General features: G+C 68.9%; 55 protein-coding genes (1 of these 55 running past the window's edge). 27 read left to right on the top strand and 28 right to left on the bottom strand.

Annotation, left to right across the window (positions count from 1 at the left end; genetic code table 11):
- A partial coding sequence (locus ON34_RS02880; protein WP_040773828.1) for an AMP-binding protein occupies positions 1-938 on the bottom strand: 938 nt, incomplete at its 3' end.
- Positions 939-1072: 134 nt separating this feature from the next.
- Here ON34_RS02880 and ON34_RS02885 point away from each other — a divergent pair.
- The 4 genes from ON34_RS02885 (at position 1073) to ON34_RS02900 (ending at position 7718) form a co-directional block, all read left to right on the top strand.
- Positions 1073-4618, top strand: a complete 3546-nt coding sequence (locus ON34_RS02885) for a non-ribosomal peptide synthetase (RefSeq protein ID WP_083889104.1) — start codon at positions 1073-1075, stop codon at positions 4616-4618.
- Positions 4619-4676: 58 nt separating this feature from the next.
- A complete protein-coding gene (locus ON34_RS02890; protein WP_040773833.1) occupies positions 4677-5555 on the top strand; it encodes an oxidoreductase in 879 nt (292 codons plus the stop codon).
- A gap of 124 nt (positions 5556-5679) precedes the next feature.
- On the top strand, positions 5680-6150 hold the full coding sequence (locus ON34_RS02895; protein WP_040773836.1) for a carboxymuconolactone decarboxylase family protein: 471 nt from the start codon (positions 5680-5682) through the stop codon (positions 6148-6150).
- A gap of 476 nt (positions 6151-6626) precedes the next feature.
- Positions 6627-7718, top strand: coding sequence for a 3-deoxy-7-phosphoheptulonate synthase (locus tag ON34_RS02900; RefSeq protein ID WP_040773839.1), 1092 nt, complete (start codon positions 6627-6629; stop codon positions 7716-7718).
- A gap of 93 nt (positions 7719-7811) precedes the next feature.
- On the opposite strand, the gene ON34_RS02905 is transcribed toward ON34_RS02900, so the two are convergent.
- The gene (locus ON34_RS02905) at positions 7812-8354 is read right to left on the bottom strand and encodes an SAM-dependent methyltransferase (protein ID WP_040773843.1); all 543 of its coding nucleotides are present in this window, start codon (positions 8352-8354) and stop codon (positions 7812-7814) included.
- Positions 8355-8468: 114 nt separating this feature from the next.
- Complete coding sequence (locus ON34_RS02910; protein WP_040773846.1) at positions 8469-9044, bottom strand: GNAT family N-acetyltransferase; 576 nt, start codon at positions 9042-9044, stop codon at positions 8469-8471.
- Positions 9045-9151: 107 nt separating this feature from the next.
- Between ON34_RS02910 and ON34_RS02915 the strand changes: the two genes are divergently transcribed.
- Positions 9152-10063 (top strand): sigma-70 family RNA polymerase sigma factor, encoded by a 912-nt coding sequence (locus tag ON34_RS02915; protein WP_040773848.1) that lies wholly within the window; start codon positions 9152-9154, stop codon positions 10061-10063.
- Between the two features lie 339 nt (positions 10064-10402).
- Positions 10403-11569, top strand: a complete 1167-nt coding sequence (locus ON34_RS02920; protein ID WP_040773851.1) for a pyridoxal phosphate-dependent aminotransferase — start codon at positions 10403-10405, stop codon at positions 11567-11569.
- Between the two features lie 56 nt (positions 11570-11625).
- Here the strand turns inward: ON34_RS02920 and ON34_RS02925 are convergent, their stop codons facing one another.
- The 6 genes from ON34_RS02925 to ON34_RS02945 all read right to left on the bottom strand — a co-directional run bounded on the left by ON34_RS02925 (position 11626) and on the right by ON34_RS02945 (position 16901).
- Complete coding sequence (locus tag ON34_RS02925; protein WP_040773854.1) at positions 11626-12381, bottom strand: alpha/beta hydrolase family protein; 756 nt, start codon at positions 12379-12381, stop codon at positions 11626-11628.
- A 190-nt stretch (positions 12382-12571) separates the two neighbouring features.
- Positions 12572-13468 carry an RNA polymerase sigma-70 factor gene (locus ON34_RS02930; protein ID WP_040773857.1) on the bottom strand — a complete coding sequence of 299 codons (897 nt, stop codon included), beginning with the start codon at positions 13466-13468 and terminating at the stop codon, positions 12572-12574.
- 129 nt (positions 13469-13597) lie between these two features.
- On the bottom strand, positions 13598-14797 hold the full coding sequence (locus tag ON34_RS02935; RefSeq protein WP_040773861.1) for an NAD(P)/FAD-dependent oxidoreductase: 1200 nt from the start codon (positions 14795-14797) through the stop codon (positions 13598-13600).
- 240 nt (positions 14798-15037) lie between these two features.
- Positions 15038-15682: a LysE family translocator gene (locus tag ON34_RS02940; protein ID WP_040773863.1), complete on the bottom strand. Its 645-nt coding sequence runs from the start codon at positions 15680-15682 to the stop codon at positions 15038-15040.
- Positions 15683-15819: 137 nt separating this feature from the next.
- Complete coding sequence (locus ON34_RS34320; protein ID WP_083889105.1) at positions 15820-16026, bottom strand: DUF397 domain-containing protein; 207 nt, start codon at positions 16024-16026, stop codon at positions 15820-15822.
- Complete coding sequence (locus tag ON34_RS02945) at positions 16023-16901, bottom strand: helix-turn-helix domain-containing protein (protein ID WP_040773866.1); 879 nt, start codon at positions 16899-16901, stop codon at positions 16023-16025. The genes ON34_RS34320 and ON34_RS02945 overlap by 4 nt, the downstream gene beginning before the upstream one ends.
- 248 nt (positions 16902-17149) lie before the next feature.
- Here ON34_RS02945 and ON34_RS02950 point away from each other — a divergent pair, with 248 nt between their 5' ends.
- From ON34_RS02950 to ON34_RS02980, 6 genes are all read left to right on the top strand, one after another.
- Positions 17150-17629, top strand: coding sequence for a hypothetical protein (locus ON34_RS02950; RefSeq protein WP_040773870.1), 480 nt, complete (start codon positions 17150-17152; stop codon positions 17627-17629).
- On the top strand, positions 17622-17852 hold the full coding sequence (locus ON34_RS02955; protein WP_040773873.1) for a hypothetical protein: 231 nt from the start codon (positions 17622-17624) through the stop codon (positions 17850-17852). Before ON34_RS02950 ends, ON34_RS02955 begins: the two co-directional genes overlap by 8 nt.
- 413 nt (positions 17853-18265) lie before the next feature.
- Entirely contained in the window at positions 18266-19924 is a 1659-nt protein-coding gene (locus ON34_RS02965; RefSeq protein WP_040773879.1) for a DNA repair helicase XPB, read from the top strand.
- Between the two features lie 40 nt (positions 19925-19964).
- Positions 19965-20633 (top strand): DUF3239 domain-containing protein, encoded by a 669-nt coding sequence (locus ON34_RS02970; RefSeq protein WP_051022097.1) that lies wholly within the window; start codon positions 19965-19967, stop codon positions 20631-20633.
- Between the two features lie 53 nt (positions 20634-20686).
- Positions 20687-21325, top strand: a complete 639-nt coding sequence (locus ON34_RS02975) for a LysE family translocator (protein WP_040773881.1) — start codon at positions 20687-20689, stop codon at positions 21323-21325.
- Positions 21326-21398: 73 nt separating this feature from the next.
- The gene (locus ON34_RS02980; RefSeq protein ID WP_040773884.1) at positions 21399-22808 is read left to right on the top strand and encodes a M1 family metallopeptidase; all 1410 of its coding nucleotides are present in this window, start codon (positions 21399-21401) and stop codon (positions 22806-22808) included.
- Between the two features lie 10 nt (positions 22809-22818).
- Here ON34_RS02980 and ON34_RS02985 read toward each other — a convergent pair whose 3' ends face one another.
- Entirely contained in the window at positions 22819-23646 is an 828-nt protein-coding gene (locus tag ON34_RS02985; RefSeq protein WP_040773887.1) for a hypothetical protein, read from the bottom strand.
- 389 nt (positions 23647-24035) lie between these two features.
- On the opposite strand from ON34_RS02985, the gene ON34_RS02990 reads away from it, so the two are divergent.
- On the top strand, positions 24036-24566 hold the full coding sequence (locus ON34_RS02990) for an LppU/SCO3897 family protein (protein ID WP_040773890.1): 531 nt from the start codon (positions 24036-24038) through the stop codon (positions 24564-24566).
- On the opposite strand, the gene ON34_RS02995 is transcribed toward ON34_RS02990, so the two are convergent.
- Positions 24567-26873, bottom strand: a complete 2307-nt coding sequence (locus ON34_RS02995; protein WP_040773893.1) for a helicase-associated domain-containing protein — start codon at positions 26871-26873, stop codon at positions 24567-24569.
- Positions 26874-27073: 200 nt separating this feature from the next.
- On the opposite strand from ON34_RS02995, the gene ON34_RS03000 reads away from it, so the two are divergent.
- A complete protein-coding gene (locus tag ON34_RS03000; protein WP_040773955.1) occupies positions 27074-27262 on the top strand; it encodes a hypothetical protein in 189 nt (62 codons plus the stop codon).
- Positions 27263-27340: 78 nt separating this feature from the next.
- Here the strand turns inward: ON34_RS03000 and ON34_RS03005 are convergent, their stop codons facing one another.
- The gene (locus ON34_RS03005; protein ID WP_040773957.1) at positions 27341-27970 is read right to left on the bottom strand and encodes a resuscitation-promoting factor Rpf1 domain-containing protein; all 630 of its coding nucleotides are present in this window, start codon (positions 27968-27970) and stop codon (positions 27341-27343) included.
- A 405-nt stretch (positions 27971-28375) separates the two neighbouring features.
- The gene (locus tag ON34_RS03010; RefSeq protein ID WP_040773896.1) at positions 28376-28618 is read right to left on the bottom strand and encodes a membrane protein; all 243 of its coding nucleotides are present in this window, start codon (positions 28616-28618) and stop codon (positions 28376-28378) included.
- Between the two features lie 198 nt (positions 28619-28816).
- On the opposite strand from ON34_RS03010, the gene ON34_RS03015 reads away from it, so the two are divergent.
- Positions 28817-29236, top strand: coding sequence for a cold-shock protein (locus tag ON34_RS03015; RefSeq protein WP_174371996.1), 420 nt, complete (start codon positions 28817-28819; stop codon positions 29234-29236).
- Positions 29237-29402: 166 nt separating this feature from the next.
- On the opposite strand, the gene ON34_RS03020 is transcribed toward ON34_RS03015, so the two are convergent.
- Positions 29403-30950 carry a sulfatase family protein gene (locus ON34_RS03020; protein WP_040773902.1) on the bottom strand — a complete coding sequence of 516 codons (1548 nt, stop codon included), beginning with the start codon at positions 30948-30950 and terminating at the stop codon, positions 29403-29405.
- Between the two features lie 115 nt (positions 30951-31065).
- On the opposite strand from ON34_RS03020, the gene ON34_RS03025 reads away from it, so the two are divergent.
- Complete coding sequence (locus ON34_RS03025; RefSeq protein ID WP_157172151.1) at positions 31066-31671, top strand: TetR/AcrR family transcriptional regulator; 606 nt, start codon at positions 31066-31068, stop codon at positions 31669-31671.
- 30 nt (positions 31672-31701) lie between these two features.
- Here the strand turns inward: ON34_RS03025 and ON34_RS03030 are convergent, their stop codons facing one another.
- The 3 genes from ON34_RS03030 to ON34_RS03040 form a co-directional block, all read right to left on the bottom strand.
- Positions 31702-32283: a DUF2771 domain-containing protein gene (locus tag ON34_RS03030; protein ID WP_040773907.1), complete on the bottom strand. Its 582-nt coding sequence runs from the start codon at positions 32281-32283 to the stop codon at positions 31702-31704.
- A complete protein-coding gene (locus ON34_RS03035; RefSeq protein WP_040773910.1) occupies positions 32280-34214 on the bottom strand; it encodes an MFS transporter in 1935 nt (644 codons plus the stop codon). The genes ON34_RS03030 and ON34_RS03035 overlap by 4 nt, the downstream gene beginning before the upstream one ends.
- 73 nt (positions 34215-34287) lie before the next feature.
- On the bottom strand, positions 34288-35061 hold the full coding sequence (locus tag ON34_RS03040) for a glutaminyl-peptide cyclotransferase (RefSeq protein ID WP_040773913.1): 774 nt from the start codon (positions 35059-35061) through the stop codon (positions 34288-34290).
- A 17-nt stretch (positions 35062-35078) separates the two neighbouring features.
- Here ON34_RS03040 and ON34_RS38420 point away from each other — a divergent pair, with 17 nt between their 5' ends.
- Both ON34_RS38420 and ON34_RS03050 read left to right on the top strand, forming a co-directional pair.
- Positions 35079-36878 carry a DUF3027 domain-containing protein gene (locus ON34_RS38420; protein WP_373291848.1) on the top strand — a complete coding sequence of 600 codons (1800 nt, stop codon included), beginning with the start codon at positions 35079-35081 and terminating at the stop codon, positions 36876-36878.
- 44 nt (positions 36879-36922) lie between these two features.
- On the top strand, positions 36923-39829 hold the full coding sequence (locus tag ON34_RS03050; protein ID WP_063821628.1) for a sacsin N-terminal ATP-binding-like domain-containing protein: 2907 nt from the start codon (positions 36923-36925) through the stop codon (positions 39827-39829).
- A gap of 10 nt (positions 39830-39839) precedes the next feature.
- Here the strand turns inward: ON34_RS03050 and ON34_RS03055 are convergent, their stop codons facing one another.
- Positions 39840-40457, bottom strand: coding sequence for a TetR/AcrR family transcriptional regulator (locus ON34_RS03055; RefSeq protein ID WP_245547862.1), 618 nt, complete (start codon positions 40455-40457; stop codon positions 39840-39842).
- A gap of 125 nt (positions 40458-40582) precedes the next feature.
- On the opposite strand from ON34_RS03055, the gene ON34_RS03060 reads away from it, so the two are divergent.
- Entirely contained in the window at positions 40583-42631 is a 2049-nt protein-coding gene (locus ON34_RS03060; RefSeq protein ID WP_040773921.1) for a neutral/alkaline ceramidase, read from the top strand.
- Between the two features lie 9 nt (positions 42632-42640).
- Here the strand turns inward: ON34_RS03060 and ON34_RS03065 are convergent, their stop codons facing one another.
- Positions 42641-42880, bottom strand: coding sequence for a DUF2530 domain-containing protein (locus tag ON34_RS03065; protein WP_040773924.1), 240 nt, complete (start codon positions 42878-42880; stop codon positions 42641-42643).
- A 141-nt stretch (positions 42881-43021) separates the two neighbouring features.
- Here ON34_RS03065 and ON34_RS03070 point away from each other — a divergent pair, with 141 nt between their 5' ends.
- The gene (locus ON34_RS03070) at positions 43022-43459 is read left to right on the top strand and encodes a MarR family winged helix-turn-helix transcriptional regulator (protein ID WP_040773963.1); all 438 of its coding nucleotides are present in this window, start codon (positions 43022-43024) and stop codon (positions 43457-43459) included.
- Between the two features lie 48 nt (positions 43460-43507).
- Here ON34_RS03070 and ON34_RS03075 read toward each other — a convergent pair whose 3' ends face one another.
- From ON34_RS03075 to ON34_RS03085, 3 genes are all read right to left on the bottom strand, one after another.
- A complete protein-coding gene (locus ON34_RS03075) occupies positions 43508-43747 on the bottom strand; it encodes a hypothetical protein (RefSeq protein ID WP_051022098.1) in 240 nt (79 codons plus the stop codon).
- A 175-nt stretch (positions 43748-43922) separates the two neighbouring features.
- Entirely contained in the window at positions 43923-44324 is a 402-nt protein-coding gene (locus ON34_RS03080) for a YccF domain-containing protein (RefSeq protein WP_040773927.1), read from the bottom strand.
- A gap of 72 nt (positions 44325-44396) precedes the next feature.
- Complete coding sequence (locus ON34_RS03085; protein WP_040773930.1) at positions 44397-45599, bottom strand: GNAT family N-acetyltransferase; 1203 nt, start codon at positions 45597-45599, stop codon at positions 44397-44399.
- A gap of 113 nt (positions 45600-45712) precedes the next feature.
- On the opposite strand from ON34_RS03085, the gene ON34_RS03090 reads away from it, so the two are divergent.
- The gene (locus ON34_RS03090) at positions 45713-46516 is read left to right on the top strand and encodes a TrmH family RNA methyltransferase (protein ID WP_040773968.1); all 804 of its coding nucleotides are present in this window, start codon (positions 45713-45715) and stop codon (positions 46514-46516) included.
- Positions 46513-46812: a DUF2537 domain-containing protein gene (locus tag ON34_RS03095; protein WP_040773933.1), complete on the top strand. Its 300-nt coding sequence runs from the start codon at positions 46513-46515 to the stop codon at positions 46810-46812. Before ON34_RS03090 ends, ON34_RS03095 begins: the two co-directional genes overlap by 4 nt.
- A 27-nt stretch (positions 46813-46839) precedes the next feature.
- Here the strand turns inward: ON34_RS03095 and ON34_RS03100 are convergent, their stop codons facing one another.
- From ON34_RS03100 to serC, 3 genes are all read right to left on the bottom strand, one after another.
- Positions 46840-47583 carry a DUF6928 family protein gene (locus ON34_RS03100; RefSeq protein ID WP_040773970.1) on the bottom strand — a complete coding sequence of 248 codons (744 nt, stop codon included), beginning with the start codon at positions 47581-47583 and terminating at the stop codon, positions 46840-46842.
- A gap of 402 nt (positions 47584-47985) precedes the next feature.
- Positions 47986-49035: a septation protein SepH gene (gene sepH / locus ON34_RS03105; RefSeq protein ID WP_040773935.1), complete on the bottom strand. Its 1050-nt coding sequence runs from the start codon at positions 49033-49035 to the stop codon at positions 47986-47988.
- Positions 49036-49245: 210 nt separating this feature from the next.
- Complete coding sequence (gene serC, locus ON34_RS03110) at positions 49246-50370, bottom strand: phosphoserine transaminase (RefSeq protein ID WP_040773938.1); 1125 nt, start codon at positions 50368-50370, stop codon at positions 49246-49248.
- A 64-nt stretch (positions 50371-50434) separates the two neighbouring features.
- Here serC and ON34_RS03115 point away from each other — a divergent pair, with 64 nt between their 5' ends.
- Positions 50435-51073 carry a hypothetical protein gene (locus ON34_RS03115; protein ID WP_040773940.1) on the top strand — a complete coding sequence of 213 codons (639 nt, stop codon included), beginning with the start codon at positions 50435-50437 and terminating at the stop codon, positions 51071-51073.
- Between the two features lie 16 nt (positions 51074-51089).
- Here the strand turns inward: ON34_RS03115 and ON34_RS37345 are convergent, their stop codons facing one another.
- Positions 51090-51590 (bottom strand): polysaccharide deacetylase family protein, encoded by a 501-nt coding sequence (locus tag ON34_RS37345; RefSeq protein WP_306303633.1) that lies wholly within the window; start codon positions 51588-51590, stop codon positions 51090-51092.
- Between the two features lie 486 nt (positions 51591-52076).
- Positions 52077-53225, bottom strand: coding sequence for a citrate synthase 2 (locus tag ON34_RS03125; RefSeq protein ID WP_040773972.1), 1149 nt, complete (start codon positions 53223-53225; stop codon positions 52077-52079).
- 121 nt (positions 53226-53346) lie between these two features.
- Here ON34_RS03125 and pdxH point away from each other — a divergent pair, with 121 nt between their 5' ends.
- The 4 genes from pdxH (at position 53347) to ON34_RS03145 (ending at position 57330) form a co-directional block, all read left to right on the top strand.
- Positions 53347-54075, top strand: coding sequence for a pyridoxamine 5'-phosphate oxidase (gene pdxH / locus ON34_RS03130; RefSeq protein ID WP_051022100.1), 729 nt, complete (start codon positions 53347-53349; stop codon positions 54073-54075).
- Between the two features lie 69 nt (positions 54076-54144).
- Positions 54145-55425: an MFS transporter gene (locus ON34_RS03135; protein ID WP_083889108.1), complete on the top strand. Its 1281-nt coding sequence runs from the start codon at positions 54145-54147 to the stop codon at positions 55423-55425.
- A gap of 207 nt (positions 55426-55632) precedes the next feature.
- Positions 55633-56931 (top strand): citrate synthase, encoded by a 1299-nt coding sequence (locus tag ON34_RS03140; protein WP_040773981.1) that lies wholly within the window; start codon positions 55633-55635, stop codon positions 56929-56931.
- A gap of 39 nt (positions 56932-56970) precedes the next feature.
- Positions 56971-57330 (top strand): FKBP-type peptidyl-prolyl cis-trans isomerase, encoded by a 360-nt coding sequence (locus ON34_RS03145; RefSeq protein WP_040773941.1) that lies wholly within the window; start codon positions 56971-56973, stop codon positions 57328-57330.
- Between the two features lie 152 nt (positions 57331-57482).
- On the opposite strand, the gene ON34_RS03150 is transcribed toward ON34_RS03145, so the two are convergent.
- Positions 57483-57671, bottom strand: the final stretch of a protein-coding gene (locus tag ON34_RS03150; protein WP_040773943.1) for a YhgE/Pip domain-containing protein. Its footprint extends 978 nt past the window's final position; only the last 189 of its 1167 coding nucleotides appear in the window; its start codon lies beyond the right edge, outside the window; the stop codon is at positions 57483-57485.

Raw genomic sequence — 57671 nt, forward strand, 5'->3', positions numbered from 1 at the left:
AGCAGACGCAGTGAGCTCAGGTCGGCCGCTTCCCATTCGGTGGCGGCGCACCAGAGCTGGGCCAGCGGGGGCACCACCGCCGTGACCGTGACGCCATGCCGCTCGATGGCGGCGAACGCGTTCTCCGGACTCGGATCGCTGACGAACACCACCGCGCCGCCCACGCCGACGGTGCCGAGAATGCCGGGGCAGGCCAGCGGAAAGTTGTGTGCCGCGGGCAGTGTCGCGAGGTATACGTCGTTCTCCGTCAATTCGCACACCTCAGCGCTGGCGGTCGCGTTGTAGACGTAGTCGTCATGCGTGCGGGCGATCAGCTTCGGCAGGCCGGTGGTGCCGCCGGAGACCAGCATCAGCGCGATGTCACCCGGATCGATCTCGGGCAGCTCGCCGCCCTCGCGGGGGATCGAACGCAGGTCGGTGAAGGGTCCCGGATCGCCCAGCACCAGGACGTGGAGAAGCGTGGGCACCGCGTCCCGCACGGTCGCGGCGAGGTCGCGGTAGTCGAAATCGCCGACCCGGTCGGCGACGATGTAGCCGACCGCCTCGGAAAGCCCGGCCAGGTGTTCGATCTCGGCGCGCCGGTGCGCGGGCAGGCTCAGGACGGGGATTATCCCGGCCCGCAACAGCCCGAACAGCACGGTCAGGAACTCCGGCACGTTCGGCAGTTGGACCACCACCCGGTCGCCGGGTGCGATGCCCAGTGCGAGCAACCCGTGGGCCATTCGGTCGGCCGCGGCGTCGACCTCGGCGTAGGTACGCGGGCCATCCGCGTCGAGTAGCGCGGGGCGCAGCGGATGCTGTGCTGCGGTCGCGCGCAGCAGATCACCGAGCGGTCGCCCGGTCCAGTACCCGGCGGCTCGATACTCCGCGGCCGTGTGCGCGGGAAAGGGGACATAGCCGTCGCGATGCGGTGCGGACGCGAGGGGTGTCGAAGTCACGGTCTGCCTCACAGAAAGTCGAGCCGAGGGTTACCTTAGATAGGTTAGGCAACCCTATTTCAATGCGATAGGCTACCCGCCGAGCAGTCTCGATCCGCCGGGCTTCGGCGGCGACCAAGGAGTGGCAGCGCCAGATGCAGTCAGCACAGCGACCGGGGGACGGGACGGGGAAAGCGGAAAACGTGGCAGACGCGGGGCCGGTGGTGGGACGTGCCGAGATCCGCGCGGCCATCGCGAGCCAGCTCGGCATCCCCGCCGACTCGATCGCCGACGACGCCGACCTGATCCAGCTGGGCTTGGACTCGATCCGGACGATGAAGCTGGCCGGTGGGTGGCGCAAACGCGGCATCGACATCAATTTCGCGCTGCTGGCGGCGAACCCGACCGTGGACGGCTGGCACGGGCTGCTCGGCGGTGCGGGTGAGCCGGAGGCGGTCGAAGCCCCCGAGCCGCGGCCGGAACAGGCGGAGCAGGACGACGACGCTCCCTTCGCGCTCGCGCCGATGCAGCACGCCTATTGGATCGGCCGCTCCGAGTCGCAGGAGCTGGGCGGCGTCGCGGCGCACCTGTATGTCGAGTTCGACGGCGCCGGGGTGGATCCCGGACGCTTGGAGCGAGCGGTCGAAGCCCTGGTGCGGCGGCACCCGATGCTGCGGACCCGCTTCCGGCCGGACGGCACCCAGCAGACCATGACCCATCCGGGCCGCCCGGTATGGACGCTGACCGACCTGCGCGCACTGCCGCAGGAGCAGGCGCAGGAGACGTTGGAGTCGTTGCGTGACCGCAAGACTCACCAGCGGATGGCCGTCGAGGACGGTCAGGTCATCGACATCGCGCTGACCCTGCTCGCCGACGGGCGGACCCGGCTGCATCTGGATGTGGACATGCTGGCGGCCGACGCGATGAGCTATCGCATCCTGGTCAGCGATCTGGCTCGCCTCTACCACGGTGAGTCGCTTCCGGAGCAGGAATACACCTTCCGGCGCTACCTCGCCGACCAGCCGAACGGACGCGGCGCCGAGCACGATCGCGACCGGGAGTGGTGGCAACAGCGACTCCATGAGCTGCCCGGCGCACCGGAACTCCCGCAGGCACAGAGTGTTTCGGGACCGAGCCGGACGGTGCGCTATCACCGGTGGCTCGCCCCGGAGGCGAAAACGCGGCTGTTCGAGGCCGCGCACGCCCGCGGCATCACTCCGGCCATGGCGCTGGCTTCCGTGTTCGCCGAAACCATCGGAGCATGGTCGGCGCAACGGCGTTTTCTGCTGAATCTGCCCCTGTTCCATCGCGAACCGGTGCATCCGCAGGTCGACGGGGTGGTCGGCGACTTCACGTCCTCCGTGCTGCTCGAGGTCGACGTGACCGAACCGGCCACCGTCACGCAGCGAGCTCGCGCCCTGCAAGCGAGTCTGCACGCCGCCGGTGCGCACACCGCGTACTCCGGCCTGGAGGTGCTGCGCGATCTGGGCCGCCTGCACGGCGAGCCGGTGCTCGCGCCGATCGTCTACACCAGTGCGCTCAACCTCGGGGAGTTGTTCGCCGACGTCGTCACCGAGACCTTCGGCGAGCCGGTGTGGATCATCTCGCAAGGCCCGCAGGTGCTGCTGGACGCGCAGATCACCGAGGTGCGCGGCGGTCTGCTGCTGAACTGGGACGTGCGCGAAGCGGCCTTCCCGCCCGGTGTGCTGGACGCGATGTTCGCCCGGTACATCGACGCGATCAACCGCCTGGCGGGGGACGGCGCCTCGCACGATCGGGCGGCGGGCTGGGATGCCGAGGCGGCGCTGCGGATTCCGGTCGAGCAGGCGGCCACCCGGGCGCGGGTCAACGCGACCTCGGGTCCGGTGAGCGGACGGTTGCTGCACAGCGGGTTCTTCGCGAACGCGGCGGCGGAACCCGAAACGCCCGCGCTGATCCGGGAACGGGACGGAGCGATCTCCTACGGACAGTTGGCGGCCGAAGCGTTGGCCGTCGCGGGTGCCCTGCGCGAAGCCGGTGCCCTGCCGGGTGATCCGGTCGCCGTGCAGTTGCCGAAGGGGCCGGACCAGATCGTGGCGGTCCTCGGCGTGCTCGCGGCCGGGTCGGTCTATGTTCCGATCGGATTCGATCAGCCCGCGGCCAGGAGAGCGGAGATCCTGCGCACCGGTGATTGCGTCGCCGCGCTGACAGTCGAAGGCGCGGAGATACCGGGGGTGCGGACCGTGGCACTCAGCGCGGCACGTCGTCATCCGGAACCGTTGCCGCGTCCCATCTTCGGTTACCCCGAGAGCATCGCCTACGTGCTGTTCACCTCCGGCTCCACCGGCAAGCCGAAGGGCGTGCAGGTCCCGCATCGGGCCGCCATGAATACCATCGATGACCTGAACGAGCGTTTCGCCCTCGGCTCGGCGGACCGCTGTCTCGCGCTCTCGGCGCTCGAGTTCGACCTGTCGGTCTATGACATCTTCGGTGTGCTCGCAGCGGGCGGCGCGGTGGTGACGGTCGACGACGCGCAGCGCGGCGAGCCCGCGCAGTGGGTGGAACTGATTCGCCGCCATGGCGTTTCGCTGGTCAACTGCGTGCCCAGCCTGCTCGACATGCTGCTCGCCGCCGCGGCGGGCGCTCGCCTGGACTCGCTGCGCACCGTGCTGCTCGGCGGCGACTGGGTGGACGTCGCCCTGCCGAGCCGATTGTCGGAAGTCGCGCCGGACTGCCGGTTCGTCGCGCTGGGCGGCGCGACGGAGACCGCGATCCATTCCACGATCTGCGAGGTGGTCGGCGCCGACGTTCCGGCGGACTGGAGCGCGGTGCCGTACGGCACGCCCCTGCGCAACGTGCGCTGCCGGGTGGTCGGCCCCACCGGCCACGACTGCCCCGACTGGGTGACCGGCGAGCTCTGGATCGGTGGCGACGGCGTCGCGGCGGGCTACCGCGGCGATCCGGAGCGCACCGCCGAGCGGTTCGTCGTCCACGACGGCATGCGCTGGTACCGCACCGGCGATCTGGCTCGGTACCTCCCGGACGGTTGCCTGGAATTCCTCGGGCGCGCGGACCATCAGGTCAAGATCCGTGGTTACCGTGTGGAACTCGGTGAGGTGGAAAGCGCGTTGCGGTCCGTGCCCGGTGTGCGTCACGCGATCGCCGCGGTGGTCGGAACCGCGGCGCCCAAGCTGGCCGCCGCCGTGGTGCCCGAGGCTGGCGCCGACACGACCGTGGCGGCGGTGCTGGACGCCGTCGCGGATCTGTTGCCCGCCTACATGGTTCCCGCCCGGGTGGAGATCCTGCCCGACCTGCCGCTGACCCCGAACGCCAAGCCCGACCGCAAGGCGATCCACGCGGTTCTCGCGCGCGGCGACGACGACGTCGAATACGTCGCTCCCCGAACCGATCTGGAACGGGCGCTGGCGGACGTCGTCGCGACGGTGCTGAGCGTCGAGCGGGTCGGCGCCACCGACGACTTCTTCGCCCTGGGCGGTGATTCGGTGCTGGCCACCGCCGTGATCGCGCGGGTGCGGGAGTGGCTGGACGCGCCCGACACGGTCGTCGCCGATCTGTTCGCGGCGCGGACCGTCGAGGGGCTGGCCGGGCGTATGACCGATCGGGAACGTGAGCGTGGAACGGCAGGACGACTGGACACGGTAGCGGCGGTCTATTTGGAGGTCGCGGCGATGTCGGACGAGGAGATCCTCGCCAGCACGTAGCCTCGCCCGCGGTGTTCGAACCTCTCGCTCGGGCGCGGCGCGGACTAAACTTGCCGCTATGGCCAGGTGGGATACCTCGAACCTCGCCGACCAGAGCGGTCGGACGTTCATCGTGACGGGCGCCAACAGCGGCTTGGGAGCCGAGACGGTGCGGGCACTGGCCGGGGCGGGGGCCGAGGTGGTGCTGGCCTGCCGGAACCTGGCCAAAGGGGAGCAGGTGGCCGCCGAGCTCGGGGACCGAGCCGAGGTGCGCAGGCTGGACCTGGCCGATCTGGCCTCGGTGCGCGAGTTCGCCGACAGTGTCGACCGGGCCGACGTGCTGATCAACAACGCGGGCGTGATGGCGCTGCCCGAGGGGCGCACCGCCGATGGATTCGAACGGCAGATCGGTACCAACCATCTCGGTCACTTCGCGCTCACCGGGCTGCTGCTGGACAAGATCGCCGACCGGATCGTCACCGTCTCCAGCGGCGCGCATCAGATCGGCGCCATCGACCTGGACGATCTCAACTGGGAGCGGCGCAAGTATCAGCGCTGGCCCGCCTACGCGCAGGCCAAACTGGCCAATCTGATGTTCGCCCGGGAATTGCAGCGCAGGTTGACCGCGGCGGGTTCGCGGAAGATCTCGGTGGCCGCGCATCCCGGCTACGCGGCGACCGAGTTGCAGTCGCACACCGAGTCGTTCCAGGACAGGCTGATGGCGCTGGGCAACCGCCTGCTCGCCCAGAATGCCGCGATGGGTGCGCTGCCGATCTTGTACGCCGCGACCGCCGACGTGGAGCCCGGCGGTTTCTACGGCCCGACCGGGTTCGGCGGAATGCGCGGGTACCCGGGGCCGTCCGGGTCGTCGAAGGCGTCCAGGGACGAGAAGGTCGCGGCCGAGTTGTGGGACCTGTCGGAGAAGCTGACCGGCGTCACCTACGACTTCACGAAGTAGCCGATCGCTGGCTTGCCCGGCCCCCGGAGCGTTGTGGCGCAGCTCACATCACGCGATGTCACACTGGGGTGCACCGCGCCGTCGTCTTTGTGAACCCAACGGGAACGAACAAAGGACGGAAATCATGGAACGCCGCTTCGATCTCTACGCCAACCCGGTCGCGGGCAGCTTCGTCAAGCGACTCACCATGGCCTCCAAGGTGATCAGCGACTCCACCCTGCCCGCCGCCACGCACGAGCTGGTGAAGATCCGCGCCAGCCAGATCAACGGCTGCGGCTACTGCACCGACATGCACACCAAGGACGCAGCGCACGCCGGGGAGACCTCCGTGCGGCTCAACCTGATCGCGGCCTGGCACGAGGCCACTGTCTTCACCGAGGCCGAGCGCGCCGCGCTGGCGCTCACCGAAGAGGCCACCCGCATCGGCGACGGCCGCGCCGTCAGCGACGCGGTGTGGCAGGAGGTGCGCAAGCACTACGACGACGACCAGATCGCCGCCCTCATCGCCGCCATCGCGACGATCAACGCCTGGAACCGGATGAACGTCATCGCCCGCACGCCTGCCGGGGACTATGTTCCTGGCCAATGGGGGTAGAAGCTCGCCGTAGCTTTGGCGCGAACCGCCCGGGCAAGCCTGGCACCGCGTACACCTGCGACGCGATGAACCGCGCAACGCAGCCACACCACCCCATTCCAGGTTTCGAGCGAAGCGAGACCGAGCATTGCCCGTTCGCGGCCCGGCTCGCGTCCGAGTGGCCGCCGCGCAAGCGACGAAGTCGCGAGCGGCGGTCGCTCGGACGCGAGCCACAAAGGGGCCGTGAACACGCAGCGCCGCAGGCGCTGCAAATTGAACACAGAGTTAGCCGCACCACTCCGCGTTCACGGAGTGGTTGCGGCCTGGTACTGTGCCTGACGTGCAGCGCGTGTATTTCTGGTTTAGCAAGCCGGCCCTGGGTGGGCTGGTCTGCGGCAACCACGTGCGCTGACGACATTCCACCCCGAGCCGGATGATGGACCGGCTCGACGGGTTTCACGTCCGTGGGTCGGCCCCGAGAAAAGGAAACCCACGACATGACAACCGCAGCCGACGTCGACGCTCGGCATTCCGATCTGGACGATCAACGCACCTTGAACATCAGCCCGCTGCGCTCGCCGGCGGAGGTGCGTCGCGTGCATCCGATCACCGATGCCCTCGCCGACACCGTCCGTGCGGGCCGCAAGGCCACCGTGGACGTGCTCAACGGCGCCGACGATCGCCTCATGGTGATCGTCGGCCCATGCTCGGTGCACGATCCCGCCGCCGCCTTGGACTACGCCCGCCGACTCGCGGCCAAGGCCGCCGAACTCGACGATCGGCTGCACGTGGTGATGCGCGTCTACTTCGAGAAGCCGCGCACCAGTCTGGGCTGGAAGGGCCTGATCAACGACCCGCACCTGGACGGCTCGTTCGACGTCAACACCGGTTTGGGCTTCGGCCGCAAACTGCTGGTCGACATCACCGCGCTCGGGCTGCCGGTGGCGTGTGAGTTCCTCGACCCGATCACCCCGCAGTACATCGCGGACCTGGTGTCCTACGGCGCGATCGGCGCGCGTACCGCGGCCAGCCAGGTGCACCGGCAGCTCAGCAGCGCGCTGTCGATGCCGGTCGGCATCAAGAACGGCACCGACGGCGATGTCCAGGTGGCGGTGGACGGCGTGCGCGCCGCGGCGGCGAGTCACGTCTTCCCCGGCACCGACCTCGACGGCCGCTCCGCGCTGATCCGCACCACCGGCAACCCGGACTGCCATGTCATCCTGCGCGGCGGCAGCAACGGCCCGAACTACGACGCGGCTTCGGTCGCGGAGGCGTACCTGCGGCTGGAGAAGTCGTCGCTGCCGCAGCGGGTCGTCGTGGACGCCAGCCACGGCAACAGCAACAAGGACCACAACAAGCAGGTGGACGTGGTCACCGACATCGCAGACCGGCTGGCCGCGGGCGAAGCCGGTGTGGTCGGCGTGATGCTGGAGAGCTTCCTGGTCGCGGGACGCCAGGACCTCACCCTCGGTCGCGCGGCCGAACTCACCTACGGCCAATCCATCACCGACGCGTGCTTGGACTGGGACACCACCGCGCGCCAGCTGGACCGGCTGGCCGACGCGGTGCGGCAGCGTCGCGCGCGCTGATCGAGCGCCCGGGCTCGCGTCCGAGTGGCCGTCGCTTTGCGAGGAAGTCGTCAGCGGCGGTTGCTCAGGCGCGAGCCCAGCGGGCACTGTGACTCAGACCGAGCAGATCAACCCCAGCAGATCTCCGGATGAGATGAGGCGAACGTCGAAGTCCGCCTCGGTCAAGTACTCGGTGAGCTTGCCCGGAGCCGGTTTCGGACTGGTCGGCTCGGGGGCGTCGGCCGTGCCGTAGCCGTAGTACAGGCACAGTGTGCCGCCGGGCGCCAGGAGCCGCCGGATCAAAGCGAGTTCGGCACTGGGCTTTTTTGTCCAGAACAGATTGACGTTCACCGCCAGGATCTTGTCGAAACGCCTTGCCTCTGGCCCGATCTCGAACAGCAGCCGGTCCGGGTCCACGCTGGTCAGCTCGGCGTGCACCAAGCGGACCCGGCCCGAATCGAGTTCTGCGGCGTGCTTCTTACGCGCGCGGGCGATAGCCGTCGCGGAACGCTCGACGCCGACGATCGTCCCGTCGGTCACCTTTGCGGCAAGGCAGGCGATCGACTCGCTGGAACCCGGGCCGATCTCCAGGACCCGGTCGGCGGGACGCACGTCCATGGTCCGCACTATCCAGTTGAACCGCTGGTCGACTGCCATCCTCGCAATTTACGACATGCCTGCATACCGCTTTCGCGCGAAGCGAGACCGAGCATTACCGGATCGCAAGCCACAAGAAGGCCCGCGAACACGCAGCGCCGCAGGCGCCGCAGATCAAGCATCGAACTCGGCGGGCCAGCCGTCGGCGGGGCCGGGAGGATCGGTGCGCAGCCGGGCGGCGTACCAGTGGTCGCGGCGGCGGCCGCGCTGCATGCTGCCCAGCCGGGACATGCCTTCGTACCGGAATCCGGCGCGGCGCACGACCGCGGCGGAGGCGTAGTTGCCGACGAACGCACGCCAGCTGATCCGCTCCAAGCCCAGCCCATCGGCGCGGAACCCGAAGTCGCACACCAGATTCACCGCCTGGGTCATCAGGCCGCGCGACCGCTGCGCTGGGGTGAGCCAGAATCCGATCTCGGCCGCGCTCTCGTCGCGTTCTCCGAGGCCGATCGTGCCGACGACCGGTCCGTCGGGACGCAGCCGCATGGCCCAGGTCGGGCTGCGAGCCGCCCAGCCGGGGATGACGACGTCCTCGATGAAGGTCACCGCGTTCTCTCGCACGTACGGCACCGGGATGGTCACCCATTCCCCGATGGACGGCTCCTGGCAGCATTCGGTGATGGTGTCCACGTCGTCCATCGTCGGCGCCGACAGCCAGATCGTCCCGTTCGTCAGCACGTGATGGTCCATCGGGCCATGCTGTCACAGACAGCCGCGCCGGATCATCCGGTTTATCCGTCACGACGCCCGGATACCGCTCGGGGGCCGTGCAGTGCAGGACCGTAGACTCCCTGGTGATGGTTGCCGCGCTGCTTTCCGACCTGTTCGAGTCACATCGGGCGCACTTGCTCTCGGTCGCCTATCGGCTGACGGGCAGCGTCGGCGATGCCGAGGACGCGGTCCAGGAGAGCTGGTTGCGGCTGGCGGGCGCGCACCAGTCCGAGATCGAGGATCTGCGGGCCTGGCTGACCACCGTGGTGAGCCGCATCTGCCTGGACCGTTTGCGTAGTGCGGCGGTGCGCCGGGAAAGCTATGTCGGCCAGTGGCTGCCCGAGCCCGTGGTCACCGCCCGCACGCCGTCGATCGCGCCGGACCCGCTGGAGGCGGTGGTGCGCAAACAGGAGTGCCGGTTCGCGGCAATGGTCGTGCTGGACACCCTGACGCCACCGCAGCGGGTGGCCTTCGTGCTGCACGAGGGACTCTCGGTGCCGTTCGACGAGATCGCCGACATTCTCGGCATCTCCGCCGACGCCGCACGTCAGCTGGCCGTGCGCGCCCGCAAGGCGGTGGCGCGGACGCCGCAGCCGGTGCCGGACGCCGAGCACGAGGAGGCAGTGCAGCGTTTTCTCGTCGCGCTCGGTTCCGGTGACGTGAACGCCGTTGCCGCGGCGCTGCACCCGGACGCGGTGATGATCGGCGACGCCAACGGCACCACGGCCACCGCGATGAACGTGCTGCACGGCGCGGATCGGATCGCCCGTTTCTACTTGGGGCTGGTACGCAAGTACGGGCTCGAGGACGCGCCTTCGGTGTACGAATTCGCCTCGGTCAACGGGCAATTGGGCCTCGTGGTCGCCGGGCGTCCAGCGCAGGACGGTCGCGCGGGTTACCCCACGCGGGTTGTCGGTTTCACCGTCCGTGACGGGTTGGTCTGGGGGACTTACGATCTGGCGAATCCAGCCAAGCTGGGCGGGATTCGGCTGGGTTGAGCGCACCCGCCGGTCGACGACCGAGACGTGCGAGTCGGAGCCGGGCTCAACCCGTCGAGGATGCGGAGTCACGGCCGGTCGGACGGCGACCGACGAGTTCGTGACCGGATCGGGCACGAAGGCCGCACGGAAATGCAGTTCGGACGGCGGGCCGATTGGGGCGGAAATTTGTAAACGTGTCGTTTTCTCAATATCCCGGCGTCTTGTGGCCTGAAACATGGCGAGGCTGGCTGCGTTGGAGCAACGGACAATCTCGCCGATAAATGCTCTGGTCACCCCCTATATGGGCGGGTGGCTACCACTTGGCAACGATTGTCACTCCTGGACTAGTCTCCGAATATGCCCTCGCGACCCCAGACCGTTGCCCGCCTGCGCCCCTTCGCCTCGACGATCTTCGCCGAGATGACCGAACTCGCCGTCCGGCACGACGCGGTCAACCTCGGCCAGGGATTTCCCGACACCGATGGGCCCGCGAGCATGCTGGAGGTGGCCCGCCGCGCCATCGCCGAAGGCCACAACCAGTACCCGCCCGGGCGGGGCGTGCCGGTGCTGCGCCGAGCCGTCGCCGACGACCGCGCCCGGCGCTACGGGACCGTCTACGACCCGGACACGCAGGTGCTGGTGACGGTGGGCGCGACGGAGGCGATCAGCGCCGCGGTGCTCGGCCTGGTCGAGCCGGGCGAGGAGGTCGTGCTGATCGAGCCCTACTACGACTCCTACGCCGCCGCGGTGGCGCTGGCCGGTGCTCGGCGGCGCACGGCCAAACTGGTGGCCGACGGTGACCGATTCGTCCTCGACCTGGACAGCCTGCGCGCCGCGATCACCCCGGCGACCCGGATGCTGATCGTCAACTCGCCGCACAACCCGACCGGCACGGTGCTCGGCCGTCACGACCTCGAGGCGATCGCCGAGATCGCCTGTGAGCGTGACATTCTGGTGCTCACCGACGAGGTCTACGAACACCTGGTCTACGACGGCGCCGAGCACATCAGCTTGGCCACCCTGCCGGGCATGGCCGAGCGCACGATCGTGGTGTCCAGCGCGGCAAAGACTTTCAGTGTCACGGGATGGAAGACCGGCTGGGCGTGCGGCCCCACCGACCTGATCGACGGCGTGCTCGCGGCCAAACAGTTCCTGACTTTCGTGGCCGGTGGGCCGTTCCAGCCCGCGGTCGCGCACGCGATCAACCATGAGCTGGGTTGGGTCGCGAAGTTGCGGGATACGTTGTCCGAGAAGCGCCTCAGCCTCTCCGCGGCGCTGGCCGACACCGGGCTCGGCGTGCGGACCAGCGCGGGCGGCTACTTCGTCTGCGCCGACATCACTCCCCTCGGCGCCGCCGACGGCCTGGCGTTCTGCCGGGAACTGCCGAAGCGGCTCGGCGTCGCGGCGGTGCCGGTCAGCGTGTTCGCCGACGACACCGCCGCCTGGAACCACCTGGTGCGTTTCACCTTCTGCAAGCGCGACGAAACGCTGGAGGAGGGTGTCCGCCGGTTGCGCAAGGGCTGATTGCCGGGGAGCGGTATCGGCGGCCGCCGCGAAGCCGGACGCCGATACCTGTCCGGTCAGGCCGGTGACGTATCGGCCCTGCCGAGATGCCGAACGAAGAACCGGATCGCGCTGTCTACCTCGAACCTGGGCACGTCGCCATGCCCGCCCGCGTTGGCGTGCAACGTCTTTTCCTTCGAAGCGAACGCGTCGAACAACGCCAGGCCGGATCGACGGTCGACCAGCTCGTCGTCCCACTGGAGCAGGAATTCGATCGGGACGGTGATCCGTGCCGCGGCCTCGGTCAGTGCTTCATGCCCGAGACAACCGAAGACCGCCGCGGTGATCCTGGGTTCGACCGCCGTCAACGGCACCCCGATGCCGGTGCCCTGCATGATGCCCCAGAAGCCGACCGGCCCTTCGGGGCCGATCTGCGGCAGTTCCCGCAAGGCGTCGAGGGTGGACTGCCATTCCGGGACGGCACGTTCGGCCAGGGAGGTGTGCAATCCGGCGATGATCGTGCCGATCGGCTCGCCCGCCGCCTGCGCGCACCGTAAGGCGGCGATGTGCTGTTCGTCGGCCGCCGTGCGGGGTCGGTCGCCATGTCCGGGTGCGTCGATCGCGGCGACGTGGAAACCGCAGTCGGTGACGAAGCGGTGCGCACGGCCAAGGATTCCCGGTGCTCTCTTGTGCTGGCCGCCACCGTGCGCCATCAAAACCAGTGGCGCGTGATCGGAGCCCGATGCGGGCGACCAGAGCACTCCGGGGACCTCACCCACAGTGAAGTCGCGCTCGACGACACCGTTCGACGATGTCTCCGCAGTGAAATGCATAGGTTGTTGCCTTTCGAGATTGCCTTCGCGGCGCTCCCGGCGACACCTATGTCAATCGCCCAACCGTGAAGAAGATGGGGAGCACCCGATCGTTACAGCGTTGATGGGTCTCACCTCCTCGCGTGATGTCACGGACCCACGCACGCTACCAGCTGGAAGGTCTTCCCGCGCAACCTTTTCTCGCGCTCCTTCAGCGCAGGGTGAGTGGGGTCTCGGTTTCGACGCGGGTCAGCTTCTCCGGGTTGCGGACGTAGTACATGCCGGTGATGCGGCCGTCCTCGACGCGAACCGTCATGACACCGTCGAACTCGCCGTCCACGCGCAGAGCGAGTGCCGGGTTGCCGTTGACCACGGTGGGCTCGGTGGTGACGGCCACTTCGGTCCTACGGAGGCCGCCGACCAGGTAGCGGACCACTTTGTCGGCGCCGAGGATCGGCCGCAGCGCGGCCCGTTTGACGCCGCCGCCGTCGCTGACCAGGACGACGTGCGGGGCGAGTATGTCGAGCAGGTCTTGGGGGTCGCCGGTGTCGAGCGCGCGGCGGAACGACTCCAGCGCCGCTCGCGTCTGGCTCGGGGCGACCACCTGGCGGGGGCGGCGGGCGTCGACGTGCCTGCGGGCGCGGTGCGCGATCTGGCGGACCGCCGCGGGAGTCTTGTCGACGGCGGCCGCGATCTCGTCGTAGCCGATGTCGAAGACCTCGCGCAGCACGAAGACCGCCCGCTCGGTGGGTGAGAGCGTCTCGAGCACCAGCATCAACGCCATCGACATGCTCTCGGCGAGCTCGACGTCCTCGGCCACGTCCGGCGTGGTGAGCAGCGGCTCGGGCAGCCAGGGACCGACGTACGCCTCCTTGCGGCGCTTCATGGTGCGCAGCCGGTTGAGCGCTTGTCTGGTCGTGATCCGGACCAGGTAGGCGCGCTCGTCGTGCACCTGCTGCGCGTCGACCGCCACCCAGCGCAGCCAGGTTTCCTGGAGGACGTCTTCGGCGTCGGCGGCCGATCCGAGCATCTCGTAGGCGACGGTGAAGAGCAGGTTGCGGTGGGCGACGAACCTGTCGGTCGCCGAGTTGGTGGCATCGTCGTTCATCTCGGTCCTAGTTTGCTGGTAGCCGTCGAGAGTTGAGACACCGCCCGGCGCACGGCTGTGACACGTCCAGGCCCTGCGGGGACGCCGCCACACGACACGCGGCGCAGATATCGGCGACCGACACGTGGCTCATGCTGCCCGATCGGCGGTGAACGCTTGCTCGCCCTTGGCCTCCAGCAGTTCTTTGCGCTTGTCGTCCTTGGCCCACCAGGTGCGCACACCGGGCTTGCGTGCTTCGTACCCGAGCTGCCAGACGGTACTCCAGCACACGAGTTCCTTGACCTTCGCGCCCGGCCAGCCGCCGAGGTAGTGCTTGTTGGCGGTGTCGTGCTTGTCGGAGAACTGGAAGATGCCGGCGCGACGGCCGAGGCTGATGCACTGCCCGGCGAACCCGACGTCGATGGTCGCGGGCCGCTTGCCCGCGATCCGGCTGAGCACGGTCTCGGCGGCCTGCGGGCCCAGCTGGACGGCGGACTGGCAGCCCATCCGGAACGGCAGGCCCGACGGCGCCGCGGAATCTCCGGCCGCGACGATCCGCGCATCGTCCACGCTGGTCAACGTCTCGTCGGTGCGCAGACGGCCCGCGGCGTCGGTGCTCAGCCCGCTACGCGCGGCCAGGTCCGGCACACCGAACCCGGCGGTCCAGATGGTCACCGCGCTCCGCAGCGTGTGGCCGCCACTGAGCCGCACGGTATCGCCCGTCACGGCCGTGACTTTCGACTCGCCGCCTTCCAGCACGGTCACTCCGAGCTCGGCCAGCCGCTTGGCGACCACTCGTCGACCGCGAGGGTGCAGATACGGGCCGAGCACTCCGCCGCACACCAGGGTTACGTGGCGACCCTGCTCGGCCAGCTCGGCGGCGGTCTCGATACCGGTGGGACCGGCTCCGACAACCGTCACCGCGGCCGTGGCGGGCGCGGCGTCGAGGACCGGCCGCAGCCGCTGCGCATCCTCCAGAGTGGCGATCGGATACGCGAACTCGGCCGCTCCCGGCACGCGCGGGTCGGCGCCGCCGCTGCCCACCGCGTAGATCAGGTAGTCGTAGCCGACCGTGCCGCCGCCCGCCAACTCCACGCTGCGCCCGCCCGCGTCGATCCGTGTCACGGTGTCGACCACCAGCCGCACGCGCTCGCTCAACACCTTTCCGTAGTCCGCGACCGCGTCGTACGTTCCGGCCACCAGTTGGTGCAGGCGGATCCGCTCGACGAAGTTCGGACGCGGGTTGATCAGCGTCACGGTCACGTCGTCGCGCTGCGTCAGTCGATTGGCCGCCATCACACCGGCGTATCCGCCGCCGATCACGACAACATCGGCGATGTTCTCGGTCATGGTGTCTCCTTCGTTCGAGGGGGTCGGACAGGAGACACCGCGTGGTCGATTGCCGTGACAGTGTTGTGAGGTAGATCACTATGCGGCGGCTCGTACGCGGCTTCGGATGGGCGACGTAATCGCCGAGCATGCGAGCAGACTCAGCTCGCGGATCTGCATGGCGACCTTGCCCGACCACTACGCTGCGCACCCTGTTCGGGACACCGAGATCGTCGGGTCGGCAGTCGATTCGACGGCGGGTCAGGCGGGCACGGGGCGAGCGCGGTCGGTAGCAAGAAGCGCGGCGATCGCGCCGAGCATGGTGCCGGTGATGTAGCGCTGGGTGCGCAGCCACAGAGGCCGCTTGGTGAGGAAGGTCGCGAGGCCGCCCGCACCGAGGACGATCAGTCCGTTGACGGTGAGCGCCACGGCGATCTGCACCGCCCCCAGGCATAGACTCTGCAACCACACCTTGCCGTGGTCGGGCGTCACGAACTGCGGAATCAACGCCATGTACATGATCGCGATCTTCGGATTCAGCAGATTGGTGACCAACCCCATCGTGAACAGCCGTCGCGTCGGATCAGCCGACAGCGCCGTGGGAGCGAACACCGAAACCCCACCCGGCCGCAACGCCTGCCACGCAAGCCACCCCAGATAAGCCGCCCCAGCCAGCTTCACCGCCAGATACAACCCCGGCACCACCGCGAACACCGCCGTGATCCCGGCAGTAGCCGCCGCGAGATAAACCCCGAACCCAGCCGCCACCCCACCCAACGACACCAGCCCGGCCCGCCGCCCCTGCGACACCGTCCGCGACACCAGATACATCATGTTCGGCCCCGGCGTGAGCACCATCCCCAACGCCGCCACCGCAACCCCAACCACCGCCGCCATCTCGATCATGCCCCCGATCCTCACCTGTCCCGCTCCCCGCCGTCTCGGTCCAGTTGACGGTTGCTGGTCGTTCAGAGACTGATACGACAACAGGCGGCCGGAGGATCAGTGCAGGGTTCGACGTGCGGGGCTTCGTGCCTCTGTGCTCATGGCTGCCGGAACTTTCCATCGGCTACGCCAGCGGCGAAAGCCTCCCACTCGCCGGGCGCGAATACCAGCGCCGGGCCGGTGGGGTTCTTCGAGTCCCGAACTCCGACGCGCCCGTCGTCAAGAAACGCCACCTCGACGCAGTCGCCATGTCCTCCGCTATGGCTGCTCTTGAACCACTTTGCGCCGGACAGGTCGGTGTTCACGCTGAGTACTCCTTCACCATCTGCCGTAGCAGACTCCTGCTTGCTTGCGCGTCCAGCGCGGAGCGGTGGAGGGCCGTAGACGCGCTTTTGTATATTGCGACCTCCGCGTCTTCCTCAAAGTACAGGTTGCTGGTGAAGGACTCGACATACACCACGGGCGGATCGGCGTCGAACGACAGGATTGAGAACGCGCCGGTAGCTGTCCCTGCTGGATAACCAGCAGTGAACGGCAGAATGCGGATGCTGATGTTCTCGCGGGTGCTCATGTCGGCTAGGTGCAACATCTGGGCGCGCATGATCCTTTGGTTCCCGACAACCCTGCGCAGTATCGCCTCGTCCAAGACCATGTTCACCTCCAAGGGCTTGGTCTTGCGAGTCAGGCTCGCTTGGCGCTGGAGTTTCAGTTCGATGCGCCGGGTCTGTTGCGCCTCGGAGTCGTGCGGGAAGAACAGCTGGTTGAGCGACTTCGCGTACTCGGCAGTCTGGAACGGGCCGGGTACCAATTCGGATCGGTAGATGTCGATCGAACGTGCCTCGTACTCCAGGCCGACGTATACGTCGAATCGCTCCTGCATGACGTCGGTGTGCTGCTGCCACCATTTCTTCGGTTGCGCAGTCGCCTCCTCGAGGAGGCCGATCAAGGCCGCCACTTCGTTCTCGTCTTCGATACCGAGGACTTCGCATAGGTCGCGTACGTCACGATCGTTGAGCGTGCCGAGATACCCTCTCTCGATGCGCGATTGAGTCGGGACGCTCCAGCGCATCGCTTTCGCAACGTCTGGCTGCCTGAGATTCGCCGCGTTGCGGGCCTCGCGGATGTGGTTGCCGAACCGGCGTCGTGGTAGCGACGGTGGCGGTGTGCTGTCCTTGGCCATCTGTCCCCCTTGATTCTTTCAGAATGAAAGATATTGTCACACAGCTTGATAGCTATCCAGCAGGTTTTCGGCAATACATTGAAATTTTCAGATTGATGGCGTCAGTGTGCGGGACTGGTGGTCTCCTGGATGTGCGCCCGGTAGGGGAGATTGCCCGAGTGGCTCTACGCCGCTGCTCGGTTCAGCTCAGACCTGATCGGCCTGTGTCTGGGGCGCACCTTCAGTTACGAGTGAGCAGGGGAGCACTGATGGACGAGGCTTTTGGGGACACGCCACAGTCCCGCGTCAACTATTACCGGCGGGTGTGCGACCTGCCCGCGGTCATCGATCCGCCCTCTCTGGGCCGGATCATCATGAAAGCAACTCACGTATGGGGCATCATCATGCCCGCTCCACTCGGTGCGGCGGTCAAAAACCATATGCGCCAGCATCATTCGATGGTCGGACCGATCATGTCGCACCCACGGTCGAAGCGGTGGACCATCCTCACCAGACCTGATCTGCCCGACGAAGTGCGACTGTTCGCCGAGATGTATCGGCTGAACGTGTCGATCGTGCGGACCGGAGGAACGATCGCGCTACCGAGCCCGGATCACCGGTCGGCGCATGTGCGGCTGTGGGTGGAACCGCCGAACTGCCCATTCCGCCCATCGGGTCTGGTCGTGGTCGACGCCATCCGAGCGTGCACCGGACCTGGCAAGCCTCCGAGGACGGCGGCGCATGTCTGAATCCGAACTGCCCGGGTCGCTGCGGTTGTCCGAGTGCATCGGCGCTGTCTTCCGGAACACGACTGACACGCTGATGTACGTCGGCTGTCCGCAGTGCCGTCATGTCGCCCCGGTGCACGAGAACCTGATCGGCGAACACAGCGGTGTGTCCGGCCGCGAATGCCCGACCGCCAAGCTCCGCGTGGTCGATGACAGGTCCGATTTCGTGATCGGTGGTCGGTGATGGGTGGCGGTGAACCCACACCCGCCAACACGTCCCCCAGACCTACGGAGACCGATGTCCGCCTCAGCGTCTTCTGGCACGGTCTGCATCTCGAGTTCGCCGCCTGCACCACAGCGGCACACGCATTCGTCAAGGAATGGAGGTCGGCACACTACGGCGATGCGGTTGAAGTCTTCCCGGACGGCGCGGAGGGCCTTCCTCGCCTCCCCTGCGAGCGGCTCTACCTAGAGCCATGACATCAGGGGACTCGCAGTCCAGTTGAAGGTCGCTGCACGTTGGGGGAAGACATTGCGCCTTTCGGTTGTTGCACCCGGTCGCTGCCGCACCCCCGCATCGGGAAGAAGAGCCCGGTAACCTGCGGGGTTGTCAGTGGGGTCGGGGAGAATGGCGGGGAATCGATACGAGGAGGGACTGTGACCGACGGTCCGCTGATTGTGCAGAGTGACAAGACGCTGCTGTTGGAGGTCGACCACGAGTTGGCCGATGCGGCGCGGCAGGCGATCGCGCCGTTCGCCGAGTTGGAGCGGGCGCCGGAGCATGTGCACACCTATCGGGTGACGCCGCTGGCGCTGTGGAACGCGCGGGCGGCGGGGCACGATGCCGAGCAGGTGGTGGACGCGCTGGTCAGTTTCTCCCGGTACGCGGTGCCGCAGCCGTTGCTCGTCGACGTGGTCGACACCATGGCGCGCTACGGGCGGTTGCAGCTGGTCAAGCATCCCGCGCACGGGTTGACGCTGGTCAGCCTGGATCGCGCGGTGCTGGAGGAGGTGCTCCGGCACAAGAAGATCGCGCCGATGCTCGGCGCGCGCATCGACGAGGACACCGTCGTGGTGCATCCGTCCGAGCGCGGCCGGATCAAGCAGATGCTGCTGAAGATCGGCTGGCCCGCCGAGGACCTCGCCGGATACGTCGACGGCGAGGCGCACCCGATCGAACTCGACTACGTGACCGACGGCTGGCATCTGCGCGACTACCAGCAGATGGCCGCCGACTCGTTCTGGGCGGGCGGGTCCGGTGTGGTGGTGCTGCCCTGCGGCGCGGGCAAGACGATGGTCGGCGCCGCGGCCATGGCCAAGGCGAAGGCGACCACGCTGATCTTGGTCACGAACACGGTCGCGGGCAGGCAGTGGCGTCGCGAACTGCTCGCGCGCACCTCGCTCACCGAGGACGAGATCGGCGAGTATTCCGGCGAGCGCAAGGAGATCCGCCCGGTCACCATCGCCACCTATCAGGTGATCACCCGCCGCACCAAAGGCGAGTACAAGCACCTGGAGCTGTTCGACAGCCGCGACTGGGGCCTGGTCATCTACGACGAGGTCCATCTGCTGCCCGCCCCGGTCTTCCGGATGACCGCCGATCTCCAGTCCCGCCGCCGCCTCGGCCTGACCGCGACCCTGGTCCGCGAGGACGGCCGCGAAGGCGACGTGTTCTCCCTGATCGGCCCGAAGCGCTACGACGCGCCCTGGAAGGACATCGAGGCCCAGGGGTGGATCGCCCCCGCCGAGTGCATCGAGGTCCGGGTCACGCTGACCGATGCCGAACGGATGGCGTACGCGACCGCCGAGCCGGAGGAACGCTACAAGCTGTGCTCCACCGCGCACACCAAAATCGCCGTGGTCGAGTCGATCCTGGCCCAGCATCAGGACGCGCCGAGCCTGGTCATCGGCGCCTACTTGGAACAGCTGGACGAACTCGGCGCCGCGCTCGACGCGCCGGTGATCCAGGGTTCGACGAAAACCAAAGAGCGCGAGGAGCTCTTCGACGCGTTCCGGCGCGGGGAGATACCGGTGCTGGTGGTGAGCAAGGTCGCGAACTTCTCCATCGATTTGCCGGAAGCATCCGTGGCCGTGCAGGTGTCGGGCACCTTCGGTTCGCGCCAAGAGGAGGCGCAGCGCCTCGGCCGGTTGCTGCGGCCGAAGCACGACCGCGGCCAAGCCCATTTCTACTCGGTGGTCGCCCGTGACACCCTCGACGCCGAGTACGCCGCGCATCGCCAGCGTTTTCTCGCCGAGCAGGGGTATGCCTACCGCATCACGGATGCCGACGACTTGCTCGGCCCCGCCATCGGATAAGCGGAGGAATTTCCTCCGCAAGCTGTGCTAGGAATAACGCGTGCGACGCTTCGAATTCGCGGTGGACCGCAGACATGCCCACGCGGTCAACGAAGTCTTCGCCGACCTTCGACGCCTGCGCCTCATGGCGATCGCCGCCGCGGTGGTCGCGGCGGCCGGAACGGCGTTCCTGATCTGGCTGGACCACACCTGGGCGTATCTGCTCGCGGTCGCGTTCGCGCTCGGCGCGGTGACCGCGCTGTGGGTGGCGCTGTGGACGCCGCGGCATTCCAGCATCGACAAGCTGTACGCGGACGGCGAGCTGGTCCCTGCGGTGGTCTCGGAGACCTACCCGTCCGGGGTAGTGCTGCTCGCCCTGGTCGACGTGTCCGCGCCGGAAACGAGCGATCCGCGCTACGCCCTGGTCATCAGGAAGGTCCGCACGCTGCCCGGCCACCAGGCCAAGGCGGGCGAGCGGGTGCCCTCGGTCGCCGTGCGCACCGACAGGGCGCCACGGCAGGTGGGCGAGCGCTGGCAGTCGGTGAGCGCCATGCCGATCGCGTGGGGCACCACCGACGGTACGGTGATCGAACGCGCCCGCGCCGCGATCAGCGAGGTCGAGTGGCGGCTGCTCACCGACAATCTCGCGCTCGCCGACAAGGTGCGGCGCACCACCACGAAACGACTGCTGCTCGATCCGCACCAGCTGCCCGGTGAGCTCGGTTCCTGAATCCGGCTGCGAACTCCCGGTTTTCCGGTTGCGGGTATGCCTACACTCGGAAGATGGTCCCAGCGTCCAACTTGCTGGCATTCATCGTCGCCGCGACCGTCATCATCGTCGTGCCGGGCCCCGGTGTGCTGTTCACCGTCGGCCGCGCACTCACCCTCGGTCGGCGGGCGGCGCTGTTGTCGGTGCTCGGGCATGCCGCGGGCGTCTACGTCGCGTTGGTCCTGGTGGCGATCGGGCTCGGCGCGCTGCTCACGGCGTCGGCGCTGGCGCTCACCGTGGTCAAGTTCGCGGGCGCGCTGTATCTGATGTACTTGGGCGTCCAGGCTGTTCGCCAGCGCGGGGCGTTGCGCGCGGCGCTGGGCACCGCGGTCGAACCGGCGACCAATGTCCGGGTGCTGCGCCAGAGCGCGATCGTCGGGCTCACCAATCCCAAGGCGATCGTCTTCTTCTCCGCGGTGCTGCCGCACTTCGCCGACCCGGGCAGCGGCTCGTTGTCCTGGCAATTCCTCCTGCTCGGCACGGTCTTCCTCGCCATCGCGCTCGTTTCCGACAGCGCGTGGGCACTGCTGGCCGCTTCGGCCAGGTCCTGGTTCGCCCGGTCGCCGCGCAGACTGGAGGCGGTCGGCGGCGCGGGCGGCGTGATGATCTTCGGTGTCGGCGCGTCGGTGGCGTTGACCGGCAGCGCCGACTGAAGCGGCTACCATCCTGCGAGGTCGGTGCGTCGGCACCGAAAACAGGTGGGGTTGCAGAGGGGTGGTCGCTCGTATGAGGTTGTCCGGCTGGATGTGCGCCGCGATCGCCTGCGCGTTCGTCGCCGTGTCGTCGCCACCCGCGAACGCCGACTCGGCCGCGGACCCGCTCGTCGGCGCACCGGGCCTGGGTGACCCCTACTACCCGATGGACGGCAACGGCGGCTACGACGTTCAGCACTACCGCGTCGGCATCGACTACGACCCGCCGAGCCGCGCGCTCACCGGATCCACCGAGATCTTCGCCACAGCCACCCAGGGCCTGCGCCGCTTCAACCTCGACTTCACCGGGCCGGAGGTGCGCATGGTGTCGGTGAACCACCTGCCCGCCGCGTTCGAGCGCAACGGCGAGCACGAGTTGACCGTGACGCCGATGCTTCCGCTGCTGCCCCGCCTGCCGTTCGTCGTCACCGTCGACTACGCCGGGGCCGCCGTGGACACCGAAGGCGAGGGATGGACCTTCGCACCCAGCGGCGGCGCGTTCGTCGCGGGAGAGCCGCACTCGGCGACCAGTTGGTACCCGCTCAACGACACCCCGCTGGACAAGGCCACCTTCGAGCTGCACGCCACGGTCCCCGCGGAGTGGGAGGTGGTGTCCAACGGTGTGCGCACCGAGAACGTGGTGCGCGATGACAAGCGGACGGTGGGCTGGGTGACCACCAAGCCCGTGCTCGGCTATCTGACCACCGTCGCCATCGACAAGTTCGACTACCTCGAGCAGCGCCGCGCCAATGGCACCCCGCTGGTCAGCGCGTTCGCGCCGAACGCGGAGATTCACCACCGCGAGAACGAGCAGCGCCTGCCGGAGATCCTCGATTTCGCCGAAAACCTCTACGGCCCCTACCCGTTCGAGACCGCAGGCGGCATCTACCTGGACGCCGACATGCAGTTCTCGCTGGAAACCCAGACCCGCCCCATCTACGCGCCGAAGAGCGATCTGCGAACCGTCGTGCACGAGATAGCGCACCAGTGGTGGGGCGACTGGGTGTCGGTGCGCCACTGGTCGGACATCTGCCTCAACGAGTGCTTCGCCAGCTACACCGCCGACTACCTGTGGCCCGAGCGAATGGAGGGGGAGAACGTCGACGAGGACTACCGCGAGACCATCCGCAAGTACCGCGACAACGCGAAGTTCTGGGACATTCCGCTGGAGAACCCCGGCGCCGGAAAGGAATTCACCTCGGTCTACTACCGCGGCCCGCTGTTCCTGCACGCGCTGCGCAAGCAGATCGGCGACCCGGTGTTCTTCCCGGCCGTGCGCGACTTCCTCGCGGCACACGCCTACGGCAACGCCTCCATGCCGGAGTTTCGCGCGTTCGTTCAGTCCAGGTCGCCCATGGACCTGACCGGTTTCTTCGACGCGTGGCTCAACCGCACCGAGCCGCCCCCGGAGGAGTACTTGTTCCCAGCGGCGCTACGGGGCTGAGTGTGCGCCATCAGGCGTCGTCGACGCGCTGACTCGCCTTCGTCACCCTGCGTTCGGCCCGATCCAGCTGGCGCTGTGCGGCGTGCAGGTGCTCCTTCGCCGACCGCTCGGCCGACTTGCGGAACTGCCGCTGCTCTTCAGCACGGGTGAGTTCGTCGCGCAACGCGGCGACGCGCGCGTCCACCTCGGACAATGTTCGTGCAGCGTCGTCGAGCGCGGCTTGTGCCGAATCCCGTTCGGCCCGGGCCGATTCGAGTGCTTCCTGCGCGTCCTCCAGCTCTCGGCGCGCACTGTCGTCCGCCTTCGGCTCCGATGGCGCTCGGCGCGGTGTCGCCGGTTCGGGAACCGCGACCAGATTCGGCCCGCTCGGCCCGAAGCCTTCGTAGCTCGCCGCCGTGGCGAGCGTTCCCGTGCGCAGTCGCTCGGCCACCTCGGGTTCGGCGAGGGCCGCCGTCAACGTCTGGCCGACCTCCCGCACGACGCCATCGCCCACCGGGTGGCCATGCTCCGCGGCCAGCGTGCCCGCCTTCATGGCCAGCGCGTTGACCAGCTGCTGCCGCTGGGCGGTCAGGCTGCGCAACTGCTCGGCGGACAGCTCGCGCTGTGCGGCGGCCAGCGCCGCGCCCAGCCGCAACAGGGCGTCCACGTCCTCGGGCGCCGCGCGGGCGAGCAGATTCGCCGTCCACGCGGACAGGGTGGGTTTGCGCAGTTTGCCGATCGCGGTCGCGAGCTGCTTGTCGCCCGCCTTCTTCGCAGCGGCGACCCGATCCGCGCGAGCCGCGACGAACTCGGCGGGAGCCAATCCGTACAGGTCGTTCGCGACGTCCTGGACCGTCATACCGATTAAGCGTAACGACACGGTCTCGCGCAGCGACACAAACCGCATACTGGACAAAAGTCCAGCCGGTGAAAATGCGAAAGGCGTTGCTAGTGAATTACTCTGCGTTCCAACTGCTCGGCCGTCTGGTCCCCACCATCATCGGTTTCTCACTCTTGGCACTCCTCGGCCTGCACATGTAGCGTCACATGCCACCGCGTCGAAACGACTGATTTCGCAAGCACATGGGTAACCGATAGGGCACGCCCAGAACCCGAGCGGCCCCAACGCAGGACCTGAACGCAGATCTTTCGCCACCCAACTCGTACGGCCTGAGTACCCGGAGAGGCGGGGGAGTATCCTCACCGCGTTCACGGTCCGTGAACGTGTTCGGTGAGAGAGGTTTACAGGTGAAGTTTCCAGGAGCGAGGCTGCTGGCACGCATTGTGCTCGCCCTCGTCGCGGCGGCCGCGGTGGTCATCACGGTGGCCGGATGTTCGTTGATCGAGGATGCGGGCAAATCCGACACGGCCAAGGCCAAGGTCGGCGACTGCATCAATGTCATCGAAGGCTCGGCGGTCGATTCCAAGACCGAGCCGGTCGACTGCTCGTCGGACAAGGCCGTGTACAAGGTCGCGCAGTCCTATGACAAGAAGACCGATTGCGCCTCCGACTACACCTCCTACGAGGAGACCCTGGGCGGCGGCACCACCGCCTTCCTGTGCCTGGCGCCGAACTTCAAGGAGGGCCGCTGCTACAACGAGAGCAGCGCGACCGGATACAAGCACGTCGACTGCGGCTCTCCGGAAGCGAGCTTCCGCGTGCTGAAGCGGATCGACGGCCAGGCCGACGAATTGCTGTGCGGCCAGGATGCCGACGGCTTCCGCCTCATCGAAACCGACCCCAAGGCGACCTTCTGCACGGGCGAGCCGAAGAACTGATCACTCCAACAGGGCAACCGACGCGATCCGGTGCAGCGTGAAGTGCCGGACCGCGCCGGTCACCGGGTCCAGCGCGTCCAACTGCCCGTTGCCCACTTTCAACGGCTCCACCACCCGCTGGGTGGCGACGCCCTGGGCGTCGACGTAGCCGATGTTCACCGACCGCCGCACCCGGGCAGCCAGCTGGAGCAGAGCCAGGGTCGCCGCGGTATTGGTCCGGGTGCCGTCCGGGCGCACCGCGTGACCCGAGCGGGCGCTCGCGGCGCGTTCGCCCGCGCGTAGTTCCGCGACCAGCGACTCCAGTTGCTCGGCGCTGGGTGATGTCGGGCGGTACGGCTGCCGCGCGGCGGGCCGCACGGCGATCCGTGCGCCGCGCGGGCGCAGATCGACGATCGCGCCCGCCGAATCCTCGCCCACGGGCGCGAAACCGGCGGCCCGCAGCTGTTCCAGCACTTCGCTCAGCGGCGCCTGGGCGATGGCGACGGTCGGCGCGATGGACCGCAGCGCCAGCGCACTCGCCATCGGCGCGGACAGCACCTGTGCGAGCAGTGCCGGGTCGTCGGTGCGGAGGAACGACTGCGCCATACCCGCCCGCAGCTGGCCATGCCGCCGCGCCACGTCATCGATCAGGTAGGTGAGTGCCTGCGGGATCGGCGTCCGGGAATGCTTGGCGAACAAGGCGTGTAGCTCTGCCGCGGTCATGCCCGCGTCGAGCGCGCGGCGCACCGAGGACTCGCTGATCCGATACACCGTTGCGGCACCGGCGGACTCGACGTCGCCGACGAGGGCGATGCCGTGCTGAAGGTCGGTGGTCAGCGGGCCGGGGGCGATCACCGTCAGATCCGCCTGGACCAGCACGTGATCCACCGGCTCCGGCAGCGCCGCCTCCATCTCCGCCTCGGCGTCGGTCACATTGGTCGCCGCCCCGTGCAGCAGCGCCCGCGCCGGAGCGCCGAGCGCGCCGCGGCCGACGAACCCGAGCGCCGCCGCCTCGGCCAGGGTCTGCTCGATCACCTCCGGCCGGAAATTGCGGCGCCTGCGCGGTTGCCGCCACGCCAGCACCCGGCCGACATCCGCCGGGTCCAGTGCGGTGCCGGACGGATACTCCGCGAGCAGGTCGAGGATGGCGCGCCGGTCGCGCGGTGCGTGCGGAGTGCGCAGCTCCAGCGACAGCGCCGCCAGCGGCTTGTCGTTGGCGTCGCGCATACCGATCATCCACGGCATCCGGTCCAGGTCGAGCCAGGTGAGCGCGAGGGTGGCCCAGCGCCGCGCGGGCGGCGCCTGGAGCCACGCGTCGACCGCGGGGGTCGGCGCCCAGAAATCCTCGGTCGAGTCGAACTCCGGTGGTGGGTCCGGCAAACCCTTCTCCAGCAGTTTCCCGGCCGCCAGGAGTTCGACCAGCAAACCGGCCCTCGGCTCGTCGACCCCGGCTTGCTTGGCGATGCGACGCAGCTCCCGCACACCCAGTCCGCCTGCGCGTAAGGCCGGGGCGGGCGCCTGGCCGAGCACGTCGAGCACGCTCGCGCAGTGCCGCAGCAGCTCGCCCACTTCGCCCGCCGTGACGGCGTTGACCTCGGCGGGGTTGTGGTCGGTGTGGCGCGGCCGCGGTGGCGTCAGTGCGTGCGGGTGGGTGACCGGTTCCCGGCGCAGCACCTGGCCGACCGTGACCGGCAGTTCGACGGTCTCGTCGTCGATCCAGTGCAGCAGCCTGCTGGCCAGCAGCCGCTGAATCGGGCGGTCGGCGGGGGTGCCGGGTGCGGCGTCTCTGGTGCGCCCGCGTGGACCGGTCGTGGCCAGCTTGTCCAGCAGGGCTCGTTCGGCCGGAGCGAGATCGGCGAGGGCGGCGACCACTTCGGGTTCGGTGAGCGCGTCCGGAATCTCGGTCGCGCTGCCGATCGGCCACGGCAGCGCCTCGGCGGCCGCGGGGACCAGACGCCACCGCCGCTGGTCGTCGAGCCATACCAGCGCGCGTGCGGTCAGGCGCTCGAGCGCTTCGTCGATCGCGGCGGGGGACACCCGTTCGCTCAGCTGCACGTGCAGGTCTTCGCTGCGCGGACCATCGCCCGTGGTGTGCGCGCCCTCGTCGGTGCGGCGATGCAGCGCAAGGGTTTCCAGAATGGCGAAGTCGAGCGTGTTCAGGTCCTCCGTGGCGCGCAGCACCGAGGCGCGCTGCTCGGTGCGGGCGGCGAGCACGGCCATCGAGGAGGGCAGCGGCACGGCCAGGTCCGGCCGAAGCTGCAACAGCGTGACGAGCTGGGCATCACTGCGGCCACCGAGCCATCCGGCGAGGGAGTCGGTCGCGGTCATCCCATCCACCCTACGACGCCGGGCTCCGCGGCCACCGGGCGCTACGAGCGCACCGACCGATTTCGTGAGTACATGGGTAACTCACCGGGTACGTCCAAAACCCGAGTGGCACCTGACGCAGGACCTCAACGCGAATCTTGCGCCACCCGACTGGTACGGCCTGAATACTCGCCAGAGGCGGCGCAGCTAGCATGGGGGCCGTGGTGAACAAATCGAAGAAACCCTACGTCGACAACGGCTGGCCGAAGGTCGCCGACGGTGACCACGCGGTCACCGAGCTCTCCTCGGCCCGCTCCGGTGGTCTCTCGCCCTACGGCGAGGACACCGAGTTTCCGGTCCCCGCCGAGCAGCTGCCCTACATGCACCCGAACACGGTGATCAACCGCTGAGCGCGCCGGAACGTTCTCGACTACGGAGAAGGGCCCCGCATCCTCGTTGATGCGGGGCCCTTCTTCACGAGTGTGGGGTCAGGAAGGCAGCAGACCCTTGTTCGCCTCGTAGAAGTTCACGATCGCGGGATCGAGGGTGACGCCGCTCGACTTGGCGGCGTTGATGAAGTCGATGGCTTCCTTGGGCACCTGAACGCCCTGGGCCTGCACGACCTCGATGGCCCTGTCGACCGCCGAGAAGACCTGCTTGGAGCTGTCCTGCGGTGCGGACTGGGCGGCCTGCGGAGCGGGGTTCCAGGCCGGGGTTTCGGTGGTGGCGGGCGCGGTGCGCGGTGTGGGCGCGCTGCTCAGGCCGAGCTTGGACGAGCAGGACGGCCAAGCGCCCCAGCCCTGCGAGGCGAGGACCTTCTCGGCGACCGCGATCTGCTGTTCGCGGCTGGCCTGGTTGGCGGAGGCGGCGTACTCCTGGCCGCCGTGGGCGCGCCAGGTGCTCGGGGAGAACTGCAAACCGCCCTGGAAACCGTTGCCGGTGTTGATACCCCAGTTGCCGCCGGCCTCGCACTGAGCGAGTCGATCCCAGTCGGAGTCGGGTGCCGCGCTGGCGTTGCCTGCGAATGCCACACCGGCGGTGCCGATGATGGCTCCGGTGACGGCAACCTTGGCTACCGTGCGGCCGGTCGAGCTTGGCTTGCGATGGCGTCCACTCATATCGGGTTCGTCTTCCTCTCGGCGCACCTGCGACGTCTTCGGTTCGGGGTTCGGACTGAGAGGTCGTCCGTTCCGCCCTCGCCCCTACGTTTCCGTCGGGGTCCGGTACCCGCGGGGCGAGGTTCGGTGCGGCGGGCCGGTGGTTGCCGGGTGTCCCGGCTGGGTAAGACCGTACGACGAACCGCGGGAAAAATCACTATTTGGTAACCGGCGTGTACGGACCGGTCTCGACTCGATCTCGAGCACTGTAAAGCGCCTTAGTGCAGCTAGATGAGCTGCGGTAGCGATGGTGACGGGCCGTCACCGCGCTGTGACCTTCTCGTTATGTGACGAGGATCACACACCTGAGCGGGTAACGATTGCGTTGGATGACCGGTGTGGCGCCGCGGAGGCGGTACCTCCGGTTCAGCGTGATCTCCGTCCGGAACGCAGTGCGAACACGACAGCGAGGAGGAAGCCCAACGGCGCGAGCAGCGCGCCGAAATACAGCCACAGCCCCGGCTCGCCATCGGTCAGCACCGGGGTGGCGAAGATGACGACGATCGCCAGCAATCCCAGCGCGAACAGGCAGAGCGCAAGCCGCAGCAACCAATCGCCGCGGCGCCGCGGCGCGCCCTCGGACGGAGTCGGAGTGGAAGAGTTCGTCACGGCTCGACGGTAAAACTGATGTGCTCGCGTTATTCGCGCCGGGGTAGACTCGATGGCAATCGCGTCCCGCAATCGTGCTGGGCGCGTTCTTTTCGCACAGGAAAAGGGCCGGTCGCCGCACCGCCGCGGGACCGGACGGAAGACAGATGTGCTCGGGCCGTAGGGGTCCGAGTTTTCGATGATGAACGGGTGAGCGCAGTGCCGACCGGCAGGGTGAAGTGGTACGACGTCGAAAAGGGCTTCGGCTTCCTTTCCCAGGACGAGGGTGAGGACGTCTACGTCCGCTCGTCCGCGCTGCCCCAGGGCGTCGAGGGCCTCAAGCCGGGGCAGCGCGTCGAGTTCGGCATGGCCGCGGGGCGTCGCGGCCCGCAGGCGCTGAGCCTCAAGCTGCTGGAGGCGCCGCCCTCGGTCCGGCAGGGCCAGGAACGCAACGCGCGCAAGGAACCTCCCGCCCGCAGGCACACCCCCGACGAGCTGCACGGCATGGTCGAAGACATGATCACCCTGCTCGAGGCGAAGGTGCAGCCCGACCTGCGCAAGGGCAAGTACCCGGATCGCAAGACCGCGCAGCGCATCTCGGAAGTCGTCCGCGCCGTGGCCCGCGAGCTGGACCGGTAGCTCGCGTCCGAGCGACCGCCGCTGGCGACTGCGTCGCGGACGCGACGGCCACTCGGACGCGAGCCGGGCCGCGAACGGTAGATGCTCGGTCTCGCTTCGCTCGAAATCGGGATGGGGCCGTGTGGTTGCGTGGGCGGTACCCGCGGCACTGGAGGACTGCGGTGAATTAAGAACTCCGCAGTTCTTGGGCGACAAGCGAATCGACGAGGTCGTTCATCTCCTCGATCAGTGCCGCCGCACCGCCGCCGTGGGCCAGGTTCTGCATTTCGAGGGGATCTTCCTGGCGGTCGTAGAGTTCGTAGTCGAATTCGCTACGTGGCCCGGCTATGTGCTGGGGTGTCGAGTAGCGGGCGAAGCTGTAGCGGGGTGTGATCGCGCCGCGCAGGCAGTATTTGACGCCGGGTACCTGGCCGCCACTGGATTTGGCGTCGGAGGTGAGAAGGATGGCGTCGCGGACGACGCCATCCGGGTGGGTCAGCAGCGGGGTGAGGTCTCTGCCGACCATCGGGCCGACCGTGGAGGCGTCGGCACCGGCCAAGGCGGCCAGAGTGGGCACCAGGTCGATGTGCGAAGTCAGTGCGGCGGTCGTGCTTCCGTGCGTAGCGGGGTTTCTGGGGTCGGAGATGACCAAGGGCACGCGGTTGTTCTCGCGGTAGATCATCGCCCCCTTCTGCCGTAGTCCGTGCGCGCCACCGAGTTCGCCATGATCGGCCACCCGGACCACGACGGTGTTGCCCGCGCCGCCGCTGTGGTCCAGCGCGTCGAGGACCTTGCCGAGCAATTCGTCCGTGCGGCGCAGCAACTCCAGATACCAATTGCCCCACTGCCGCCACTGCCTGCGCCCGAGAGGTGAGTCGACCTCGTTGGGCATGCGGCCGCCGACGGCCTCGTTCATGGTGCGCCAGACCGTCTGCACGTGCGGCTTGGTCGACAAGTCGGACTCGAAGTTCGGCGGTATGTCGGCGCCGTGGTCCGGCACGTCCTCGAGCCGGTAGAAACGCGGGCAGTACATCATGTCGTGCGGGTTGACCATGCTCACCACGCACAGCCACGGCTCGGGGTCGTTGCCGTGGCGTCGCAGCCACCCGGCCGCGTTCTCGACGACGCCCGGATCCTCCTGGGTGCCCTCGTTCGGACGGCCGCCGGACAGGATGTCGTAGGCCTCGTCGAATCCATAGGCCGACAGCGCTGTGCTGTCGGCGCCGACGGGCTCGGACAGATGCCACTTCCCGATGTACGCGGTGCGGTAGCCGGACTTCTTCAGCACCGTCCCCAGGGTCGGGATCGCGGTGTCGAGATTCGGGCTCCAGGCGTGCAGCGGACCGAGGACCGCGCCCATCAGGTCGTTGCCGCGGACGTTGTCGGTCATGCCGCTGACCGGAGCTTGCAGGCCGGTGAAGAACGCCGATCGCGCCGGCGAGCAGGGGGCGGTGGGCGAATGGTGCATCGCGAACCGCACTCCGGCGGCCTCGACCCTGGCGCGGGCGGGCAGCGTGAAACCGGAAGGCAGAACGACATCCGCACGCTCCTGGTCGGTCATCACCACCAGGATGTTCGGCCGCGACGCGGGGGCGGCCGCGGCCTCGGCGCCGAGAGTGCCGCGCAGGACCGGTACGGCGGCGGATGCGGCGGCCATCATCGCGAGAACCTGACGCCGGTTCGGCGTCGGGGAACGATCGGACGCGAGGGGCTGATCGGGGGTCGAGAGGGACACGGGGGATGGACCTTTCGGACGCGGTGGAACGGTCGCATCCACTGTAACTGATGAATTGACTAAATCATTCAGTTAGACTGTTCGCTGCAGGTGAGCGCCGCGATACTGTGCAGTGGTGTCACCACCCGAGACGACGTCCACCACGGCGCGCGGAGAGCAGACGCGGCGGTCGATCCTCGATGTCGCCACTCGGCGGTTCGCCGATCAAGGTTTCCGCAACACGTCGGTGGCCGCGGTGGCGCGGGAACTGGGTTTGGCGCCGTCGGCGGTGTATTTCCACTTCGCCGACAAGGAGGCTCTCTTCATCGCCGCGTTCGACCGCGACGCCGCTCGACTGTGCGATGACGCGCTGGCCCGGCAGGGGCCGATGGACGCCGCGTACTGGCAGGAGGTCGTCAGGCGATTCGTGACGCAGCTCGGCAGCTACCCGCTGGTGCATCGTGTGCTCGCGGGCCGCGAGCCGGGACTGCTCGGACGGCTGATCGACGGCATCGTCCCGCAACGCATTCGGCAAGCGCTCGAGACATCGTTGCGGGCCGGTCAGCAGTCCGGGGACATCGCCGATGACCTCGATCCGCGCGACACCGCGATAGCGCTGGAAGCCATCTTCACCGCGGTCGTCATCACGGTGGTGCAAGTCGGCGGCAGCGGCACCTCGGAGCGCGTCGACGCTGTCGGCCGTTTGGTCCGGGCCGCGATCACAGCGAAACGGTCGAGCTGACCGGCAAGCCCGAAGCGCGGCGGAGCCGGTCTATGCCGTGCTGATCGACCAGGTGGCGTGCGGCAGGTAGAACTCCTTACCCGTTTCGTCGCGGGCGAGGATCGGGAGCTGGAATTCGACGCCGATGAGGCGCAGGTCGGGCTCCGGTTTCGACTCGATGGTCAGCGCGAGGGCGCGGTCGGGGTAATCGTTGCGGCTGATCACCCGGTCGACCTTCTCGCCGGACGGCAGGATGTAGACGAGCTGGGCGAGCCAGGGAGCATCGGCGACCTGCCTCGGCAGCGACAGCTGGAGTGGATAGCCCGCGGGAACATCCAGTTCGACGGTGCGGCCACGGTGACAGTCCGGTGTGTCGGGAGCGCAGGCCAGCGACGCGAACAGCGTGCCTTCCATGGCGTCCTCGGGCAGGATGCTGCAATGCTGCATGGTCACCGCGCAGTAGCTGAACGGCCGTACGGTGACCGTCTTGCCGTGCGCGTAGGCGGTGAGGGTGACGTCCGGTTCGTCGGCGTTGCGGATCAACACCGCCAGCACGCCGACGAAGGCGACGGTGAGCACGAGCAGGGCGGCCGCGACCAGCGCGACGATCGTGCGTGCGTTGAGCTTGCTCACCAGATCGGGTCTCCTTGCCCTCGTTGGATGCGTGTGGTGTCGCCGCCGCGCCGCGGCGCGTGGCCGTGCGCACGGGATGTGCCAGCCGGGTGCCCGTGTGGCCGGGCCGCGGGAACCTCTTGCTCCGCGTGCTGCGGACGATTGCCGCCGAGCCCGGGCAGCAGCGAGTGTCCTCGGAAGCTCACGAAAGTCTGCACCAGGCCGATCACGAGTATCGCGGTGATCACCGCGAAGCCCTTCCAGTAGTCGGTGGGCAGCAGCACACCCGCGGCCCCGCCGACAACCCAGCTGAGCTGCAGAACGGTCTCCGACCGCCCGAAGCCGGACGCGATCGACTCCGGCGGCAGGTCGTCCTGGATCGCGGCGTCCAGCGACACCTTGGCCAGCGCGCTCGTCGCGGCCGCGACCAAGGCGGCGACCGCCGCGCCGAGCAGATTGTTCGCGAACGTCGCGAACAGCGCCACGAACGCGCACGCCGCGGTGCAGCCGAGCACGATCAGCGAGGGCTTGCCGAGCTTGAGCCGGGCGCCGGTCGCGTTGCCCGCGAAATTTCCGACGGCCGCGGCCGCGCCGACCACGCCGAGCATGGCGGCCTGCTGCACCGGACGGTGCTCGGTCGCCTTGGCGACGAACGCGACGTAGAAGGTGAGAAACCCGGTCAGCACGCGGATGGCGCCATTGCCCCACAGCCCGGTCACCACCGCGCGGCCGAGCGGCTGCCTGCGCTTGCGCGGCGGCACCGCCGACTCCTTGCCGGACGAGAGCACCTCGGTGTGCGCGTCGGCGCCGTGATAGCTCAACGTCGCGGGCACCTCCCCCTCGGTGACCTCGACCCAGGACGGGATGCGCAGGCTCAGATATGTGCCAGCGCAGGCGATCAGTACGGCGAAGACCAACGCGCCGTTGGAGCCCGCGATGGCGGCGGCGAGCCCGGCCAGCGCTCCCGCGCCGATGGTGCCGCCGACCAGACCGAACACCGTGAGCCGGGAGTTCGTGCGGACCAGATCGATATCGGGCGGCAGCACGCGGGGCGTCACCGCGCTCTTGAGCACGGAGAACGATTTGCTGCCGATCATCATGCACAGGGCGAGCGGATACAGCCCCCAGGTGTCGAACTCGATGAGCAGCACCACCGCGAGCACCGCGCGCAGCGCGAACGAGGCGGCCAGCGCCAGTCGGCGGCCGCGCTGCAGGCGATCGAGCATCGGACCGATCAGCGGCGCGATCACGGCGAACGGCGCGATCGTGATGAGCAGGTACAGAGCGACTTTCGTCTTGCTCTCCGCGGTGGCGCTGGCGAAGAACAAGGTATTGGCCAGTGCCACCGCGATGGCCGCGTCGAGGGCGAAGTTCGCCATGGTCGCGTAGGTGAGCGCCGTGAGTCCCGACTTGTCGGCGCCGTCGGCCTTGGCCGCGCGCTGGAAGGTCGCGATGCCCTTCTCGGTGAGTTCCCGGCCGCGCATAGCCGCGACGCGGGTAACGGTGAGCTTGCGGGGGACGCGCTGCCCGCCGGGGGCAGCCGCGGCTTCGCGTGGTTCGACCTGCTCTTGGACGAGGGTCTCGGGATAGTCGGGTTCGGTGCGGCCCGGCGGCTCGGTGGGACGGGGCGGTCGCGGGCGACGCGGGAAAACGCGCCGAGGCGCGCGATCGGAGGACTGCGGCTGCTCCGCGTCGACTCCGCGCGGCAAGCGTTTGGTCGCGGGAGGTTCGGGGGGTCGCGGCGTTTCGTCACGTCGGCCCGGCGATCCCGGCTGGTCGTAGCGCCCGGCGGCGCGCCGCGTATCCGGCCCGAGCGGGGGCAGCGGCCTGCGGCGGCGCGGCGCGTCAGGTGGCGGGTATCGGTCGAAACCGGGGTGCCGCTCGAAAGGCGGGGACTCCTCGCCCGCCCACCGATCACGGTCGGGACCGGAAGGTTCGCGGGGAGTAGTCACGCATCCAATTCTGGCGTACTCCGGCGCTGGGCGTTCACTCGCGCTCCGTGGCGGCCCGTGCGGTCCGCGTCGCTCAGGCCGGAGTGAAGCGGACTTCGAACATGGTCGGCCAGTTCTTCCCCGTGATCAGGAATCGGTCGGTCCCCGGCAGTTGGGCGATGCCGTTGAGCGCGTCGGCCCCGGCCCGCGCGGTCGGTGGGAGCAAACCGGTGGTGTCGATGGACGCCACAACGCGGCCGGATTCCGGGTCGATGCGCAGGATGGTGTCGGTGGGCCAGTCGTTGGCGTAGACCGACCCGTCCGCGGCGCACTCGAGCTCGTTGAGGCGCGCGTTGTTCCGGCTGGTCAGAGCGACCGATCCGGTCGCGGCGAAGGTGACCGGATCACGGAAGGTGAGCCGGTCGCTGCCGTCGCTCATCACCAGCCGCCCATTCCTGGCGCACAGGCCCCAGCCCTCGCCGTCGTAGCGCGCCCGGCCGCGTTCGGCGAGCGTGGCCGGGTCCCTGGCGATGGCCACGCCGTCATGCCAGGTGAGCTGCCAGAGGGTGCCCCCGGCGAGGGTGATGCCCTCCCCGAAGTAGGGCGCGGGCAATTCGGCCCTGGCCAGCTCCTCGCCGGTCGACAGCCGCGACGCGCGCACGCTCGACGCTCCGGCCAGGCCGGTGCCTTCGTAGAGGATGTCGCCGTCGACCTCGAGTCCCTGGGTGAACGCCTGCCGATCGTGTGGTCTGGTGCCGACTACCTCGATGTTCATCCTGGGTGGCGGGTCATCGGCGGCACCGCATCCACCCGCGACGAGCAGACCGACCAGCACACTGACGGCCAACCGACGCCGATTGCGCTCCATACGGCAAAATGTAGGCCGTGAGCGCAGTTTCTGTTTCGGAGTCCGGCGTGCGGCCGATTCTGGCTGATGCCGTGGACCTGGCCCGCCGTGCGCTCCTGGAGTTGGAACCGGTGGCGGTCGGGGCGTACCTGGGGGTGATCGCCGAGGACGAGAGCTCGGCGACGCACCGGTTCGAGGCCACGCTGCCCGGCTATCGCGGCTGGCAGTGGGCGGTCGTGGTGGCCGCCCCGCCGGATGCCGATTACGCGACGGTCAGCGAGTCGGCGCTGTTGCCGGGGCCCGACGCCTTGGTCGCGCCCGAATTCGTGCCGTGGGAGCAGCGGATTCGTCCCGGCGACCTCGCGCCGGGGGATCTGCTCGCCCCGCCCGCCGACGATCCGCGCCTGGTGCCCGGTTATGTCGCGACCGGCGATCCGGTGGTCGACGAAGTGGCCTACGAGGTCGGTCTCGGCCGCACCAAGGTGATGAGCAGGGAAGGCCGCGAAGAGGCCGCCGAGCGCTGGTACGCGGAATACGGCCCCGATTCCGAGATGGCCAAGGCCGCGCCCGGCACCTGCGGGACCTGCGGGTTCTATCTGCCGCTGGCCGGATCGCTGCGCGCCGCGTTCGGCGTGTGCGGCAACGCCATGGGCGCTGACGGGCACGTGGTCCACGTCGCCTACGGCTGCGGCGCCCACTCCGACACCGAGGTGCCAAGCGGCAGCGGTTCCCCGCTGTACGAGGCGTACGACGACGCGGCGATCGAGATGATCTCGCTGGAGCCGGAGCGCGCCGAGTCCGCGTCACGCGTCGCCGAGCAGGATTCCACCGAGCCCGCGGCAGAAGCGGGCGAGCATCCCGCGGTCGAGGCTGCGAGCGATGGGTCCGGCGCTGTCGCCGAGCAGGCCGAAGAGGTCTCCGAGGGTGTCTCCGGCGTCGAAGGTGACGCCGCGACCGATGCCGTCGCCGAGACCGTGGCTGCCGACGTATCCGCACCGGAGGTCCTCGCCGACACGGTGACCACCCCGAGCGAAGCCGACGAAAGCGGCGCCGCAGTGGTTGCCGAATTACCCGAGGAACACAGTGCCGAAGCTGCCGCCGAACCGACGGCCGTCGACGGTCCCGCCAGCGCGGGGGATCACACTGCCGTGCCCGGTGAGTCCGCCGACGACGAGTCGGGCGCGGTGCCGATCGACACCGACAGTGCGGAGGAGACCGCCGAGCAGAAGCCCGGCGCGACCGACTCGTCCCGTCCCGCTGTGGATGACGAAAGCGACCCGGCATCGGTAGATCCGCTCACCACCAGCTCCGCCAGCACGCAGGGCATCATTGGCTCGACGGGTGACGCACACGAATCCTCCGTGGCTGCGTCGCAGATTCTGGTCGAGTCCTCCGCCACTGAGTGGCCGACGACGGTGTCGGACTCCACGGAGTCCAACACGACGGGTTCGAACGACGCCGTCTCGAGCGCGACGGAGTCGGGCGCAACCGAGGGGCAGAGCGTCAGCGTTGCAGCAGACGATGTGATCGAGCCGGGATCGGTAGACACACAGCTGGGCCTCATCGAGCAGCAGGCGACCGAGACCGAGTCGACTCGGTCGGATTCCACCGGGCACGAGGTGGCCGAATCGGGCCCGGCCGAGGCAGTCGAATCCCATGGTGAAGGCGTCTCGACCGCGCGCGATGGCGAGCTGGAGTCCGCGGAGGCGCGGTCGGCTCTGATCGAGGGATCGGAGCCCGAGACTCCGGCCGCCGAGCCGACCGGAATCGAACAGGCTGATGCGCGGGCCGGTGCGGCCGAGGCACGGCCGGAGTTCCCGCCATCGCCGCGGAGCTGACCAAGGCCGCCGATCCGTTCGGCACTTGGGCGCTGCGCGCGGCGGTGCTCGCCGCATGGCGCGATTCGCCGACACGGTTGCGTGAGGACGCCGCCACCGAGAACGACCTGGTGCGGGCGGGCTACCGAGACCGGCTGCTGACCGAGTTGGCGCAGAACGCGGCCGACGCCGCGGGGAAAGCGGGCGTCGCCGGTCGCCTGGTCGTGCGGCTCGACGGCCGGGACCTGCATATCGGCAATACCGGTGCGCCGCTGGACGTTTCCGGTGTGCACGCGCTGACCGCACTGCGCGCGTCCGGGAAGGGCGAGACCGGCACGGTGGGCCGGTTCGGCGTCGGATTCACCGCGGTGCTCGCGGTGAGCGACGAGATCGAGGTGCGTTCGACCTCGGGATCGCTGCGGTTCTCCCGCACGCGAACCAAGGACGAGCTGCACCGGAACGAGATCCGGATACCCACCGCCGAAACGGGCGAATTCGCCCCTCCGGTGCTCCGGTTGGCTTGGCCGACCCAGACGCCACCTGCCGATGGCCTGGACACCGAAGTCGTGCTGCGCCTGCGTGCGGACGTGGACGCCGACGCGCTGCTGGCCGCGATGCACGCGGAAGCCGTCGACCTGCTGCTGGAACTGCCCGCCTTGCAGCGCATCCGCATCGGCGCGGACGAATTCGTCAGCAGCGCCGAGGACATGGGCGACGGCATGCGCGAGGTGTACGTCGACGGCCCCGGCAGCGAACAACGGACTTGGTGGCAGTACCGCACGCCCCGTGCCCGCTGGCTGCTGCCGGTGCGCGACGGCAAGCCGGTGGCCGCGGCCCCGGACGTGCTGCGGGCGCCGACCAGGTCCGATGAGGAACTGTCGCTGCCCGCGCTGCTCATCGCCGATATCGCGATGCAACCGGATCGCCGGAGATTGTTGCCCGGCGCACGCCTGGGCGAATTAGCCGAAGGCTACGCGGATTTCGCCCGGGCACTGCCGCCGCGCGACCGCCTGGTGCTCGTCCCCGCGCCCGGTTTCGCCCGCAGCGAGGCCGACGGCCTGCTCCGCGAAGCGCTGATCCGCGAATTGCAGACGCACCTTTGGCTGCCCGTCATCGCCAGCCACCGGCGTACCCCGCTGGAAGGACTCGACGGTGGGCTTCCCGCCACCGCCGACGAACCGCTTTCGGATGGCACTGCCCTGACCGCCACCGAGCAGCGCGACCTGTTCGGCGGCGGACCCGCCGATTCGGGTAGCGGACCGAGCCGCGCGCCCGGCACTGGACTGGGCGAGATGGCGGGAGCGCGGCAGGCTCGCTCACTGGACGTCGCGGTCCCCACCCGCGCATTCGTCTTCACCGGTCTGACCGCGGAGTTGGCCGCGCTGCTCGGAGAGGTGGTCGATCCGTTGGTGATCCCGGACCTCTCCGGGCGGGCGCAGGCCGAGGCCATGGGCGTGCTGGACGTGCACCGGATCGGATTGGCCCGTCTCGCGGAGCTGTCCAGCGGGTTGGAGCGGCCGCCGGCGTGGTGGCGGTCGTTCTACGCGGCGTTGGAGCCGTTCGTGGTCGATCCTCTCGCGGCGGAAGAACTCGGCGCGCTGGCGGTGCCGCTGGCCGACGGCAGGCTGGTCACCGGTCCGCGCACGGTGGTGCTGGACGACCATCTCCAGGTCGCGATCCCGGTGCACTGGGCACGGCTGGCGCATCCGGACGCGGCGCATCCGCTGCTGGCCCGGCTCGGTGCGCGGTCGGCCACCGCCGAGGAACTGCTGAGCGATCCGGCCTTGCGCGCCGACCTGGAGGATCACCCCGGCGACCCCGACACCGCCGACGCCGTCCTGCGTCTCGCCGCGCACGCCGACCCGGCCGCGTTGCCGCCCTGGCTCGGGCTGCTCGAACTGCCCGCCACCGAGGGCGAAGCGCTGCCCGCCGACGAACTGCTGCTACCCGGTGCGCCGCTGCGTGAGCTGCTGGTGCCGGACGCGCCGTTCGGGACGGTGGACCCCGAGCTGGTGGATCGTTACGGCGCGGACGCGCTGCGCGCGATCGGCGTGGGCTGGGATTTCAGTGTGATCGTCGAGGCCGACCCGACCGGACCGGACCACGATCTGGACGACGAGGAACGCTGGTGGTCCACGCTGCCGGACGATCCGCCGGAGCTGGCCGCGGTCCGCGACCTCGACCTGGTGGACGACGCCGCCTGGCCGGATGCGTTGCGGCAGTTGGCGGCCACACCGCGGACCCGCCGCCTGCTGGCCGACGCCGACGGTTACACCGCGTGGTGGCTGCGCAGATACGCGCGGATCGACGGCACCCCGATGGGGTTGTTCCGCCATCCCGCCGACACCGAATTCGCCGGATTACTACCGGCTTTCGCCGTGCCGGACGTCGACCCGGACGCCTTCCGCGCCGTTCTCGCAAGCCCCGACGCGATCACCGACGAGCTCGCTGCCGCGCTGCTGGAAGCGCTCGCCGACCCGTCCGAAACGCCTGTGCCCGAGACCGTTTCGCGCGCGCACGCCCGTTTGTCCGCTGCCGTCGCCGCGAACCTGCTCGATCTCGGCAACCTCGACCCGCCCGATCGCGTGCGCGCGCTCTCCGGCGCCGTGGTCGACCCGGGCGACGCGTTCGTCCTCGACCAGCCGTGGTTCGGCCTGGCCGTGCCGCCGGACCGCGTGGTGGTCGGTGACGCCGAAAACGCCTCGGCCCTGGCGGCTTTGCTCGATCTGCCGCTGGTCTCGGAGGCCGTCACCGCCGAGGTGGTCGACGCAGGACGCCGGACGACCTGGGCGGTGGAGCCGCTGGGCGTCGTGCTGCGCCAGCTGTTCACCCTGCCCGCGCAGGACGGCGAACTGGTGCTGCACGAGGATCTCCTGGTGCGGTTGAGCGGCGCGATCGAATCCACGGTCGCGGTGCCCTGGTGGCGCGTCGGCTCGACCGTCCACGTCCGGACGCCACGATTGCGCAGCTGAGGCGCGCGGCCTACTGCTCGGCGTAGCTCGTGATCATCTCGCTGAGCAGATCGAGCTGCCCGCGGACGCTCTCGCTGTCGTTGTCCACCAGCCAGCGCAGCACGATACCGTCGATGACGTTGAGGGTGAACCGGCTCAGCGTCCGCACCGGGACCGACCACCGGGTCGACGTCGCGTCGCGTGCGTGCTCCAGGATGTCGGCGACGGTGGAGTCGTTGAAGTTGTACTGTTCGCGCGCGATCGCGAGTTTCGCCGGTGTCTGTTCGCCCTCGCGCAGCGCGTAAGTGGTCGTTTCGTAAGTGAGCAGCTGCCGTTCCGGAGTAGCTTCAATGTTCAACCACATCAGTTCCAGTCCGGCGCGCACCAATTTTTGAAGGGCTTCTTTTCCACTTTCGACTTCTTGCCAAACCGCTTCGTTCGCGTCGACCGAATCGCGCAATTCCATCGACAACGCTTTGACCAGCTCGGTCATCAGCGCGTCCTTGTTTTCGAAACAGTAATGCACCACACCGAGCGAGACGCCGGCCGCCTGAGCGACATCGCGCGTGGTCACGCCTGCAACGCCCTTTTTTTCGGCAAGGCCGATCGCGGCCTCGATAAGGTGGGCCCGTCGTTCTTCGACGCTCAATCGGGAGGACACCCAAGGGAGTTAAGCGCGCACCGCGCGTGCAGTCAATTCGCGGGCCGAAAAATTTGGACTGGACGAGTGACCAGTTGTGTGGTTCGCTGCCATCGGACGGAAGGGAGACGGGTATGCCGGTGTCGCGCAGAACTGTTGTCGCCGCGGCGGCGGTCGGTTCCGCTACGCTCGCGGCCGCGATGCCGGGGATCAGTGGCGCTCCGGCGGGCGCCGCGCCGGATTCCGGCGGTTACGAGATCGGCGTCGGGCTCTCCGACATCACCGGACCGGCCGCCGAATGCGGGATGATGGGTTACTCCCAGGTGGAGCAGCAGACCGCTGGCATTCACCTGCGTCCGCGGGCCAGGGCGTTCATCATCGGCAGCGCCGGGCGGCGGATCGTCTTCGTGGTCGCCGAGAACGGCATGATCTTCCAGTCCGTGCACCGGGGCGTGCTGACCGAATTGTCCCGGCGCTTCGGTGATCTGTACACCGAGCAGAACGTCCTGCTCACCTCCACGCATTCGCACGCGACCTGCGGCGGCTCCAGCAACGACTACGCCTACAACCTGTCCATCCTCGGCTTTCAACAGCAGGTGTACGACGCCGAGGTGAACGGGATCGTCGAGGCGATCGCCGCCGCGCACGCCGACCTCGGCCCCGGCTCGCTCGCGCTCGGCCGCGGTGAGCTGCACGACGCGAGCGTGAATCGCTCCCGGGTGGCCTGGGAACTCAATCCGCCCGAGGACAGGCGACACTTCCCCGATGCCATCGATCCGGCGGTGACCGCCCTCGCCCTGCGCAAGGGAGGGGCGACGGTCGCGACGATCACCTGGTTCGCCACCCACAACACCTCGATGACCAACGCCAACCGCCTGATCAGCTCGGACAACAAGGGTTACGCCGCCTTCTCCTACGAGCACATCGAGCACGGCGTGCGCTACCTGGACGGCAAGCCGTCGTTCGTCGCCGCCTTCGCGCAGACCAACGCGGGCGACATGTCACCGAATCTGAACCTGCGGCCGGGGTCCGGACCCACCGAGGACGAGTTCGAGAACACCCGCATCCTCGGCGAACGGCAGTACCTGGCCTCGAAAGAGGCGGTGGCGCAGGCACGCTCGATCGCGGGACCGGTCGACGCGATGCTCTGCTACATCGACCTGGCCGACATCGCCGTGGGCGGTCGCTTCACACCCGACGGCCAACCGCGCCGCACCGCACCGGCCGCGGCGGGCGTTTCGCTCATCGCGGGCAGTGTCGAGGACGGCCCAGGTCTGCCCGGCGGACCCGTGCCGGAGGGCGTGCGCAACCCGTTCCTCGAGTCGCTCGGTGATCCCGGCCAGGCGGCACCGGCCTGGTTGGCGGATGCGCAGGCGCCCAAGGTGATCGCCGCGCCGCTCGGCCTGCTGCCTCCGGTCGCCTGGGTGCCGAATGTATTGCCGATTCAGCTCGTTCGCATCGGTGAGCTCTATTTGGCCGCGGCGGGAGGCGAATTCACGATCACCGCGGGGCTGCGGATCCGCCGTGCCGTCGCGCAGGCGCTGAACGTTCGGCTGGAGCAGGTGCTGATGCAGGGCTACGCGAACGCCTATCACGAATACGTCACGACGCCCGAGGAATACGACGCACAGCAGTACGAGGGCGCCTCGACACTGTTCGGCCGCTACACGCTGTGCGCCTATCAGCAGGAATTCACTCGTCTGGCTACCGCATTCGCCGGTCGCCGGCAGGTGGCCCGTGGCCCGGCACCGCGCGACGTTTCGCATCTCCAGCCGAATTTCCAACCGGGCGCCGGACCGGATGTCGCCGCGCCGGGCCGTGGTTTCGGCGAGGTGCTCGTGCAGCCCGACCCGTTCTACGGACGTGGCGGCCGAGTTCTGGCCGAATTCGTCTCGGCGCATCCGAAACACGACAATCGCCGCAACGGCACGTTCCTGGAAGTGCAGCGCAGGAACGCCTCCGGCGAGTGGGTGCGGGTGGCCAACGAGGGCGAGTGGGCGGTGAAGTTCTTCTGGAGCAAGCACGGCACGGCGACGTCGGTGGCCCGGTTCACCTGGAACATTCCATTCGACGCCGCGCCGGGTCGCTACCGTTTCCAGCACTACGCGACTCGTCTCGGTGTCGACGGCGCGCTGTACCCGTTCACCGGGATCACCGACGAATTCGAGGTCGGCGGGCCGTGACGCGGCCGACTACAGACCGGTCTGCGCGCCCTTGTCGCCGCGTCGCGCCCCGCGGCGCTGGATCAGGTAGATGACGAGGCCGATCACGCCGACCACGAGCCCCATCAGACAGACCGGGCGTGCCGCCTCCCACCGGTCGCCGCTCGCCCACACCACCACGGTGGCGAGCAACCACAGCGCGCTGCCGACCGCCAGCACGGGGCGCGGATCGGTCAGCCGCGGTGGAAGTTGCGGGACATTCTGCGTCACGCGCCCAGCCTAATGGGCGTAGTCGGGCCGTGGTCGCGCACCGCGCGGAGCCGGAAGCCGAGGCAGCCGAGCGGCGGCGAGGTGGCCTCCAGCGGCGAGAACCGGCCGCGCCGTGCGGCGGTCGGCGTATCGTTTGCCACTGTGACCACGCCATCGGATCTTCGAGCCCTCGCTGGTGAGCTCTCGCTGGCGGTCGTTCGGCTGACGCGGCACCTGCGCGGACGTCGTACCGACTCGCAGATCTCGCTGACTCAGCTGTCCGCGCTCGCGACGCTCGCGCGGGAGGGTGCGATGACACCGGGAGCGCTGGCGGCGAAGGAGCGCGTCCAGCCGCCGTCGATGACCCGCGTGATCGCGTCGCTCACCGATCTCGACCTGGTGGAGCGCAATCCGCATCCGACCGATGGCCGTCAGATCATCGTCTCGTTGTCTCCGGCGGGGCGTGCGCTCATCGCCGACGAGACCAGCGCCCGCGAGGCGTGGATGACCGAACAGCTGTCCACGCTCACCGAAGACCAGCTCGTCGTGCTCAGCCGCGCCGTGGCGATCATGAAGCAGATCGTCGCGGAATCGGAATAGCGGTCACGGGCGCTACGAGATTCGTATGACCGTCGCCGCGACGTCGGGTCAGTGTCCGGTGCGAATGAGCCGCACGCTGGTCTTGGCGCCCCACCACAGCAGCCCGGCCGCGCTCGCCAGGAAGAGGACGAAGGCCGGATAGACCAGCACGCCGTAGTCGTCGGACCACCTCGGCAGGTGGGTGAACTGGGTGCCCGCGGCGACGAGCAACAGCAGCCCGAGCACCGCCGCGATCGGCGCGAGGGGCGCGGTGTCCTGGTCGGCCGGTGGAGCTGGGCGGTCGGTCATGGTGGAGCCCTCCTGGTGAGGTCGGCTCGGCGCCGCATCGAGGCGCGGTGGCACACTGGCGAGTCAGTTACCTTCTAGCTAACTTTCGCATCCGAGGGCCGTTCCGTTAACAATCTGTGATATAGATCACTATCGTGACGCTGGAACCGGATACAGCCCGCCGCCTCGTCGACGCCTATCGGGCCACGAATGGCTGATCGCTGTCCACGATCTCCCGGCCCAGTGGGAACAGTGAGATCGGTATCAATTTGAGGTTGGCCCAGCCGAACGGGATGCCGATGATCGACACGAACAGCGGAATGCTCGTCAGGAGGTGACCCAGCGCAAGCCACCATCCGGCAACGATGAACCAGATGACATTGCCGATCAGCGAGCCCGCGCCCGCGCCGGGCTTCTCCACCGTGGTCCGGCCGAACGGCCACAGCACGTAGACCGCGATCCGGAAGGAAGCGATTCCGAAGGGGATCGTGATGATCAGGACGAAGCAGATGATCCCCGCCACGATGTAGCCCACCGCCAGCCAGAACCCGGCGAAGATGAGCCACAGGATGTTGAGAACCAACTGGATCGGCTTCATGACACCAGCATGCCAGCCCCGCGCCGATTCGGACATCGTCGTCCTTCCCGGCGGCGGGACGCGGGCCTGTGCTCAGAAGAACCAGCCGAGCACCGCGTCCCGCTCGGTGCGAAAGGCCTCCTCGAACGCGCGCAGGTGGGCGGAATCCTTGGCCCGCAATCGGTTCGCCGCGGCGAACAGCCGGGCGGGATACGCGCCGAAGTACATGCTGCCGAGGACGTCGATGCCGAGTTCGATGTCGGCGGCACGGCCGGTCGGTTCGCAGACCGCCTGTCCGTCCCGCGCCCGCAGCGCGAAGGCGCCACCCGCGTTACGGAAGGGGTCGGTCACCTCCAGCACCACATCCAGGTCGGCCGCGTACGCGCGCGCGGCCAGCGCGGCGGGAATATCCATGAGGCGCAGCCACAGTCCGTCGTAGCGGGCCTTCGTGCGCACCAGTCGCGGGTCGGTGAGCAGGTAGGGCAGCGGGTCGTGGTCGGTGAGCACGGCTTCGAGCCGCTGGACCAGATCGAGTCCGAGCAGAGCCCGCCACAGCGCCGCGTGCGCCTCCGCGGTGACCGCGCGCAATTCGACGACCTCGACCGTTTTCGCCCGGCCGTCGGAGTGGAAGCGATAGAGCGCGTAGCCGTCGGCGTGCAGCAGGGCGAACAGGTCGCTGCCGCCGTCGCGAAAGCGTTCCGGGTCGTCGAAGAGGATGTCCCAGCTGGCGGTCGGACGCACCTGCGCGGCGGGCACCAACCTGCGCCAGCGGTCGTAGATCGTCTCCGCCGCCGGGCGGATGTCCCGCGGAGCGCGCAGCGTGACCCCGCCCGGGTCCGGCGCCGACGGCAGGAACTCGGCGAATCGGCGCTCGATGGTGACCGCGTTCTCCCGTGTCGCCGGGCCGTAGCCGAAACGGCCGTAGATGCCGCCCTCGCTGGCGGTGAACATGGTCAGCGGCAAGCCCGCAGCCTCCACGCGCCGATGCTGTTCGGTGTACATGGCGCGCAGGATGCCGCGCCGCCGATGCGTCGGCGCCACACCGACACCGGCGATGCCGCACGCCTGCACGGTCCGTTCGCCGGGCACGGTCACCGTCAAGGTGGTGGACTGCACGTGCCCGACGATCTGTCCGTCCGCCTCCGCGACGATCGAGTTCCGCTGCGGGAACAGCAGCGGTACGCGGTCCAGCTCCGCCGGGTCGTAGCGGGTGCCGAAGGAGGTCTCCACCAGCGTCAGGATCGCGGGTCCGTCCTCGTCGACGGCGGAGCGAATCGTGATTCCCGGAGGCGTCATGCCTCGACCATCCCACGTTTGCGCACGCGACCGCATCGGATTTTCCTCGGCGCAGGCCACTGCCGAGCGAACGCCGATTCGGCCCGATGGAAGCCGCGCGGCAGGATGGAGCCGTGGCCGAAGTGATCGACATCGATGACCCCGCCGACCCCAGGGTCGACGACTTCCGCGATCTGAAGTCGGCCGACCGGAGGCCCGATCTGCCCGGGCGCAAGGGACTGGTGATCGCCGAGGGCGTCGTGGTCGTCCAGCGGATGCTGGACTCGCGATTCACCCCGATCGCGTTGCTCGGCGTGGAACGCAGGCGCGCCGAACTGGCCGACGACCTCGTCGCGGTCGATGGTCCGTATTACCGCGCATCGGCCGAGGTGATGGCCGAGGTGGTCGGCTTCCATCTCAATCGCGGCGTGCTCGCCATCGCCCGGCGTCCGGCGGAACTCGAGGTGACCGAGGTGATCGAGAAGGCGCGGACCGTCGCGGTGCTCGAGGGCGTCAACGATCATGAGAATCTCGGCGCGATGTTCCGCAACGCGGCCGGACTCGGAGCCGATGCGATCCTGTTCGGCGACCGCTGCGCCGACCCGCTCTACCGCCGCGCCGTTCGGGTCTCGATGGGCCATGTGCTGCGGGTGCCCTTCGCTTCCCTGCCCGAGTGGCCTGGTGGACTGGATATACTGCGGCGCAAGGGATTCCAGATCGTCGCGCTCACCCCGAATCCGGCGGCGGTGAATCTGGCGACGGCGATGACGGGGGAGCGGGTGGCGTTGTTGCTCGGGGCCGAGGGCCCCGGACTGACCGATGAGGCCATGCGGGCCACCGATATCCGGGCGCGCATCCCGATGTCGCCGGGCACCGACTCGCTCAATGTCGCGACCGCGGCGGCGATGGCCTTCTACGAGCGGGTGAGGACCGCGTGACCGGGCCGTATCGTCCCTACCCTGCTTACCAGGACCCGACCCCATGGGGCGCGGGGCTCACCGTGGCGACGATGGTGGCGCTGCTGTCGGCGGTCGCGGTGTACTCCTTCGGCGCCGCGTTGGCCGAAGTGCACCCGCTGCTCGCGGTGGCGGTGAATCTGGTCGCGGCGGGCGGCGCCGCGCCCAGCGCGTGGCGGTGGCGCTTCGCCCCGGTGATCCGGTGGGTGGTCGGCGGCGTCGCGGCGGGTGTGCTGCTCGGATGGTCGATCTTGCTGATCGGCGCGCTCGCGGCTTGATGGGCGCGGCCGGATCCGGCCGATCCGCTAGAGGACCCGGTCGGGACCGCGCAGCCAGCCGAACAGGCCCCGCTTGCGCTGCGCCGCATGCGTTTCCCCGTCGGCCGGGACCTGCCTGGCGGGCTCGGGGGCGTGGCCCTTGGGATAGAGCGTGAATCCGCAGACGGGGATGTCACCCGGTACGAGCGCCCCGGCCGCGGCGGGTGCGCGGTAGTGGAACCCGAGCCATTCGTTGTTGGCGGCGTCGGCGAAGTCGAGCGGGTCGAACGGCAGCGTCTGCGGGTCGGGTAACTCGCCCGCGCGCCACCGGACCGGATGCTCGCCCGCCCAGTACGGCCGCTCCCACACCAGCGGAAGTCCCTCGTCCTCCAGGATGTTCACCCGGGTCGAGCTGAACGACCTGCGCAGCTCGCCGCGTTCCCAGTGCGCGAACGCGCCCCAGCCGTGCTTCGCGTCGAAAGCCACCAGGTAGGTGTGTTCGGAGGCCAGGGGGCGCACCAGCAACTCCGGAATCGCGGTCGGATGGACGCGCACGGCCGCCGCCGAACACAGGACGGTCACGCCGGGATAGCAACCGATGTACACCTGGCCGGCTTCCGGGCCCGCGCAACCGGCCAGCGTGCCGACCATGATCGGCCGGACATCGCAGTCGTCGTGCAGTTGCTTCGCCAGTGCCAGTGCGGCTTCCGGGGCCGGGTCACGGTTCGCGCGCAGCACCGCCAGGGGGTCGGGTGCATCGACATACCAGAGTGACGAAGCCTTCGACAGCACGTCCGGCACCTCCCGATAGTTGCACGAATCAACTCCGCGAACTTCGAGCAACGCACGGTGGTGCCGATCGGCGCCACCGCTGAGGTGACCTGCCCGGCGCCGACGCACGTCGTCGACCACCCCAGAACTTACTCGTCCCGGACCAACTACGTTGTGGCTTCGCACCGCGGACACGTGACGCGTCCAGCTGCCGCTGCCGACGCGTTCCCGTCCTCACGTCTGCGCCGGTGTAGCTCTTATGGGCGATCGAGCATCCAATCGTCACCACGGATTTCGCGAGCACATGGGTAACTCACCGGGAACGCCCAAAACTCGAGCGGCACCCAACGCAGGACCTGAACGCGAATCCCGCACACCCAACTTGTACGGCCTGAAGACGCGGAGAGGCGGGACGGAACAGCCTCAGTGACCCGAGCTGCGCACCCCGAGCAGCACGTCCTCCCACGACGGCATCGGAGCCTTGCCGCGCTTGCTGCGGCTGGGCTTCGCAGGAGCCTTGGCCGCGGGCTTCGCGGGCTCCTCGGCGGCGGGCGCCTGCGCGGCGGGCGCGGACGGGGCGGTGTCCGCGGCGGCGCCGGAAGTCGTTGCCGCGGCGGCGCCATTGGCGGGCGCCGCGTTACCGGCGGCGGAAGCCGTGGTGCTCGACGCGGCGGGCGTCGCACCGGTGCCCGCCGGGATCGCAGCGGAGCTGCCACCGGCCGCGACGGCACGCTGTTCGTAGTACTCGTCCAGGGTAGCCTGGTTCTGGCGGCTCGCCGGGCGCGTAGTCGGAGCGGCCGGGGTGGGGCGGGGTTCGGCCACCGGCTCCGGTGGGGCCGCGGCCGGTTCCGGCTCGGCGGGCAGGATCGTCGCCAGCCCGCGCAGCGCGCGGCCGAAATCCGGATCGATCAGATCGGAGGCCGGATCGTCGAGCGGGGACACCGAGCCGCCGTGCGCGTCCGGCTGGTAACGCCAGTGCGCGGCGATCTCGGAACGCCCATTCTGCCACTGCAATTGGGCGACCCAGTACCCCTTCTCGTCCTTCCAGGCATCCCACTCGGCGCCCTCGATGTTGTGCCCGCGCGCGGTGAAAGCGGCGGTGACCACGTCGATGAGCGTTTCCACGGCGGGGCCGTCGGGACGCACAGGGTGCGCCTTCTGGGCGAGTTCGGCGGCACGGGCCCGTTCCAGCAGCACCGGATAGGCGAACCGCTCGACGCGGCTGGCCGGCATTCCGGATTCTTCGGTGACCTGTTCCACGGAGGCCCCTGCACGAATACGGGCCTGGATATCGCGGGGACGCATAGTTGCTTCCATTTCGATCTCAATCTGGCCGAATCGGGCAAGGTCTCCGCGCGCGGCGGCTCGCAGTTTGTCGTCGGCGGGAAGCCGGAACTTCTGACCGGACTCGGTGTCGATGCACACGATGTGTGTGGAGTCGGGCGTCACCCCGATCACTCGAAGTTCACGCACCGTTACCTCCTTATCGCGTCGACTCGCGACACCGCCCACTTTTCGAAACAGTAGTGCACATCTGAGATTCCTGGGGCAGGACACGCGGCACGGAAATCGCCAGCGCGACTCCCGTGCCCCGCTAATCTGCTCTATTCGACCTGCCGCGCCTAATTTTTCGGCGTGTCGATCCCGGGCGTGTTGCGGCCGTAGGGCCGAAATGAGCGGCGGTCAGCCGAGATTCTGCACGACCCAGTCGATGGAACGGGTCAGCTGGCTGATGTCGTCCGGATCGATCGCCGGGAACATGCCGATGCGCAGCTGGTTGCGGCCCAGCTTGCGGTAGGGCTCGGTGTCCACGATGCCGTTGGCGCGCAGCACCTTCGCCACCGCGGCCGCGTCGACCGAGTCGGCGAAATCGATGGTGCCGACCACCTGCGAGCGGTGCGCCGGGTCCGCGACGTACGGGGTGGCGTACTCGCTGGACTCGGCCCAGGAGTACAGCCGCGACGAGGAGTCCAGCGTCCGCTTGACCGCCCAGTCCAGGCCGCCGTTGGCGTTCAGCCACTCGATCTGATCGGCGAACAGCAGCAGGGTGCCCAGGGCCGGGGTGTTGTAGGTCTGGTCCTTGGTGCTGTTGTCGATCGCGATCGGCAGCGACAGGAAATCGGGCGTCCAGCGGCCCGACGCCTTGATCTCCTCGACCCTGGCCAGCGCGGCCGGGCTCATCAGCGCGACCCACAGGCCGCCGTCGGAGGCGAAGCACTTCTGCGGTGCGAAGTAGTAGACGTCGGCGTCGGTGATGGTCACCGGCAGACCGCCCGCGCCGGAGGTGGCGTCGATGGCGATCAGCGCGTGCTCCGAACCCGCGGGGCGCTGCACCGGGATGGCGACACCGGTGGAGGTCTCGTTGTGCGCCCAGCCGATCAGGTCCGCCGACGGGTCCGACACCGGCTCCGGCGCGCTGCCCGGCTCGGCCGAGACCACGATCGGGTCGCCGATGAACGGGTTGCCCTTGGTCACGGCGGCGAACTTGGAGCTGAACTCGCCGTTGGTCAGGTGCAGCGAGCGTTCCCGGACCAAGCCGAACGCCGCGGCGTCCCAGAACGCGGTGGTGCCGCCGTTGCCGAGCACCACCTCGTAGCCGTCCGGAAGGGCGAACAGGTCGCGCAGGCCCGAGCGCACCCGCGCCACCACGTCCTTGACCGGTTTCTGCCGATGCGAGGTTCCGAACACCGAAGCGCCGACGTTCACCAGAGTCTGCAGCTGCTCCGGGCGCACCTTGGAGGGGCCGCAGCCGAACCGTCCGTCGGCGGGCTTGAGATCGTCGGGAATGGTCGGAAACGCAGAGGTCATGGCGAACAGGGTAGTCGGTGGTGTCGCTGTGACGTCGCCCACACTCCGGCTAACGTAGGCGCCCATGGGCATGCCGTCGGCTAACTCGGGGTGGCGACTGCGCGAGCGGGTGCGGAATATCCGGCTGCGCGGCGCGACGGTCTCGGATTCCATGCGACGGGAGTTGCTGATTCGCGGAGAACCCGGATCGGCGACCGTCCTCGGCGTGCGTCCGCGGCGCACCGAACCCGGTCATGTGTTCTGGGTCCGGGTGCAGCTGGACGGGGAGTTCCCCTACGAGACCCGGGTGCGCCAACGGGTGACCGAAGCCGACCTGGAATGGATGCAGCCCGGCGATGTCGTGTGCTGCCGGGTGGACCCGGGCGACCGCGGCCGCCTGGTGCTGTACGTGCCCGACATCGAGGAGTCGGGGCGGGCGAGCATCGCGAAGATCCTCGCCGACGGCCGCCGCGCCGACGCGACCGTGCTCGCCGCCGCGCCGGTCGCGGCCGACTACTCCGGCCGCGACGACCCCGTGCTGCGGCTCGACTTGGAACTGCGCGCCTGGGACGAGTCCGAGCCGTGGCGGGTCCGCCTGGTCCAGCCGGTGCCGCTGACCGCCATCGGTCTGGTCGACCTCGGCCAGCACCTGGAGGTCGCCTTCTTCGAGGTCGACCGCGGCGAAACCGTCGCCGTCGACTGGGCCGCCTCGCTCGAGGAGTGAGGCGTCATTCCAGCGTCTACAGGCGCACGAAGGTGAAACCCATGGCGCGGATCTTCGGTAGCGCCGCCTTCATGCCCGCAGCGGTTCCCGAGTGCGGCCGATGCATATGCGCGAGGGAAATGGCGCCAGACGCGGCGGCATTCATCGCCGATTGCACCTTGGCGGCCGACGCGGTCGCGCCGAAATCGGCGTTGATGCTGAAACCGACCGGGGCTTCGCCCAATTCGTGCACGATAGCCACCGCGACGTCGTCGTAATGGGCGGTGCCCGCACGGAAGAATCGCGGCGGCGTGCCGGTCAGCCTGGTGAGCAGCTCATGGTTGGCCCACACTTCGTCCGCCGCTTCTTGCGCCGTCCGGGTGCCCGCGATGCCATAGGCTTCCCGCCCGTTCACCGAGAGCGGTTTATGCGCGACACCGTGATTGGCCAACTCGAACAGCGGGTTCATGGCCAACTGCGCGGCCCGGGCGCGGTTCGCATCGATCCAACGCTTGTTGAGGAACAGCGTCGCCGGAATCTTTTCGTCATCAGGAAATTCAGCAGCGCTTCATCGTTGTCGCTGTTTCCCGGCCCGCCGCAGGCGTCGAAAGTGAGCGCCAGCTGCTTGCCGGTGGCCGCGAAAGTACTTGTGACGCCGGGCATCTCCACGCCCCACCGGCACGGCTGCGTGCCGGCGTGCGCGGCGGCGACCGCGGTGGGCGAAACGGCGTTCGGGGGAGCGGGGGCCGCCGAGACCGGCGCGATCCGCGCTCGCGGGAGGAGTCTCCGCGTTCGCCAGCACCCCGGGCCGCGGCGTCGATGTGTTCGGTGTGGTGTCGCACCCGGCGGCGGCGAAACCCGCGGCCAGCGCGGCGCCGATGCCAAGCACCCGCCGCCGCGATAGTCCTCTGTACTGCATCGCTCAGGTCCTCTTGACCACTTCCCCGGGATGCTACGCGAGCCGGACGGCGGGAAAACGTCTTCCGCCGACCCCGTCCGGCTCGCGTCCGTCGTGCGCTGCGGGCTACCGGTGGGCGATCGACGCCCAGCCCGCGACATCCTCGGGCTTGCGGGGACCGGGCCCGGTGTAGATGGCGGCCGGGCGGACCAGCTTGCCCAGCTGTTTCTGCTCCAGGATGTGCGCGCACCAGCCCGCGGTGCGGCCGCAGGTGAACATGGCCGGCATCATGTGCGCGGGCACCTCGGCGAAGTCCAGGATCACCGCGGCCCAGAACTCCACGTTGGTCTCGATGGCGCGGTCCGGACGCCGCTCGCGCAGCTCCGCCAGCGCGGCCTGCTCCAGCGCGGCGGCGACTTCGTAGCGCGGGGCGGCCAAACGCTTCGCGGTGGCGCGCAGCACCCTGGCGCGGGGGTCCTCGGCCCGGTACACCCGGTGGCCGAAGCCCATCAGCTTCTCCTTGCGGTCCAAAATGCCCTTGACCAGGGCACGGGCATCGCCGGTCCGCTCGACCTCTTCGATCATCGGGAGCACGCGCGCGGGCGCGCCACCGTGCAGCGGACCGGACATGGCGCCGATCGCGCCGGACAGCGAGGCCGCCACGTCGGCGCCGGTGGAGGCGATCACCCGGGCGGTGAAGGTGGAGGCGTTCATGCCGTGCTCGGCGGCGGAGACCCAGTAGGCATCGATGGCCTCGGTGTGGCGCGGGTCCGGGTCACCCTTCCAGCGGGTCATGAAGCGCGCGGTGACCGTGGTGCACTCGTCGATCTTCTTCTGCGGGACCGCGGGCTGGTAGATGCCGCGCGCCGACTGCGCGACATAGGACAGCGCCATCACCGAAGCGCGGGCCAGGTTCTCCCGAGCGGTTTCGTCATCGATGTCCAGCAGCGGCTGGTAGCCCCAGATCGGCGCCAGCATGGCCAGGCCAGCCTGCACGTCGACGCGCACGTCACCGGTGTGCACGGGCAGCGGGAACGGCTCGGCGGGCGGGAGGCCCCGGCCGAACGATCCGTCGACCAGCAGGGCCCACACGTCACCGAAGGTCACCTGGCTTTCCACCAGGTCCTCGATGTCGACGCCGCGGTAGCGCAGCGCGCCGCCGTCCTTGTCGGGTTCGGCGATATCGGTGGTAAAAGCAACCACGCCCTCCAGGCCACTGACGAAATCGCTGGGTACGGTGGCCTGCCCACCGGAAACCGCGGGGCTGGTAGTCATGTTGCGACTCTCCTTGCACTTGGGTCGCATGTTCTCGCCGATGAGAAGATGTCGGATTTGACGAGCACATGCCGATCATCAAAACCTTAGACCCTCGCTACCCCGGAGTAACGTCTGGCCCATGCGTGACCTGGACAATTCACCTCGCGGCAACGAAACGGCGGACTTCCCGCCGACCACCGATCTCGCCGCCATGCGGGTGGACTACGGCGGGCTGCCGCACGGCGGCAACGAGGACGTCGACCTGGACGAGACCTGGCTGGCCGGCGGTTGGGAGCCGCTGCTGCGGCACTGGATCGAACAGGCCACCGCGGTCGGCATCGCCGAACCCAACGCCATGGTGCTGGCCACGGTGTCGGTCGTGGACGGCACGCCACGGCCGGTCGCGCGCACCGTGCTGTGTAAAGGGCTCTCGCCCGAGGGTGTGATCTTCTACACGAACTACGACTCGGACAAAGGCGCCCAACTGGCCGCCGTCCCGTACGCCGCGGTCACCTTCGTGTGGCCCGCCCTGGGCAGGCAGGTGCACCTGCGCGGCACGGTGGAACGGGTGCCCGCCGAGACCACGGCGGCCTACTGGCGTTCCCGGCCGCGGGACTCGCAGCTGGGCGCATGGGCGTCCCGCCAGTCCAAGCCGATCGGTTCACGGGCCGAACTGGACCGCACGCTGGCCGAGGCGACCGCGCGATTCGCCGATGTCGACGAGATCCCGGTGCCGCCGCACTGGGGCGGGTTCCTGCTCCGCCCCGACGAGGTCGAGTTCTGGCAGGGTCGCCGCGGCAGGCTGCACAACCGGATCCGGGTGCGTATCGCGGACGGCACGTCCACGGTGGAACGCCTGCAACCCTGAGGTATTCCCACCCCACGCGTGAGAATTCTCCCGTCGAACCCGGCAAGTGGACTGGATACGCTGCGGCCGGTGAAACTGCTCGCCGACACAACCCCGTTGCGCCATCCGGACTTCCGACGCCTGTGGAGTTCGGGCATCGTCACCATGATCGGTGCGCAGCTGTCCATCGTCGCGGTGCCGCAGCAGATCTTCCAGATCACCGGCAGCTCCGGCTATGTCGGCCTGGCCGGATTGTTCGGCCTGGTCCCGCTGATCGTGTTCGGCCTGTGGGGCGGCGCGCTCGCCGACGTGCTGGACCGGCGCAAACTCTTGCTGATCACCAATTCCGGCACCGGGCTCACCGCGCTCGCCTTCTGGCTGCAAGCGGCCGCCGGGGTGGACAACGTGTGGATCGTGCTCGGCCTGCTCGCGGTGCAGCAGGCCTTCTTCGCGGTGAACCAGCCGACCCGCAGCGCGACCATTCCGCGCCTGTTGCCGGAAGGTCGACTGGCCGCGGCGAATTCGCTGAACATGACGGTCATGCAGTTCGGCGCGATCGCCGGGCCGGTGCTGGCCGGCGTGCTCATCCCGGTGGTCGGCCTGGCCACGCTGTACCTGATCGACGCCGTCGCGCTGCTGGCCACGCTCTGGGCGGTCTGGCGGCTGCCCGCACTGCCGCCGACCGGAACGGTGCGACGAGCCGGGTTCCGCACCGTGCTGGAGGGTTTCGGCTACCTCGCGACCCAGCGGGTGCTGCTCGCGTCCTTCGCGGTGGATGTGATCGCCATGGTGTTCGGCATGCCGCGGGCGCTGTTCCCGCAGATCGCGCACGAGACCTTCGGCGACCCGGCCACCGGCGGCGTCGCCCTCGGTTTGCTGTTCGCCTCGATGTCGGTGGGCGCTGTGCTCGGCGGCGTGTTCTCCGGCTGGATTCCGCGCATCCGCCGCCAGGGCTTCGCCGTGCTGGTCTGCATCGCGCTGTGGGGCCTGGCCATGGTCGGATTCGGTGTCGCCGTCGGGCTCACCGGGCACGGGCTCGGCCTCGGCGCGGGGCTGTGGATCGCGCTGGCCTGCGCGGCATTCGGCGGCGCGGTCGACATGGTCTCGGCCGCGTTGCGGGTCACCATGCTGCAGACCGTCGCGACCGACGACCTGCGCGGGCGGCTGCAAGGCGTGTTCACCGTGGTTGTCGCAGGCGGCCCGCGTATCGGTGATGTTGCCCACGGTTTCGCCGCGGCGAGCCTGGGTACCGCTGTGGCTGCGGCGGGAGGAGGGGTGCTCGTGGTGGTGGGCGTACTGATCGCGGCGGTCGCGTTTCCGGCTTTCACGCGTTACCGTGTCCGTCGCGCTGCTGCCGAAATAGCCGTCTGAAGTGCACCGCTAACGCCGGGCGACCGCGCGTCGCCGTGGTCGAGGAACCTCACCGCGCCAGGATGTGTTTGTGAGCCGCCGCAGGACTACCCTCCGGTATTGTCCGCGTCGGTGAACGGCTAGCGTTGAGGCAAGCGCATCGTGCGCCGACCGCGCCGGTGCCTGTGGTTCTAGCCTGAGAGGGATCCTTCCGTGCCCGCTGAGAACATGATCAACGTCGACGACGACGCCAAGCCGGTCCTTTCCTATCCCGGCGGGGAGTTCCCGATGACGGTCGCCAAGGCCGCCGAGGGCAATGACGGGATCGAGCTGGGGAAGCTGCTGGCCAGCACCGGGTACGTGACGTACGACCCGGGCTTCATGAACACCGCCCCGACCAAGTCGGCCATCACCTACATCGACGGTGAGGCGGGCATCCTGCGCTACCGCGGCTACCCGATCGACCAGCTCGCGTCGGCATCCACCTTCATCGAGGTCAGCTACCTGCTGATCTACGGCGAGCTGCCCACCCAGGCCCAGCTCGAGGACTTCACCGACCGCATCCGCCGCCACACCCTGCTGCACGAGGACCTGAAGCGGTTCTTCGACGGCTTCCCGCGCAACGCGCACCCGATGCCGGTGCTGTCGTCGGCGGTGAACGCGCTGTCGGCCTACTACCAGGACTCGCTGGACCCGCGCGACCCCGAACAGGTCGAGCTGTCCACCATCCGGCTGCTTGCCAAGCTGCCCACCATCGCGGCCTACTCGTACAAGAAGTCGGTCGGCCAGCCGTTCCTCTACCCGGACAACTCGCTGAGCCTGGTGGAGAACTTCCTGCGGATGACCTTCGGCTTCCCGGCCGAGCCCTACGAGGTCGACCCCGAGGTCGCCGCGGCCCTGGACATGCTGCTCATCCTGCACGCCGACCACGAGCAGAACTGCTCCACCTCGACCGTGCGCCTGGTCGGCTCGTCCGACGCCAACCTGTTCACCTCGGTGTCCGGCGGCATCAACGCGCTGTGGGGCCCGCTGCACGGCGGCGCCAACCAGGCCGTGCTGGAGATGCTCGACGGCATCAAGGCCAGCGGCGGCAACGTCAAGGAGTTCATCCGCAAGGTCAAGAACAAGGAAGACGGGGTGAAGCTCATGGGCTTCGGGCACCGCGTCTACCGCAACTACGATCCGCGCGCCTCGATCGCCAAGAAGCACGCCGACGCCATCCTCAGCAAGCTGGGCGGCGCCGACGAACTGTTCGAGATCGCCCAGGCCCTGGAAGAGGCCGCGCTTACCGACGACTACTTCATCCAGCGGCGCCTGTACCCGAACGTCGACTTCTACACCGGCGTCATCTACAAGGCGATGGGCTTCCCGACCCGCATGTTCACCGTGCTGTTCGCGATGGGCCGGCTCCCCGGCTGGATCGCGCACTGGCGCGAAATGCACAGCGAGCCTTTGAAGATCGGCCGTCCCCGGCAGATCTACACCGGCTACGGCGCCCGCGATTACCGCGAGATCACCAACCGCTGACCGAAATACCCACCACCATCTATCGAAGGGGATAGCCGCATGACCAAACCGGAGATCGAGTTCCAAGAAGGGCCCGCGCCCACCGAGCTGGTGATCAAGGACATCATCGAAGGCGACGGCAAGGAAGCCGTGCCCGGTGGCACCGTCGAAGTGCACTATGTGGGCGTCGAATTCGAATCCGGTGAGGAGTTCGACTCGTCCTGGAACCGCGGCGAGTCCATCACCTTCCCGCTGCGCGGTCTGATCCAGGGCTGGCAGGACGGCATCCCCGGCATGAAGGTCGGCGGCCGCCGTCAGCTGACCATCCCGCCGGAGCTGGCCTACGGCCCGGCCGGTGCGGGTCACCGCCTGTCGGGCAAGACGCTGGTCTTCGTGATCGACCTGCTCAGCGCGAACTGAGCGGGCGCGGGGCCGCGACGATTTCCCGCTCGGGTACGCAGGGGTGCTCCCTGCGCAGGCGGGGATTATCCGTCCGGTGCCGCACACGAATGGTAGAGCGATGACATGGCTCGTGCTGCGCACTGCGTAGCACGAGCCATTGTCGTATTCCCTCACTCCCGGACGATTTCGACCGGGTCGGTGAGGGCCGATGCCAGGGCGGATTGCTGGGTGCCGGTGCTTTGCGGGAGGGCGGCGACGGCCTTGCCGGTCTGGGTGCTCAGGTTGTCGACGATGTTCCGCAGCTGGGTGACGCCGCCGGTGAGCTGGTCGACGGCGCTGACCAATTGGGCGCCGCCCTG

The organism is Nocardia pneumoniae NBRC 100136 (assembly GCF_000308755.1).
Taxonomy (GTDB): Bacteria; Actinomycetota; Actinomycetes; order Mycobacteriales; family Mycobacteriaceae; genus Nocardia; species Nocardia pneumoniae.

Coding starts and splice junctions, on each gene's coding strand:
- ON34_RS03075 (WP_051022098.1), bottom strand. CDS start 43,747: ATGACCGACCGCCCAGCTCCACCGGCCGACCAGGACACCGCGCCCCTC.
- ON34_RS02995 (WP_040773893.1), bottom strand. CDS start 26,873: ATGACCGCGACCGACTCCCTCGCCGGATGGCTCGGTGGCCGCAGTGAT.
- ON34_RS02980 (WP_040773884.1), top strand. CDS start 21,399: ATGAGGTTGTCCGGCTGGATGTGCGCCGCGATCGCCTGCGCGTTCGTC.
- pdxH (WP_051022100.1), top strand. CDS start 53,347: ATGCGTGACCTGGACAATTCACCTCGCGGCAACGAAACGGCGGACTTC.
- ON34_RS03145 (WP_040773941.1), top strand. CDS start 56,971: ATGACCAAACCGGAGATCGAGTTCCAAGAAGGGCCCGCGCCCACCGAG.
- ON34_RS02985 (WP_040773887.1), bottom strand. CDS start 23,646: ATGACGGTCCAGGACGTCGCGAACGACCTGTACGGATTGGCTCCCGCC.
- ON34_RS03005 (WP_040773957.1), bottom strand. CDS start 27,970: ATGAGTGGACGCCATCGCAAGCCAAGCTCGACCGGCCGCACGGTAGCC.
- ON34_RS03085 (WP_040773930.1), bottom strand. CDS start 45,599: ATGACGCCTCCGGGAATCACGATTCGCTCCGCCGTCGACGAGGACGGA.
- ON34_RS02890 (WP_040773833.1), top strand. CDS start 4,677: ATGGCCAGGTGGGATACCTCGAACCTCGCCGACCAGAGCGGTCGGACG.
- ON34_RS02900 (WP_040773839.1), top strand. CDS start 6,627: ATGACAACCGCAGCCGACGTCGACGCTCGGCATTCCGATCTGGACGAT.
- ON34_RS02935 (WP_040773861.1), bottom strand. CDS start 14,797: ATGACCGAGAACATCGCCGATGTTGTCGTGATCGGCGGCGGATACGCC.
- ON34_RS02925 (WP_040773854.1), bottom strand. CDS start 12,381: ATGCATTTCACTGCGGAGACATCGTCGAACGGTGTCGTCGAGCGCGAC.
- ON34_RS02975 (WP_040773881.1), top strand. CDS start 20,687: ATGGTCCCAGCGTCCAACTTGCTGGCATTCATCGTCGCCGCGACCGTC.
- ON34_RS02955 (WP_040773873.1), top strand. CDS start 17,622: ATGTCTGAATCCGAACTGCCCGGGTCGCTGCGGTTGTCCGAGTGCATC.
- ON34_RS02910 (WP_040773846.1), bottom strand. CDS start 9,044: ATGGACCATCACGTGCTGACGAACGGGACGATCTGGCTGTCGGCGCCG.
- ON34_RS02930 (WP_040773857.1), bottom strand. CDS start 13,468: ATGAACGACGATGCCACCAACTCGGCGACCGACAGGTTCGTCGCCCAC.
- ON34_RS02940 (WP_040773863.1), bottom strand. CDS start 15,682: ATGATCGAGATGGCGGCGGTGGTTGGGGTTGCGGTGGCGGCGTTGGGG.
- ON34_RS02915 (WP_040773848.1), top strand. CDS start 9,152: ATGGTTGCCGCGCTGCTTTCCGACCTGTTCGAGTCACATCGGGCGCAC.
- ON34_RS02885 (WP_083889104.1), top strand. CDS start 1,073: ATGCAGTCAGCACAGCGACCGGGGGACGGGACGGGGAAAGCGGAAAAC.
- serC (WP_040773938.1), bottom strand. CDS start 50,370: ATGACCTCTGCGTTTCCGACCATTCCCGACGATCTCAAGCCCGCCGAC.
- ON34_RS02945 (WP_040773866.1), bottom strand. CDS start 16,901: ATGGCCAAGGACAGCACACCGCCACCGTCGCTACCACGACGCCGGTTC.
- ON34_RS02950 (WP_040773870.1), top strand. CDS start 17,150: ATGGACGAGGCTTTTGGGGACACGCCACAGTCCCGCGTCAACTATTAC.
- ON34_RS02920 (WP_040773851.1), top strand. CDS start 10,403: ATGCCCTCGCGACCCCAGACCGTTGCCCGCCTGCGCCCCTTCGCCTCG.
- ON34_RS03060 (WP_040773921.1), top strand. CDS start 40,583: ATGCCGGTGTCGCGCAGAACTGTTGTCGCCGCGGCGGCGGTCGGTTCC.
- ON34_RS02895 (WP_040773836.1), top strand. CDS start 5,680: ATGGAACGCCGCTTCGATCTCTACGCCAACCCGGTCGCGGGCAGCTTC.
- ON34_RS03125 (WP_040773972.1), bottom strand. CDS start 53,225: ATGACTACCAGCCCCGCGGTTTCCGGTGGGCAGGCCACCGTACCCAGC.
- ON34_RS02905 (WP_040773843.1), bottom strand. CDS start 8,354: ATGGCAGTCGACCAGCGGTTCAACTGGATAGTGCGGACCATGGACGTG.
- ON34_RS03080 (WP_040773927.1), bottom strand. CDS start 44,324: ATGAAGCCGATCCAGTTGGTTCTCAACATCCTGTGGCTCATCTTCGCC.
- ON34_RS03040 (WP_040773913.1), bottom strand. CDS start 35,061: ATGGAGCGCAATCGGCGTCGGTTGGCCGTCAGTGTGCTGGTCGGTCTG.
- ON34_RS03140 (WP_040773981.1), top strand. CDS start 55,633: ATGATCAACGTCGACGACGACGCCAAGCCGGTCCTTTCCTATCCCGGC.
- ON34_RS03115 (WP_040773940.1), top strand. CDS start 50,435: ATGGGCATGCCGTCGGCTAACTCGGGGTGGCGACTGCGCGAGCGGGTG.